This is a genomic window from Pseudoflavonifractor sp. HCP28S3_F10 (assembly GCF_052065415.1).
Lineage (GTDB): Bacteria > Bacillota > Clostridia > Oscillospirales > Oscillospiraceae > Pseudoflavonifractor_A.
This window is the reverse complement of the sequence record NZ_JBQHUB010000001.1, coordinates 57672-111635: the sequence shown is the minus strand read 5'-3', so window position 1 is coordinate 111635 and position 53964 is coordinate 57672. Positions and strand designations below refer to the sequence as shown.

The window sequence follows — 53964 nt, the reverse complement described above, 5'->3', positions numbered from 1 at the left end:
GCCGCCGGCGCCCCGCCCCGCCATAGCATCCCCATGAGCGGCAATATCTACACCGGTACAAGCACCCTGCGGATGGCTGTCGGGCATTACATGGACTATATGGACTATTTGCACACTCAATTTTCCTGAAACACACCATCCATATCCGCACAAAGCGGCGGCGTCCGAAGCTCTTTCGGATACCGCCGTTTTTTTGCCTGTTTGGTCTGGAACGGCCGCAAATCGCGCCCGCGCCTCCGGGGCCGTCCTCAGCGGCCCTCCACCCAGCCCCGGAAGTCCTCCAGCAGCTCCATGGCCTTGAATTTCACCACGTAGCCCTCGCTCTCGCCGGTGATGAGGGCCACCTCCCCGCTGTCCAGTCCGCCCTCCAGGGCGGTCTCGGCCGCCGTCTCGGTGACCGAGCCCAGGCAGAGGGGCGGGAACACCACGCACCACCAGTTCTGTCCCCCGCCCTCGCCGATGACCACCCGCAGGGCGGTGTATTCCCCTGCCGGCAGGGCAAAATCGGTATAGGTCTTGGTGGGGAACCAGACATTGTGCTCCAGGGAGGCGGTCACCGGGTAGGAATATCCCTCCTGTCCCACCACTTGGGCCCCCGCGGCGGCCAGGGCGGGCAGGGCCTCCACAATGGCCGCTTCCGCCTCCTCCAGGCTCCCGCCCGGCGCGATCAGGCCGTCGGCGGCGGAGAGCACCGCGTCCCGCACCTGCAGCTTCAGGGCCTGGTCCTCCCCGCTGTCCGAATTGGCCAGCACATGGAGCCGCACCACCTTGTCCGCCAGGGCGGCCCGCTCCGCATCCAGCCGGACGCCCCACAGCGCGGCGGCCGCCACCCCCGCCAGAAGAGCGGCCTCCCACCGGCGCAGCCGGTCCCGCTTCTCCATCCCTTTTTCCTTCATCCGCTATCACCATCCGTTTATGTAATGCCTTATTATGCCGCGGACAGCGAAACCTTATACCAGCAGGAGAAAAGAATCCCTGAAACATATGACGCGGCCCCGGCGGACAATACCGCCGGGGCCGCGTGTTTATCCATCTCGTTTGAGCGCTCACACCGTTACCGTGAGGAAGGTCTCCTGATAGGTGCCCCGCAGATACGCGCAGGCCTGCCAGGCGTTGACCAGGCTGTCGAACAGGCCGAACACCGTAGGGCCCGTGCCGCTCATACAGGCTCCAAGGGCGCCGAACTGGATGAGGACATTTTTGATCTCGGCCACCGTATTGGCCTGGTTCCGGGGCAGCACGTCCTCGAACACATTGTACATCCGCCGGGCCACGCCCAGGATATCGCCGCTGTGCAGGGAGCGGAGCATACCCCTGGTATCCGGGTGACAGCCCACCTTTACGCCGTCAATGCGGCTGAAGAGCTCGGGGGTGGACACCGAGAAGTGGGGCTTGCACAGCACCGCGTAGCACCAGGGCAGGGCAGGCAGCGGCGTCAGCACTTCCCCCCGGCCCTCGGCCAGAGCGGTGCCGCCCATCACGCAGTAGGGCACGTCGGAGCCCACCTGCTGGCCGATCTGAGCCAGCTTTTCCCGGGACCAGCCCAGCCCCAGCATCTCGTTGAGGGCCAGCAGCACTGCGGCGGCGTCCGAGCTGCCTCCGCCCAGGCCTGCACACACCGGGATGGCTTTGTCCAGCCCGATCTCCAGCCCGTTCCAGTCCACGCCCGCCTCCTCACACAGACGCATGGCGGCGGCGGCGGCCAGGTTGTTCCGGCCGGTGGGCAGAAAGTCCAGATTGGAGCGCACGCGGATCCCCCGCTCGCTCCCCCGGGCGATACTCACACGATCGCACAGCGCCACCGACTGCATCACCATACAAAGGTCGTGATAGCCGTCCTTCCGTTTGCCCAGCACATCCAGTGTCAGGTTCAGCTTGGCCCATGCCCGCTTTTCGATACGCTCCACCACGCTTCCCCCTCTCTGTCAGTTCATCGGATCCTCCGGGCCTCCAGATAAAATCGCTTATCCTGGGCCCGGCCCATGGAAAAGGTTTTGCGGGGCAGCGCACCCTCCCGCAGGATGCAGTCAAAAAGGGCATTTTTGTCCAGCGCCGGCATCAAAAAGGCCAGCGCTCCCGGCCGGCTGCCCAGCCGCCGGGCCATATCCGCCCCGTGGATATAGTCCACCCGTCCGCCCCGGCCCCTGACGTACTCGTCCAGGAAAGCCTGCAGCGTACCGGCCTCCAGCGCGGCGGAGGGATGGGGCACGGTGACCATCCCCGTGCCGCCGGCGTGGACATAGGAGAGCACATGGCCCTCTCCACGGCCATAATAGGCATCCGGAAAGGCGGCCACCAGAGCGTCCAGCACGGTCCTGGGCTCCACACCGAAGAGCACCCGGTGGATCGGTTCAAATTCCAGGCTGCCGTCGTGGAGGTTGGTCAGCTCCGCCAGGGCGTACCGGGCGGGCAGCGCCGCCCATCCCTCCGGGGCGGTATGGCGTTTCTGCCGCTCGTAGCACTCCTTTGCGGTAGCCAGGGAATGGCTGCCGTCCCCCACCGCGAAGAAAATGCCGGGATCATCGGTGTGGTATCGCTTCCGAAAGGCCTCCGGGTCGGTCAGTTCTTCCAAAATCCGCGCCGTCTCCTCCAGATGGGCCGCCCCCAGCCGCCAGCCGGCGACACGGCCGCCCCCCTCCATCAGCCCGAAGTCATAGAGAGGCTCCATCTCCTCCCGGTGGGCGGTGAGATAGCCCATCAGGCGGTCCTCCCGGTCGTCGGTCAGGAGCAGGGCGTGGGGCAGCTCCAGCGGGGCGTTCTTCCGCACCGCCACCCGGGGCGGGATGCGGGAGAGAACGGTACCCTCAGTGGCCCGCACCGGGGCGCCCGAGCCCGGCTCGTAGTCGTACTGCTCCAGGTCCACCTTGCCCACCAGTCCCCGGCGGACCTTTCCGCCGTCCAGGGTGCGCTCCACATAGATCATGGCGTTGGGCAGCACCGTGAACCGCTCTTCCCGGAGGTAGCGGCTCATGGTGTTGTTGACCTCCACGATGTCGGTCTCCACATTGGGGCCGTCCAGGCAGCTCTCCGGCAGGATGAGCCGCAGGGCGGACGGTGCGTTCCCCACATATTCCTCCACCCGCTGCCAGTACTCAGGCTGAGAGGTGTACTGGTCGCAGGCCACCACCGACCATTTCCGCCAGTCACAGTCCCTGGGCAGCAGGATATCGGCCGGGGAAAAGACCGGCTCCCGGCAAGGAGCAGACATCACACATGCCTCCGTTTCTTCCATGGTGCGCACGGCCGGGCCGGTCAGTTCCCGTCCCGGGCCTGCTTCCGCTTGAGATTGGTCAGGAAATTATCCATCCGGGTCAGGGCCTCGGCAATGTCCTTGAGCCCGGTGGCATAGCAGCAGCGGACAAAGCCCTCTCCGCCGGGGCCGAAGGCGCTGCCGGGGATGACGGCCACCTTCTCCTCCATGAGGAATCGCTCACAGAACTCCTCGGAGGTCAGGCCGGTGGGCCGGATGTCGGGAAATACGTAAAAAGCGCCCCTGGGCTCAAAACAGGGCAGGCCGATGCGCCGCAGGCCCTCCACCAGATAGCGGCGCCGGCCGTCGTACTCCTCCCGCATCTTCTCGATATCGTGGTCGCCGTTGCGCATGGCCTCGATGGCGGCGTACTGGCTGACGGTGGGGGAGGACATGATGCCGAACTGGTGCAGCTTGAGCATCTGCCGGATCACCGGCTCGGGAGCGCACACATACCCCATGCGCCAGCCCGTCATGGCGTGGCTCTTGGAGAAGCCGTTGACCACGATGGTGCGGTCATAGAGCTCAGGCAGGTTGGCGGGGGAGACGTGGTGCTGGCCATAGGTCAGCTCGGCGTAGATCTCGTCGGAGATGATCATGATGTCGGTCCCCTCCAGCACCTGGGCCAGGGCCTCCAGGTCGGAGCGCTCCATAATACCGCCGGTGGGGTTGCAGGGATAGGGCAGCACCAGGGTCTTGGTCCTGGGCGTGATGGCGGCGCGCAGCTCCTCCGGCATCAGGCGGAACTCGTTCTCCGCCTTGGTCTCCACATAGACGGGCACGCCGCCGGCCATGCTGGTCAGGGGGCCGTAGCACACGAAGGAGGGTACGGGCACGATGACCTCGTCCCCGGGGTTCACCAGGCAGCGCAGGGCCAGGTCGATGGCTTCGCTGCCGCCCACGGTGACCACGATCTCGTTGGCAAAGTTATAGTGGAGCCCGAAGCGCCGGTTCAGATAGGACGCGATCTCCCGCCGCAGCTCGGCCATGCCGGCGTTGGAGGTGTATTTGGTATACCCCTTCTCCAGGGAGTAGATGCCCGCGTCCCGGATGTGCCAGGGAGTGACGAAGTCAGGCTCGCCGATGCCCAGGGAGATGGCGTCCTTCATCTCCTCCAGGATATCAAAAAACTTGCGGATACCCGAGGGCTTTACCGCCTGGATCCGCTGATTGAGGATCTGATCATAGTTCATACGAAGATAAACTCCCTTTCACCCGGCGCCTGCTTTTCAAAGATCAGGTGCTTCTCTTTATATTTTTTCAGGATGAAGTGGGTGGCCGTGCCGGTCACGCCCTCCAGGGGGGCCAGGCGCTGGCTGACGAACTGGGCCACTTCCTTCAGCGTGCGGCCCGAGATGATGACCGTCAGGTCGAAGGCGCCCGACATGAGGTAGACGCTCTCCACCTCGTCGTACTGGTAGATCCGCTCGGCGATGCGGTCGAAGCCTTCGCCCCGCTGCGGCGTGATACTGACCTCGATCAGCGCGGTGACCGCCTCACGGTCGGTGCTGTCCCAGTCAATAATGGCCTTGTAGCCCAGTACGATCTTCTCTTCCTCATATCTCTTGATCTCCGCGTTCACTTCTTCCACCGTCATACCCGACATGGAAGCCAGCTGGTCGCGGGTAAGCGTGCAGTCCTCTTCCAAAAGCTGCAGCAGCTTCTTCATACCAATTCCCTCCTGACCTTATTCCGTTTTTCTAAAGATAATCGAGAATCACCAGTTTAGGTTTCGTACATTATACTACTGCGGGCCGGGCAAACACAACTATTTCCTCACTCACGCCAAAACTCTGCCATCCTGCACAATATAGCCCAAATCCTTTCCGCTCCGTTTCGTAATTTTCGTTCATATTCCCATGGAAATTCCAACTTCCAAGTGCTATGATAATGAAGCCCTAAAATCTACAATATGTAATCATTTTCTCGACCCCAGTTTACATTCTGCAAATTTCGTTTGAAAACTCCCGTCTGGAAGGAAGGATCCCTATGGAATATGTCGATCTGATCAACCGGATATTGTCCGCCGAGCACAGCGCCAGCGCCATCGCCCAGGAGGTCAAGGACCGCCAGGCCGGTCTGGACCGGGACCTGGCGCGGGAGTCGGAGGAACTGCGCCAGCGGTACATGGAACGGGCCCGCCGGCGGGTGGCCATCGTGGAGGAGACCGAGGAAAAGGCCGCCCAGGCCAGCATGGCTGCCATGGATAAACGCTTTGCCACTGCCATGGACAACGTGAACCGCGCCTACGAGAACCACCGGGACCAGTGGGTGGATATCCTGCTCTCCCGGGTGACCGGCGAACTGTCATGATCGGCGCCCTGATGGATTACGGGGCTCTCACCGCCAAGGTCCGCGCCCTGTACGGCAAACGGCTGCGGCTGGCCGACTATGAGCGTATGGCCGCCGCCCGCTCGGAGGAGGAGCTCTCGGAGCTGCTGCGGCTCCATCCCGCCTGGTCGGCCTCGGCCGGCGCCCTCTCCGGCGGCGTGTACATTGGCCGCCTGGAGCTGGAGCAGGCCCTGTGGCGGCAGTTCCGGCTGGACTATGAGAAGCTCTCCCATTTTATCCCCCGGCAGGACCGGGCGCTGATGGCCTTCCCCACCCTGCTTCAGGAGCAGCGGGTCCTGCTCTCCGTCCTGCGCCGTCTGCGTTCGGGCCGTTTTTCTCCCCTGCCCCCGGCCATCCTCCACAGTTCGCTGGATATGAACCGGCTGGCCGCCTGTACCGACTTTGACGGGCTGTGCGCCGCCGCCCAGGGCACCATCTACGCCCCGGCCCTCCGGCGGCTCCGCCCCGGCCCGGCCGAAGGCCTGCCCGACTATACCGCCGCCGAGACCCTGCTGCGCTCGGTCTATTTTTCCCATATGTATCAAGTGATCCACCGGGAATACGCCGGCGAGACCCGTTCGGTGCTGCTGCGGTCCTACGGCGAGGAGATCGACCGGCTCAATCTGCTGCACATTCTGCGCCTCAAGACCTATTTCCCCGGCCAGCAGGACTTCCTGCCGGTGCTTTTCCCCTTCAACTACCGGCTGCGGCCCGAGCTGATCCGCTCCCTGTGCCGGGCCCCGGACGCTGCCGGTGTTCGGGAGCTGTTGCGTACCACCCCCTACGCTCCCCTGCTGGCGGCGGAGAGCCTCTCTGAGCTGGAGGACCTGTGCCGCCGGGAGTTCTGCCTGTTCAACCGCCGCCAGCTCACCTCCGGACCGGCGTCTATCTGCACCGCCGTGGCCTATCTGAACCTGAAGGAGATGGAGCTCCACGCCCTGATCGGGCTGATCGAGTCGGTAAAATACGGTGTGCCCTGCGATCTTACTCTGCCCCGCCTCCTCGGCGGCTGACCATTCCCCACCATATTACGAAGGGAGATGACCCCATGTCCGTCGTTCCCATGAAGCTGCTCACCGTGGCCGGCCCGCTGGCGCGGTTCGACGACGTGATGGCCTCCTGCGTCATCGACCAGGAGTTTCATCCCGAAAACGCGCTTCAGCTCATGAAAAAAGTCTCCGGCCTCCGACCCCTTTCCTTTACCAACCCTTATACTCCCCTTCTCCGCCGGGCGGAGGAGGTCATGACCAGTCTGGGACTGGAGCCCGCCTATGCCTCCTTCGGGGAAGCTCTGGATCTGGACGCCCTGCCCGCCTATTTTGACTCTCTGGAGCAGCAGCGCCGGGCGCTGGAGGAGGAGCAGGCCCGGCAGGAACAGTTTCTGGACGAGGACGAGAGCCTGTCCCAGGAGCTGGATAACCTGAAGGGGCTCTCCACCTCTCTGGATGAACTGTGGGGACTGAATTATGCCCGCTTCCGGTACGGCTATCTGCCCCGGGAGACCTATGACAGCTTTCAGACCGCCCTGAATGACCAGGAGGACCTCTTCTTCATCCCCACCAAGGTGGGGACCAGGCGGGTCTACGGGATCTACTTCACCTCCAAGAGCGCTCACAGGCAGGTGGATACCTTGCTCAATTCCCTCCATTTTGTCCGTATCCGGCTGGACCATTCCCTCCACGGCACCCCGTCGGAGGCGATCGAATCCCTGGCGGCCCTGACCGGCAAGGCCAGGGAGAAGCTGGACGCCGTCCATGCCGAAATGGAAGCCCTCTCCGCCCGGGAGAAGGATCATCTGCTGTCGGTGTACTCCTGGCTGCATTACCACAGCGAGGTATGCGACCTGCGGCGGTATGCCGCCCGCTCCCACGACACCTTTTACTTTCTGGGCTGGGTGCCCCAGGACGCTCTGCCCGCCCTGACGGAAAAACTTGCCGCCTGGCCCGACTGCTCCTGCGTGGTGGACGACGCCGGCGAGATCGAGTCGGTCAAGCCCCCTACCAAACTGAAAAACAGCTTTCTGGGCCGGGTGTTCCGCCCCTTCCTTGAGATGTACGGCCTGCCGGCCTATAACGAGCTGGACCCCTCGGTCTTTATGGCCATCACTTACTGCCTGTTCTTCGGCATCATGTTCGGCGACCTGGGCCAGGGCCTGGGGCTGGCCCTGATCGGCTTTGTGCTGGCCCGGTGGAAAAAGATGTGGCTGGGCAATATCATCACCTGCTGCGGCCTGTCAGGCGCCCTGTTCGGCTGCGTGTACGGCAGCGTGTTCGGCTTTGAGGACATCCTGCCCGGCTTCAAGATCATGGAGGAGAGCAGCATTCTTCCCGGCTCCAGCAACGTGCTGGTACTCCTGCTGCTGTCGGTGGCCCTGGGCGTGTTCATGCTGCTCACGGTGATGGTGCTCAATATCATCAACGGCATCCGCCAGCACAACTTTGAAAAGATCCTCTTCGGTCCCAACGGAGCGGCGGGCATTCTGTTCTACGCCGGCATCATCATCGCCGCTCTGGCTTCTCTGGTCTTTCACGTCGATCTCTTCGTTCCCGCCTATGTGCTGCCGGTGCTGGTGCTGCCGGTGGTGTGCATACTCCTGCGGGAGCCCCTCTCCCTGCTGGCTGCCGGAGATCCCGCCTGGCGGGAGGTCCCCCTGGGGCAGGTGCTGGGCACCGGCTTCTTCGAGCTCTTTGAGACCATGCTCTCCTACCTCACCAACACCCTCTCCTTCATGCGGGTGGGCGCCTACGCCATCACCCATGTGGGCCTGATGCTGGTGGTGCGGATGCTGGCCGGCTCGGGGCTCAACCCGGTGGTCATCGTCCTGGGCAACCTGTTTGTCATGGGCTTCGAGGGCCTGCTGGTGGGCATCCAGGTCCTCCGTCTGGAATTCTATGAGCTCTTTGGCCGCTTCTACGACGACGGCGGCGTCCCCTTCCGGCCCAAAAAGATCGACTACACCGCCCGCAGCAGCGGCTGATCCCGGCCGCCGCTATTTCAATTCAATGGAGGTCTGTTCACATGAAATATCTCATTGTCTTTTTCGCCAGCCTGGCCATGTTCTCTCCCCTGTTCCTCACCGGCATCCGGAAGTATACCGGCAAGCGGGCCAGGCGCGCCCTGGGCGCCAACATCGCGTCCTTTTTCGCCTGCCTGATCCTGGCCACCGTGCTGGGCATGGGCGGCAGCGCCGCTGCCGCCGGTGAGACCGCCCAGGCCGCCGCCGGCATTGCCGACGGCCTGAAGTATGTGGGCGCCGCCCTGGCCGTGGGCCTCTCCGGCATCGGCGGCGGCATCGCCGTGGCCGCCTCGGCCTCCGCCGCTCTGGGCGCCATCTCCGAGAATGAGAAGGCCTTCGGCAAGGCCCTGATCTTCGTGGGTCTGGCCGAGGGCGTGGCCCTGTACGGCCTGATCGTGGCGCTGCTGCTCCTCTTCTCGTAACGGGGCCGCACCATGAAGTATTTCGTCATCACCGACAGCACGGATACCCAGGTGGGACTGCGTCTGGCGGGCATCGAAGGCGTGGTGGTCCGGGAGGCGGACGAGGCCGCCGAGGCCATTGACGACGCCGCCGCCGACCCGGAGATCGGCGTGCTCCTGATTTCGGAGCATCTGGCCCGGCTCTGCGAGGACAAGATCGCCCCCATGAAGCTCAGCGCCCACCGCCCCCTGGTGGTGGAGATCCCCGACCGGCACAGCGCCGGCCGCTCCGGCGACTCCATTACCCGCTACATCCGGGAGGCCATCGGCGTCAAGCTGTGAGCGTCCCGCCCTTCTTCCTGTCTATCGATTGATCCATGGAGGATGAACTATGCCTGAACTTTCCAAAAAACTGGACCGTTTTACCTCGGCGCTGCTCTCCGAGGCCAGCGCCGAGGCCGAGCGCGTCTCGAAGGAACTGAAGGAGCGGCACGACGCCGCCCTCTCCTCCGCGGAGGACCAGGTCCTGCTGGAGGCCTATGACTATATCCACCGGGAGGTCTCCCGCATCCGCTCGGAGCAGGGCCGTCTGGTCTCCCGGCACATGCTGGAGCGCAAGCAGGCCCTCTTCCGCCGCCGGGAGGAGATCGCTTCCGAGGTCTTTGCCCTGGTCCGCGCCCGTACCGCCGCCTTCACCCGCACCGAGGCCTATCCCCGCCGCCTCTCCCAGCTGCTGCGGGAGGCGCTGATCCCCCTGTCCGGCGCGGAGGACACGGTGGTTTACCTGCGGGAGGAGGACCTGCCCCTGGCCGACGCTCTCATCGCCCTGGCAGGCCGGCCGCTGACCATCCAGGCCGGCCCCATCCGGATGGGCGGACTCATCGCCCAGTCCCAGTCCCTGGGTCTGCGGATAGATTCCTCCTTTGACGCCAATATGGAGGAACTGCGGGGCCATTTTGCCAGTCTGGTGGGCCTGTCGCTGGTGGACGCCGCGGACGGCGGCACTTTGGAAGGAGGGACCCGGGATCATGAGTGAAAACCGCTGTGAGATCTACGGCATCAACGGCCCTGTGGTCACCGTCAAAGGCGGCCGGGGCCTGGCCATGATGGACATGGTCAATGTAGGCGAAGAGGGCCTGGTAGGCGAGGTGGTGGGCGTCAACGGCGACATCACCACCGTGCAGGTCTATGAGGACACCGCCGGGCTCATGCCCGGCCAGCCGGTCACCGGCCAGGGAGCTCCCATGTCCATTACCCTGGGGCCCGGCCTGCTGTGCAATATCTTCGACGGCATTGCCCGTCCCCTGCGTCTCATCGAGGAAAAGAGCGGCCCCTTCATCGGCCGGGGCCTGAACATCCCCACTCTGGATGAGAGCCGCAAATGGGATACCACCGTCACCGTAAAGGCGGGAGATACCCTGTCCCCCGGCGCGCTGTACGCCCAGTGCCAGGAAACTCCCCTCATCCTCCACCGCTGCCTGGTGCCCGCCGGGCTGTCGGGCACTGTGACAAGGGTGGTCCCCAGCGGGTCCTATACCGTTGCCGACACCCTGGTGGAGCTCACCGACGCCGCCGGACAGGTCCACGCCCTGAAGCTGGCCCAGTCCTGGCCCATCCGCACCCCCCGGCCCATGGCCCGGCGGCTGCCCATCCACCGGCCCCTCATCACCGGCCAGCGGATCATCGACACCCTCTTCCCCATCGGCAAGGGGGGCGCCGCCGCCATCCCCGGCCCCTTCGGCGCGGGCAAGACCATGACCCAGCACCAGCTGGCCAAGTGGTCGGACGCCGACATCATCGTCTATCTGGGCTGCGGCGAGCGGGGCAACGAGATGACCCAGGCGTTGGAGGAATTCTCCGAACTGCTGGACCCCAAGAGCCAGCAGCCCCTGATGAACCGTACCATCCTCATCGCCAACACCTCCAACATGCCGGTGGCCGCCCGTGAGGCGTCGGTCTACACCGGCATGACCATCGCCGAGTACTACCGGGACATGGGCTACCACGTGGCCCTGATGGCTGACTCCACCTCCCGCTGGGCCGAGGCCCTGCGGGAGATCTCCGGCCGCCTGGAGGAAATGCCCGCCGAGGAGGGCTTCCCCGCCTATCTGGCCTCCCGTCTGGCCGAGTTCTACGAGCGTGCGGGCTATATCGAGACTCTGGAGGGCAGGGAGGGCAGCGTCACCGTCATCGGCGCCGTCTCTCCCCAGGGCGGCGACTTCTCCGAGCCGGTGACCCAGAATACCAAGCGGTATGTCCGCACCTTCTGGGGCCTGGACCGCTCCCTTGCCTACGCCCGGCACTTCCCCTCCATCAACTGGCTCACGTCCTACTCCGAGTATCTGGACGACCTGAAGCCCTGGTACGACCAGAACGTGGCCCCCGGCTTCATGGCCGACCGGCAGCGGATCTTCTCCCTGCTGCAGGAGGAGGACCAGCTTATGGAGATCGTCAAGCTCATCGGCTCCGACGTGCTGCCCGAGGACCAGAAGCTGACGCTGGACATCGCCCGCCTCATCCGGGTTGGCTTCCTGCAGCAGAACGCCTACCACACCGTGGACACCTATGTCCCCCTGGAAAAGCAGTTCCGCATGATGGAGGTCATCCTCCGGCTCTACGACGGGGCCCGCAGGCTGCTGGAGCGCTCCATCCCCCTGTCCCAGGTCCGCGCCACCGGCATCTTCGACGCTCTGGTCAAGATGAAGTATGAGATCCCCAATGACCAGATGGAGAAATTCGCGGACTACGAGCGGCGGATCGACCAGGCCCTCCAGAGCGTGGATGAGGCCAACCGCTGACCGCTCCAGCCCCGCGTTTCCCATCTCTGCAAGGAGTTGATCTGTCATGAGACTAGAATATATCGGCCTGTCCGAGCTGTCCGGCTCTCTTATCACGCTGGAGGGCGTATCCGGCGTCTCCTACGACGAGACAGCGGAGATCACCCTGGAGAACGGCGCCGTCCGTAACGGCCGGGTCATCCTCATCGACGGCGACCGGGTGGTGCTCCAGGTCTTTGAGGGCACCCGGGGCGTCTCGCTGGACAACGCCCGCACCCACTTCACCGGCGAGCCGGTGAAGCTGGCCCTGTCCAAGGAGATGCTGGGCCGGGTGTTCGACGGCGCCGGCCGTCCCATCGACGGCCTGGGAGAGCTCTACCCCGAGGAGCGCCGGGATATCAACGGCTCCGCCATCAACCCGGTGTCCCGCCAGTATCCCCGCAGCTATATCGAGACCGGCATCTCAGCCATCGACTGCAGCATGACCCTGATCCGGGGGCAGAAGCTGCCCATCTTCTCCGGCTCGGGCATGAAGCACAACGAACTGGCCGCCCAGATCGTCCGTCAGGCCAAGGTGGGCGAGGGGGACGGCGAATTCGCCATCGTCTTTGCCGCCATGGGCGTGAAGAATGACACCGCCGACTTTTTCCGCCGCAGCTTTGAGGAGGCCGGCGCGCTGCAGCGGGTGGTTATGTTCATGAACCTGGCCTCCGACCCCATCATCGAGCGCATCCTCACTCCCCGCTGCGCCCTCACCGCCGCGGAGTACCTGGCCTTTGACAAGGGCTATCACGTGCTGGTCATCCTCACCGACATGACCTCCTACTGCGAGGCCGTCCGGGAGTTCTCCTCCTCCAAGGGCGAGATCCCCTCCCGCAAGGGCTTCCCCGCCTACCTGTACTCCGACCTGGCCTCCCTGTACGAGCGGGCCGGCATGATCCGGGGGCGGCCCGGCTCGGTGACCCAGGTGCCCATCCTCACCATGCCCAACGACGATATCACCCATCCCATCCCCGACCTGACCGGCTATATCACCGAGGGCCAGATCGTACTGGACCGGGACATGGACCAGAAGGGAGTCTATCCCCCCATCGCCATCCTGCCCTCCCTCTCCCGCCTGATGAAGGACGGCATCGGCGAGGGATTCACCCGGGCCGACCATCCCGCCCTGTCCAACCAGCTCTTTGCCTCCTACTCCAAGGTGCAGGACGCCCGGAGCCTGGCCGGCGTCATCGGCGAGGATGAGCTCTCCGACGTGGATAAGCAGTATCTGGAATTCGGCCGGGCCTTTGAGCGGCTCTTCATCCGCCAGGACGTGATGCACGGCCGCACCATGAATGAGACGCTGGACCTGGGGTGGAAGCTGCTCACCCTGCTGCCCCGCAGCGAACTGGACCGGGTGGACGACGCCACGCTGGACGCCCACTATGTGGAAGGCGCCTACCACAGCATCCTGTCCGACCTGGCCGGGCAGCCCTGAAAGGAGGCGCGTTTCCATGGCCGCCATCCTGCCCACCAAGGGTAACCTTATGGCCGCCAGGCGCTCCCGTGCCCTGGCCGCCACCGGCTACGAGCTGATGGACCGCAAGCGCAACATTCTCATCCGGGAGATGATGGCCCTGATGGACACGGCAAAAGACGTCCAGGCCCAGATCGACGCCGTCTTTGCCGAGGCCTACGCCGCACTGCAGACCGCCAACCTGAAGCTGGGCATCTGCGACCAGATCGCCGAAGCTGTGGATGTGGACCGGACGCTGGAGATCCAGTACCGCTCCCTCATGGGCGTGGAGTTGCCCCATATCCCGGACCGCAGTCCCCCGCCCCGGCCGGAATACGGCTTTGCCTCCACCAGCTCCGCCCTGGACGACGCCTATATCAAGTTCCACCGGGTGAAAGAACTGGTGCGGCAGCTGGCCGAGGTGGAGACCTCCATCTACCGGCTGGCCGTGTCCATCCGCAAGACCCAGAAGCGGGCCAACGCCCTGCAGAACATTGTCATCCCCAATTTTGACCACACCATCCGCTTCATCACCGACGCGCTGGAGGAGAAGGAGCGGGAGGAGTTTGTCCGCCTCAAGGTCATCAAGCGTAAGACCGGCGGATAGATTTTCCACATATCCCGCAAAAAATGTGAGCCCCGGAGGCAGACGCCTCCGGGGCTTTTTCAAGCACTTCAATCAATAGGTATGGTCGCAGATCTCCCGGATCTTGGCCTGCAGGGCCTTCAGGTCCGCGAAGGTCTCGGGCCGGCGGCGGGGATCCCGCAGCAGGGCTGCCGGGTGGAAAAGGGCGGTCATCTGCACGCCTGCCTTCTCGAACCAGACGCCGTGCTCCCGGGTGATCTTGAAGTCCTCCTTGATCAGCTTCATGGCCGCGATGCGGCCCAGACAGACGATGATCTTGGGCCGGATCAGCGCCACCTGGTTGCGCAGGTAGCCGATACACGCCTCCTGCTCTGCCGCCAGCGGGTCCCGGTTCCCGGGAGGCCGGCACTTCACCATATTGCCGATAAACACCCTGGATCGGTCCAGGTCGATCATGGCCAGCATCTCGTCCAGGAATTTACCGCCCCGTCCCACAAAGGGGCGGCCGGTCAAATCCTCCTGCTCTCCCGGTCCCTCGCCGATGAACATGACCTCGGCGTCCCGGGCCCCCTCGCCGAAGACCACGTTGGTCCGCGTCTCGCACAGGGGACATTTCCGGCAGGACATACACTCCTGATAAAGTCCATCCCAATCCTTCATAGCACGCCTCCTCTCTGTATGACATCTGTGCAATATCATACCACAGCCGCTTCCGTTTGGCCAGAGTTCTGTAGACACAGAATGCCCCGCGCCGGAACCGGCACGGGGCATTCTGCAAGAAGAAAGAGGAAAGAGGATATCGAGAAAATGCAAGTTCAGGCATTTTCACTTAAAGGAAGGGAAGCAATTCCCCGCCTTTCGGTGCGATTATATGATAGTTTCCCCCTATCGTCAAGCAAAATCCCGGTTCGATCCGTAGAAAAAATGTTTTCCCATTATCTAGAAATTTTTTACTTTTTTCTTCTGTCCGCGTACTAGCTGTTTTTTATCACGCTTTAGCGTGTTCTAGTAACAGATCCGTCTTTTTCTGTCTGCGCACTCCCCCGTTTTTCCGTACCGCCCCGCTCTTTTATCCCGCTCCGATTCATTAAGTTTTCTCTTATCGTTCTTTTTGACACTTCTATGCATGTACTAGCGCACCGTCACCTTTCTTAAGGATTCATGCGGAATTTATATCAGATGCATGTCTTTAAAAATTCACCTTAAATCGTCATTCAAAAAATAGCGGCGGCGCATATGCGCCGCCGCCTTTGTTCAGGAAAAGCGTTCCTTTTACAGCCCTTTATTTGTGGGTCAGAGGCTGATCCTGGCCCTTGGAAATGCGCACCACTACGCCGGACAGGGCGATCAGTGCGATCAGGTTGGGCAGGGCCATCAGGCCGTTGAACAGGTCGGACAGGTTCCACACCAGGCCCACTTTCAGCGCGGAGCCGATGACGATGCACACCACCACGATGGCGGCGTAGATCTTGACGGCCTTGTTGCCGAAGAGGTACTTGACGTTCTGCTCACCGAAGAAGTACCAACCCACGATGGTGGAGAAGGCAAAGAACAGCAGGCAGATGGCTACGAACATGCTGCCGAAATTGCCGAACACGGTGCTGAAGGCCGCCTGAGCCAGAGAGGCCGCTTCGGGGCTGGCCTCAATATCGTTCATATTCACCACGCCGCTGGTCAGAACCACCAGGGCGGTAATGGTCAGAACGATGAAGGTGTCGATGAACACGCAGACGATGGCGATATGACCCTGATCCTCAGGCTTCGCCACCTTGGCCATGGCGTGGGCATGGGGGGTGGAGCCCATACCAGCCTCATTGGAGAACAGGCCGCGGGCCACACCGAAACGGACCGCCTGCTTCACGGTGATACCGATGGCGCCGCCCAGAACGGCGTTGGGGGTAAAGGCGCCCACAAAGATCTGACGGAACGCCTCGGGGATGTGGCTGCCGTTGGCGATGATCACGATCAGGCCGCCGAGGAGGTACAAAATGGCCATGATGGGGACCACTTTCTCGGTGACGGAGGCAATGCGCTTCACGCCGCCCAGGAAGATGAACGCGGCCACCGCCGCCAGGATCACGCCCATCACGATCTTGGGCACGTGGAAGGCGGTCTCGAAGGAGCTGCTGATGGAGTTGGCCTGGGTCATGTTGCCCATGAAGCCCAGGGCCAGGATGATTGCCACCGAGAAGAAGCCGGCCATGAACTTGCCGAAGCCTCCCTTGAAGGCGGCGCGGATGTAATAGACAGGACCGCCGATGATAGCGCCGCTGTCGTCTCTGGTCTTATATTTCTGGGCCAGGACCGCCTCGGCATAGATGGTGGACATACCGAAGAACGCGGCGATCCACATCCAGAAGATGGCGCCGGGGCCGCCGGACAGGATGGCGGTGGAGCAGCCCACGATATTGCCGGTGCCCACCTGGGCGGCGATGGACGTGGCCGCCGCCTGGAACGAGCTCATGCCGTCCTTGTCTGCCTTTTTGCCGGACAGACTGAAGTTGCCGAACATCTGCTTCCAGCCGGCGCCGAATTTCCGGATCTGGATGAAGCCGAGCCGAATGGTGAAGAGAATACCGGTAGCAACCAGCACATAGAGCAGTACGCTGTTCCACACAAAGTCGCTGGCTTTACCTACAAGGATTGTCAGTTGTTCCATACATTTACCTCCCTTTAACTTCCTCAGAGGGACTCCTCTCAAATGCCGTGCCCGGCGGCACACTTCGCCGGGCTGCCGCCTCAAGAAATGCTCCGCTGCACACCCCCCAATCAAAATAAAAAGCCCGACCGTATTCCGGCCTGGCCCTGTAAATCGCAGCCGGCGGGTTCTCCCCCATATCGGCTGCGCTCCACTCTGTCCTTTTGCCTGAGAGATCGGCGCCTTGCCGGCACCTTACACCTTCGGCCCCCGTCATTGGGATTCTCCAGAGCCCATTCACCGCCGCAATATGTCCTTATACCGTGGACACTTAAACGCATCTATTCTGCTACAGACCAGATGCGGCACATCCTTGTGGCGGGTCCTGTCTATATTCCCTTTTTGCATTATCATCATAACGCATATCAGCCCATTCGTCAAGGAAAATAATTTTGTATTTTCCCCCACAATTTTTGTTCTATACTTGTGGCGCCCCGCATATTTTCCATTTTATAAAAATCCTCATATGTCTTTCATCGGAAGACATATGAGGAGCCAACATCTATCTTTTTCCATATTATTTCGCGTGTAAGATTCATATTCTGTTTTCTTTTTCTTCACAAATTTCGCCGGAATTTTAGAGGAAACTGTGGTATTTTGATTTGTAATCCTTTTTTGCAGGGCGGTGGATGCAAAGGCTGTTTTCCACCGCTCCAAATATCTCCCGGAGGAAACGACGTCATGGATCTTCTCGTTACGGTCAACCGCAGTTATCTCCACCCTCTGGCCGTCATGCTCAAAAGCGTGGCACAGCAGCATCCGGGCCGGTATATCCGGGTCTTTGTGCTCCACCGCTCCCTCGTTCCGGAGGACCTGGACCGGGTAGCCCGGGCGGTGGACGCCCCCGATCTGGAGCTGGTAGGCATCCGGGCGGACGACCGTCTCTTCGCCGGTGCCCCCACCACCGGGCGCTATCCCTGCGAGATATACGACCGCATTTTCGCCGCCCGGTATCTCCCCAAAGACCTGGACCGGGTGCTCTATCTGGACCCGGACCTGGTGGCCATCCGCCCGCTGGACGAGCTGTGGGCCACCCCCATGGGGGATTGCTTCTTCGCCGCGGCCAGCCATGTGAACCGCTCCCTGGAAAAATTCAACGCCCTGCGGCTCCAGTCCCGGACGCCGGGGCCCTATATCAACTCCGGGGTGCTGCTGATGAATTTGGAGCGGCTGCGCCGGGAGCAGGAGCTCCAGCCGGTGCTGGACTATGTGGAGGAGCACCGCTCCGCCCTGCTCCTGCCCGACCAGGACATCATCAGCGCCCTTTACGGCGACCGCATCCATCTGCTGGACCCCATGCGATATAATATGACCGAACGGCTGCTCACATTCTCCCGTTTGACGCCGGGCTCACAAATAGACCTGGACTGGGTGTGCAGCCACACAGCCATCGTCCACTACTGCGGCCGCAACAAGCCCTGGAAACCGGGTTACACCGGCCAGCTGGGGGAGTTTTATGAGGCCTACGACGGTCTGATCCACGCCGAGGCCCTGGAAGAGGAAGCGCCCGGCCCCCAATAGGCGTTATGCTCAGCACGCAAAATCAAAAAACACGCCGCTCAGGTCCCCGTGCTCCAGGGCCGCCGTCAGCCGGGGAAGCAGAGCCCGGGCCTCCGCCGTCAGATAGCGCCGCTGGGGCAGCTGCTCCAGCGCCAGGGCGTCCGCCAGACGGCAGGCCCCCCGCTCCAGCGTTTCCAGCCGCTCCGCCCGCTTCAGGGGCAGCAGCAGCCGGGCCAGCTCCGTCCGGATCTTCTCGTCCACCCACAGGGCAAAGGGGTCCCGCCCGGCCAGCACCAGCCCCAGGGCGTTGACGGCCACCGGCTCCCACAGGTTTACCAGCAGCCCGGTATAGTCGCCGCAGCAGCGTGTCAGCAGGGCGGCGGTCCGTCCCCAGTCGAAGCGGCGCAGCAGGTCCTGCTCCATCCACAGCCGCCGCAGATACTCGTTGACGTAGAGCACCCCCAATCTGTGCTCCGGCACCGGCAGGGAGAGCTGATAGTCGATGTCGCAGGGGATCTGATGGGCCAGCAGCTCCCGGTCGTACCGCCGCCAGAAGGTCCCGATGCTCCCCACCGTATCCTCCAGGGAGCGGCTGCGCAGCCGGGGCATGTTCTCCCGCACCGCCCGGTACAGCGCCCTGCCTCTCTCCATCTCCTCCGCCAGCGCCGCCTGTCCCAGGCGGAAGGCTTCCTCCACGCCCAGCCGCTCCAGCCGTGCCCAGTCCCCGCTCCCGGCGTTTGGATCCAGCCCCAGGGTAAAGCAGATGGACTCCATCAGCTCCCGGGCCGCCCCCTCGGACACCGAGCTGCTCCGCCCCCGGGTATAGCGGGCCGCCTGCCGGGCCAGCAGGGTCCACAGCTCCCGCCGCAGCCCCTCCGGCATGGCTCCGGCCCGGCGCTCCAATTCAGTTCTCATCTTCATCCTCCCAACTTTCCCCGCTGCTCAGCCGCCGGCACAGCTCCTCCAGCGCCGTCCCGCCCAGATAGTCCAGGGAACCCCCGGCCTCCCCGTCATAGAGCCGCCGCATGGCGGCGATGAGCTCATCGTCGGACAGGGCATCCATGCACTGGTTCTTGTACTCGTAAAACAGGTCCTGCAGCCCGGCCAGGGTCTCGGCCCAGCACGCCGGGTCCAGATAAGGGGAATCCCGGAAGGCGGTCATCAGCTTCTCCAGCACTCCCGGGCCGAACTCCACCCGCCGGGTGTCCCGCAGTGCCTGGTCCCGGCGCTCCAGCAGCCCGGCCGCCTCTTCCGCCGTCAGGGGCAGTGTAACGCTCCCCCGCTCCAGCAGCCGCGCCATCGCCTGTTCCCGCCCGTTTTCCAGCGGGCGCAATGCCAAAAGCTCGTCCATCATCATCACCTCACACTGGTTTTATACTGATTTCAAATAAAATGCTTTATTTGAAATCCCGCGTGCTTCGCACGCTGGTGACGCACGTGTCGTGTGGCGGCGTCTCATAAAAACCTGACGCGCTTCGCGCTATAAAAGGCTGTACAGCCTTTTATCAGGTTTTAGTATTACACCGGCGGCGTTTTCAGTGCAAGACTTGACTTTTTCGTCATTTTGTGGTAATATAAGGGCAGAAACCGGGAGCCGGTCCGCATTTTTTACGGACCGGCTCCCGGTCTTTTCGTCTGTTCAGTTGGCGGGGGCCTTCGGCCGGGGCAGATCCACAACAGTGGCCTCATGACCCACGGCGGGGAGGAATTTCTCCCGGAAATCGGCCAGAGCGACCTTGATGGTAGAGGTGGAGAAGCAGGGGTGGCCGCTGATAAAGGCCCCGGAGAGGAGTTCCCGGTCCATCAGCAGGCGGACCTTCCCCTCCCGGTCGTTCATCAGCTCGAAACCGCTGGCCGAACCGGGGGCAGCCCCCAGCAGGGCCTCCATGTGCGCCGGCGTGGCGAAGGACAGCCGGGCGCAGCCCAGCTGGGCGGTCAGGTCCTTGGTCTTGAAGGGCTTGTCTCCCGGCATCATCAGCAGGTAGAAGTCGGTCTGCTGCCGGTTGGTCAGCAGCAGGTTCTTGCACACCGGCACGCCCAGCACCTGTTCTACCGCCAGGCAGTCCTCCATGGTGTCGGCATGGTCGTGATCGCAGCGGGTGTAGGGGATGCCCAGCTCATCCAGCAGGGCATACACCGCCATCTCCCGGGGGTGGCGCTCCTCCGCCGGGGCGGAGGAATAGAGTTCCGGCTTGACGTACACGCTTACACCTCCGCCAGGGCCCTGTCCAGATCCTCCAGGATGTCGTTGATATCCTCGATGCCCACGGAGAAGCGCACCAGGTCGGGGGACACACCGGCGGCCTTCAGCTCCTCGTCGTTCATCTGCCGGTGTGTGGCGGAGGCGGGATGGAGCACGCAGGTCTTGGCGTCGGCCACGTGGGTGGCAATGGAGGCCAGCTCCAGCCCGGCCATAAAGGTCTCAGCCTTGGCCCGGCCACCCTTCACGCCGAAGGAGACCACGCCGCAGGTGCCGTTTGGCATATACTTCTGCGCCATCTCGTAGTACCGGTCGCCGGGAAGGCCGGGGTACTTGACCCAGGCCACCTTCTCATGGCTCTGGAGGAACTTGGCCACGGCCAGGGCGTTCTCACAGTGCCTGGCCATCCGCAGGGGCAAGGTCTCCAGACCCACGTTGAGGAGATAGGCGTTCATGGGCGCGGGGATGGAGCCGAAATCCCGCATGAGCTGGGCGGTGGCCTTGGTGATATAGGCCCCCTCCAGGCCGAAGCGCTCGGTGTAGGTCACACCGTGATAGCTGTCGTCGGGGGTACACAGGCCGGGGAACTTGTCGGGATACTTGGTCCAGTCGAATTTGCCCGAGTCCACGATGGCGCCGCCCACGGCGTTGGCGTGGCCGTCCATGTACTTGGTGGTGGAGTGGGTCACGATGTCCGCGCCGAACTCAAAGGGGCGGCAGTTGATGGGGGTGGGGAAGGTGTTGTCCACGATGAGGGGCACCCCATGGCGGTGGGCGGCGGAGGCGAATTTCTCGATGTCCAGCACGGCCAGGGCGGGATTGGCGATGGTCTCACCGAACACGGCCTTGGTGTTGGGCCGGAAGGCCGCGTCCAGTTCCTCGGCGGTACAGTCGGGCTCCACGAAGGTGAACTCGATGCCCATGCGCTTCATGGTAACGGCAAAAAGGTTGTAGGTACCGCCGTAGATGGCGGAGGAGGCCACCACATGGTCCCCGCAGGAGCAGATGTTGAACACCGCATAGAAGGAAGCGGCCTGGCCGGAGGAGGTCAGCATGGCGGCGCTGCCGCCCTCCAGCGCGCAGATCTTGGCCGCCACCCGGTCGTTGGTGGGGTTCTGGAGCCGGGTGTAGAAATAGCCCTCGGCCTCCAGGTCGAAGAGCTTGCCCATAGCCTCGCTGGTGGCGTAGCGGAAGGTGGTGGACTGGATGATGGGGATGTTGCGGGGCTCGCCGTTCTCCGGGCGGTAGCCCGCGTGGAGGCACTTGGTGCCGGGACGCTGCTGGCTCATCAGGGTCTTCCTTTCTGTTGTTGGAGTGGGGCGCGGGCCCCGGAATCTGTCTGTGTGATTGGGTTATATGGTACGCTAAAGAACTAAATTTGTCAACCTGGCGGCGGCCCTAGTGTTCCAGCGTCAGGTCGGGGACCAGGGGACCGGAGAGCTCGCCGGGCAGGCGGATAGGCTCTCCCCCGGCCCGCAGCTGCACCGACTCCACAGCCTCCACATTGCCGGCCACCGTGTTGACGATGGAGTAGACCAGCAGGCGCAGCTCTCCGCTATCCCGGGGCAGGGCGTCCAGGAAGGCCTGGGAAAGATCCACATGGCACACGCCCTCCTCGGTGGCCACGCCCAGCACCTCGGTTCCTGCGGGAAGCACCGGGCGCAGGCTCTCATACCGGGGCCCCTCCAGCAGCGCGGAGAGGACCGCCATGCTCAAACTGTCCTCCTCGGTGAGGAGCAGCCGGCGGTACTCCACGCCCAGGCCCTCCCCCTCCCGCTGGGGGAACCACAGGGTGGCCGTAAAAGCCACCGGCTCCTCCTCCGCGCCCGAGAGGATCACCCGCTCGGCCCGCAGCTCCTCGCTGTGGAGGAAGGGGCTCTCCGCTCCCTCCACCGTAAGGTAGACCGACTCCACCCCCTCCACCTGGCACAGCGTCAGTGCCAGGCAGTAGTTGGCCAGGGTCTGGTCCACACCGGACAGGCCCTCGTACTGCTCGGACAGGTCCAGGTGGAGCCGGGTATCCTCCTGTTCCCAGCCCAGCAGGCGCACGCCGGCGGGAAAAGGGGAGGTGAGCCCCGGCTGGGTGGGGCCGGCCAGCAGCGCGGAGAGCAGAGCCTGGATCACATCGTCCTCCCCCTCCTCCGGCAGCCAGGTCTCTCCCGCGATGGCCGCGCCGCTCCCGTCGGCAGCCTCCAGAAAATAGAGCTGATAAGAGCCCTCCGGCCGGGCATTCTCGCCGACTGAGCGCAGCACACACCCGGCCAGCAGCAGCGGGAGGATCCCCATCAGAAACAGTCTCCGCCTTTTCATGGCTTTTCCTCCTTCTGCTCCGGCTGCCAGCGGGGAAAGACCACCTCAAAGCAGGTCCCCTCCGGCATACGGCGGCGGACCTCCACCGTGCCGCCGTGCTGGCGCACCATATCCCGCACGATGGACAGGCCCAGGCCGGTGCCGCCCGCCTCCCGGGAACGGGCCTTGTCCACCCGGTAGAACCGGTCGAAGATCTTGGGCATATCCTCCTCCGGGATGCCCACGCCGGTGTCCTCCACCCGGAGGACCACCAGATCCCCGTCCCCCCGGTTCCGGCCCCGGCGCAGGAAGAGGCTCACCATCACCGTACCCCCGGGCACATTGTATTTGATGGCATTCTCCACCAGGTTAAAGGTCACCTGGTACAGGTCATCCTCGTTTGCCAGCACAGTGCAGTACCCGGCCAGGTCCATACGGAAGTTTACCTGCCGGGTCCCGGCCAGGGGGGTGAGCATATGCTCCACCCGCAGCACCACCTGCTTCAGGTCCACCGGTTCCCGCACCACAGGGGGCATGGTGTCCATCCGGGTGAGGGTGAGAAGCTTCTCGGTGATGCGGGTGAGCCGCTCGGCCTCCTCTCCGATGTCAGCCACGAATTCCCGGGCGGTGCTGCCGTCCATGTGCTCGGCCTGGAGGATGGAGTCGGTGAGCAGGCGGATGGAGGCCAGGGGGGTCTTGAGCTCGTGGGACGCGTCGGACACAAAGCGCCGGCGTACCTCTTCGGTGGTCTGGAGCCGGCCGGTGAGGGCGTTGAACTCGTCGGCCAGCTGGGTGAGCTCGTCCCCGCCCGACATGGACACACGGTGGCTGTATTCGCCCTCCCGCACCGTGCGGATGCCCCGCAGCAGCACGGCGATGCGCCGTGTCACCGCCGTGGAGAAGAGCAGGCTGAACAGCAGCGTCACGACGCAGATGACGATGGAGATGTTGCGCAGGTTTTTCTGAAAATCCACCAGCATCCCGGCCTGCTCTTCGTCATACTCATAGAGATAGACCGCGCCCTGGGTCATGCCCCGGTAGCGGATGGGCGCCGCCGCCCGGCTGCGGAAGGCGTCCTCCCGGTACTCGCAGCGGAACACATCCTCTCCCCGCAGGGCGCTGACCACCTCCCACAGAAGGCCGTACTTGTCCTTGGCGTTGTCCACCTCGCTGGTATCAAAGAGGACCAGCCCCGCCGGGTCGGTGACCATCACCCGGTCCACGCCGGCGGCCATCACCCGGCGGGTGGCGTCGATGACGCCCAGCTGGGTCAGGTTGGCCTCCACTCCCTCGGCAGTAAGGCCCTCACTTCCCGCCAGGGTGGAGGTGATGAGGTCGGCCTGCCGCCACAGGGAGTCCTGCTTGGAGCGGAAGACCAGGTCCTGGGAGATCAGAATGGGGTAGGTGTTGAGGAACAGGATCAGCGCGATGATGATGGCCCCGTAGCTCAGGATGAATTTGCTCTGGAGGGAGCGCCACACCGGCACGCTTCTCCCCTGCCTGTCCCATGCCATGCGCCCTCACCTCCCGCCATCTCAGCTGTTTTTCAGATAGTAACCCACGCCCCACTTGGTCAGGATGTAGACCGGGTGGGCCGGGTCCAGCTCCAGCTTCTCCCGCAGGCGGCGGACATGGACGTCCACCGTGCGGTAGTCGCCGGCATACTCATAGCCCCAGACCACGTTGAGCAGATTCTCCCGGCTGTACACCCGGCCGGGGTTGCGCATCAGCAGCTCCATCAGGTCGAATTCCTTGGCGGTGAGCTCCACCGGCTGCCCGTCCTTGCTGGCCGAGCGCTCGTCCGGGTCCAGGGTGATATGTCCCACGGTGAGCCGTCCGCCCTTTTCCTTCTGGGCCGCCATGCCCGCCCGGCGGAGGAGGGCCCGCACCCTGGCCTTCAGCTCCAGGATATTGAAGGGCTTGGTAATATAATCGTCAGCCCCGCACTCAAAGCCCACGATCTTATCCGCGTCCTCGCTGCGGGCGGTGAGCATGATGACCGGCACATTGGAAAACTCCCGGATGCGCATACAGGCCTGGAGCCCGTCGATCTTGGGCATCATCAGGTCCAGGATGATGAGGTCAAAGGCCCCGCTCCGGGCCAGCTCCACGGCGGCCTCGCCGTCATAGGCGGTCTCCACCTGGTAGCCCTCGCTCTCCAGATTGAATTTGATGCCCTTCACCAGCACCTTCTCGTCGTCCACCACCAGGATCTTCATGGGGGCCCCGCTCCTTCCACCGTAATATATTCCAGGATCCGCTCCAGTGTCCCCTCGCCAATGCCGCTGACCCGGGTCAGGTCCTCGGGAATGCGGAAGGGACCGTTTTCCGCCCGGTCGGCCACGATATCGGCCGCGCGCTTCTCGCCGATGCCGGGCAGGCGCTGAAGCTCGTCCGCCCCGGCGGTGTTGATATTGATCTTCTCCCCCGGTTTCAAGGCGCCGGGCTCCTCCGTGGCGGTCACCGGCGGCAGGTCCGCCGCCTGCTCCTCCGCCGTCAGGGTCTGTTCGGTCTCGATGCGGACAGGAGCCGCATTCCCTCCGCCCCGGGCCAGCCAGCCCGCGGAAAAGGCCAGGAACACGGCGGTGAGCCCCAAAGCCGCCCACTCCGCTGCGGAAATCTTCATGTCTCTTTCCTTCCCTTCCCGTTGCGTCCGTCCGGTTTGTTTGCTATAATGGAAGTTACATAATTCGACGCGGCGTCCGCGCCGTATATAGAATAATTATATCACACATACGGGGAGTTTCCTATGAAAAAAAATCGTCTTCTTTCCGCCCTGCTGCTTTCGGTCCTGCTGACGTCCCTGCTGGCCCTGCCCGCCTCCGCCGTGGGGGACGGCGGCGCTCCCGCCGCTTCCGGCAGCGCCATCCTCAGCTCCATGAATATTCAGGCCAAGGCCGCCATTCTGGTGGACGACGACTACCAGGAGATCCTCTACGAGCAGAACGCCCACGAGAAGAACTATCCCGCCTCCATCACCAAGGTGATGACCACCATGCTGGTCATCGAATCGGTGGACCGGGGAGAGCACAGCCTGGACGAGGTGGTCACCGTAGGGGACCAGGTGGAGCTGGGCATCGGCTCCGGCGGCTCCGGCGTGGGGCTCAAGGCCGGCGAGCAGCTTCGTCTGGAGGACCTGCTCTACTGCGCCCTTACCGCCTCAGCCAACGAGGCCTGCAACGCCCTGGCCCAGTTCATCTCGGGGGACGTGGCCTCCTTTGTGGACCTGATGAACCAGCGCGCCGCCGAGTTGGGCATGAAGAACACCCATTTCGCCAACACCCACGGCTATCATGACGACGACCACTACACCACCGCCTATGACATCTATCTCATGTGCCACGAGGCCATGAAGCACCCCACCTTCCGCACTATTGTCTCCTCCAAGTCCCACACGGTGCCTACCACCAACCTCCACGCCGAGCGCAATCTCCACGAGACCAACGCCCTGGTGTCCACCTGGCGGATCACCGGCTACTGGTATGAGTATGCCACCGGCATCAAGACCGGCTCCACCCCCGAGGCAGGCTACTGTCTGGCCTCCTCCGCCACCAAAAACGGGAAGAACCTCATCGCCGTGGTGCTGGGGGCCGAAAATCCCAAAAATGCCGACGGCTCCACCAACCGCCTCCAGTTCTCTGAGAGCAGCCGCCTGCTTAAGTGGGGCTTCGACAATTTCTCCCGCCAGACCATCCTGGACCAGAGCGCCATGGATTTCCCCGAGGTAGGCGTCACCCTCTCCTCCGGGACAAACTATGTCACCGTCCAGCCCAGCGGCAGCCTGGAGGCCACCCTTCCCAACGATATTGACCCGGGCGCCTTCCAGCGCCAGGTGGACCTGCCCGAGAGCATCGAGGCCCCGGTCCAGGCGGGAGATAAACTGGGCACCGTTACCCTGACCTACGCCGGCCAGGAGTACGGCACCCTGGACCTGGTGGCCACCAGCAGCGTGGAGCGCTCCGAGCTGCTCTACCGCCTGGACCGCATCCAGAAGTTCTTCGATCAGCTCTGGGTCAAGCTGGTTCTGGCCGCCGTGCTGGTGCTTATCGTGGTCCTCATCCTCTTCGCGCTCTTCTCCGGCCGGCGCCGCCGCCGCTATTCCGGCTCCCGCGGCCGCCGCTATTCCGGACGCCGCCGCTGAGCCCCCCTTCCGATACATAAAACTCCCGCGGCCTTATGGCCGCGGGAGTTTTATTCTTACCCCTGTTTTTCCTGCTCCAGCATCTGGCGCAGGGCACGGGCCAGCTGGTCCGGGCAGGAAGTGGGCTTTCCGCAGCAGCGGATGCCGGAGAGCTGTCCGATCACATCCTCCGCCCTTCTGCCCTCCACCAGGCGGGAGACAGCCTGCAGGTTGCCGTCGCAGCCGCCCAGCACCTGGACCGACCGGATCACGCCGTCCTCCACGTCCACGATCATCCGCCGGGAGCAGACGCCCTGGGGCCGATAGTCAATCACCATATCCGTTTTCCTCCAACCGGTATTCTGGCCGGTATCATATCACGGGCGGCAGAAAAAGGCAATGGGCACATCTCCGAAATCCCGCCGGCCCACGCCCCGCCGCTTACAGCAATACCATGGAGAAAAGAACGGTCAGGATACCGCACACGCCGATGGCCAGGCCGCTCATGGCCCCCTCGGTCTCGCCCAGCTGCAGGGCCCGGGAGGTGCCGATGGCGTGGGAACAGGCGCCGATGGACAGCCCCGCCGCCACCGGGTCCTTCACCCGGAAGAGCCGGATGAGAAGCGGGGCCAGGATACTGCCCAGAATGCCGGTGAAGATCACGGCCACCACCGTGATGGCCTGGATGCCGCCGTGGCTTCCCGAGATGCTCACGGCGATGGGGGTGGTCACCGATTTGGGGATCAGAGAGTCCGTCACCGCCTCGTCCAGCCGGAACAGGCGGCACAGAACGTATACGCTGCCCATGGAGGTCAGGGAGCCCACAGTGCAGCCCACCAGGATGGGCAGCCAGTTCTTTTTCAGCAGCTCCACCCGGGTGTAGATGGACACCGCCAGGCAGGCCGTGGCAGGGGCCAGGAACAGGTTGATGAGGGAGCCGCCCTGATTATAGTCCTCATAGGGGATGCGGAACACCAGCAGCACGCCGATGACCAGCACGATGGCGATGATCAGGGGATTGCAGGCCACCAGCCCGGTCTTTTTCTGGATACGGGTCCCCAGCCAGAAGGCGATGATGCTCAGGGAAATGCCGAAAAAAGGCGAGGCGAACAGCTCGCTCATTTCCGTCCCCTCCTCTCCATCAGATGCAGGGTCAGCCGGATGCTCCAGGCCGTTGCCCCAAAGGTAAGTACGGTGGTCACCAGGCAGATGATCACCAGCTGTACCGCACTGCTGCGCAGCACGTCGGCATAGTTGATGATGCTCACCCCGGCCGGCACAAAGAAAAAGGCCATGTTGGAGAGCAGGAAGTCGGACTTCTCCCGGATGTGCTCCATGCGCAGCGCGCCGGTACACAGCAGCAGGAAGAGGAGCACCATCCCGATGACGCTGGCCGGAAAGGCAAAGGGCAGCAGGGCCTCGATCACCTGACTGATCCAGCAGACGGAGAAGATGATGGCGATCTGGTACATGATTTTCACAGAGCTTGCGCCTCCCGTCGAAATTTGGCATTGCCCTGATTGTAAATCAGACCGGGACCGATGTCAAATTTTCCGCGGGAGCTCCCCGGCTCACACAGAAAAAGGCCGGGATCTCTCCCGGCCTTTTTCCCGCCTCACCGCTCCTTCCGCTGGAGCTGGAGGCGGTCGGCGATCATGGCGATGAACTCGCTGTTGGTGGGCTTGCCCTTGGCATTGGAGACGGTGTAGCCGAAGTATTTCTGCAGCGTCTCCAGATCGCCCCGGTCCCAGGCCACCTCAATGGCGTGGCGGATGGCGCGCTCCACCCGGCTGGCCGTGGTGCCGAAGCGCTTGGCCACCTCCGGGTACAGTATCTTGGTCACGGCGTTGATGACGTCCATGTCCTCCACCGCGATCATGATGGCCTCCCGCAGATACTGATAGCCCTTGATGTGGGCGGGCACGCCGATCTCATGGATGATGGCGGTGATCACGCTCTCCAGGCTCTGTCCGCCCCGCTCCATGAGATCATTGTCCTCTCCGCCCAGCATGTACAGCGCCGCCATCTGGCGCAGCCGCTCCAGCACTGTGGTCATCTTGCAGGGCTTCATCAGGTAGTAGTCGGCCCCTTCGGCGGCGGCCAGCTCGGCCATGTTGCTGCGCACGAACCCGGATACGATGAGCACTCTGGGTCTGCGTTCCACCCTCTGCAGCTCCCGCAGAACTTCCAGCCCGTCCATGCTGGAGAGCACCATATCCATGACCACCAGATCGGGCTCCAGCTCCCGCACCATGCGGACCGCCTCCTGTCCGTCCCCGGTGGCGCCGGCTACTTCCATATCCGTTTCGCCCGCGATGGCATCCGCCAGCATTCTGCGGTAACCCTCGCTGGTATCCGCGATCAAAATCCGTTTTTTATTCTCCATGTCGACTCCTTCTTCCAGCAATGTCCGTGCATGATTTCTGCCTGGCCAGGGCATCTTATACTGGTTTTCGATAAAACGATTCAATCGTTTTATCGGGCCGCAGGATGCGGCCCAGCGGCGAAGCCGCTGAAAACGTCATCAATGCTTTTCTTTTGCCGCCTTTGGCGGCACGGCGTTTCATGCCGTGATAAAAACAGTTTCAACTGTTTTTATCAAAGAAAAGTATTACCGGTTGCTTAACAATTTACCATAATCAGACAGCAAACGCAAGCTATTTATGGAATTTTATGGTAAAATAGTTTTCGACATGATTCGTCCTTCTTTTCGACATCTGCAGCGCAGGCCCAACAGCCGCCCGTCAGCCGGTCGCGGCGCCAGCTCCCCCGCGGGCCGTTTAACGGTTTATTTTATTGTATCAAATCGGGCATGATCTGTATAGCGGAAAGCTTATATTTTCACACATATTTTTTGATAACAGATATCTTTCCTCCACGATGGCGCAATACTTTCCACATTAGCGCAGCAAAAGCGGCAGGAGCTGCCTGCCCCTGCCGCTTTGCTTTAGGACGCTGCATCCAGCATGGTCCCGATGGCGATACCGTATCCCGTGGTAGGGTCGTTCACCAGCACGTGGGTCACGGCGCCCACCAGCCGTCCGTTCTGGAGGATGGGACTGCCGCTCATGCCCTGCACGATGCCTCCGGTAGCCTCCAGCAGGCGGCGGTCGGTGACCTTCAGGGTCATATCCCGGTTTTCTCCGCCGCCGTCGGGATAGACACGGGTGATCTCCACCTCATATTCCTCCACCCGGTCTCCGGCAATATTGGAGAGGATAACGGCTTTGCCTGTTTTGATCTGGCTCCGCTCTGCCACCTCCACTGCCGCCGCGCCGCCGGTGAGCTTTTCGTCCGTCAGTGTCCCAAAAACGCCGCTGGCCGTATTGGCATAGAGCTCGCCCAGGTCCTGCTCCACCCGGAACACGCCGTGGAGCTCGCCGGGCGCCCCCACCACGCCCCGCTTGACATCGCTGACTTCAGCATACATGATGGAGCCTGACTGAAGCGGCATCAGACGGGCGGTATCCACGTCGCTGACCCCGTGCCCCAGAGCGCCGAACACATGAGTGGCCGGATCATAGAAAGTCACTGTACCGATGCCCGCCATGGAGTCCCGGATCCAGGCCCCCAGCTTGTAGCAGCCGTCAGCGCTGCATTTGACAGCCTGTGCCGTCATCTGCACCTCCCGGTCACCCCGCATGGCCCGGATGCTCATCCGCTCCCCGCTCAGATCCTGCAGGATGGACTGCACCTCTTCAATGGAGTCCACTTCCTCGCTGTTGATGTGGGTGATGATGTCGCCCTCCCGCAGGCCGCACTGCCTGGCCGGGTTTTCACTTCCGCCGCCGGTATCCACGTCGGCCAGCCCCACCACCATCACACCGTCGGAAAACAATTTGATGCCCACGGCTCTCCCCATGGGGATCACCTTCCGCGTCCCGCCGGACGCCTTTTCGCTCTCCGCTTCCCGGGCCGTCCCCGCTTTTGATGCCGCCTGCGCCGGCAGCGCCATGGTCAGCACTGCCAGCGCCAAAGCCAGCAAAAACAGCCGCGGGAGGGCCTGGAACCATGGTCTTTGCTTTTGCTCCTCCTGCATATGATCACCTTTCCCTCCAAAAGTCATCTGCCTCTGGCGTCCTGTCCGGACGCCGTTTTTAATATGGCCCGTTCCGGCAAAGCAACTCTTTTACGGCGCTGCCAATGAAACACACCTTTGGATTGGAAAGTCTGCCCAGCGCCCCGGCACCGCGGCTTTTCTTTTTTATGTCAGGGACTTTCAGGCAAACTGCCAGAAAAACGCGGCCTGTCGAAACCGTTTTTTGCAGGCATGTGTTTACACTCCATTCTTCCCATTTTTCCGTCCTTTTTCATAACATAATATTGGCTCTTCCGGCCATACTGTCTCCCGCGACCAATCTCCTGCATTGTGGCGTTCTCCACCGTCCATTTTGCAAGACAGCATTTCATTTCATTCATTTTTATTGCTTTATCGAAAAAAAGTGTTGACACATTCCAGTGGTATGTGGTTATAATAAGGCCATATCATTTCAAGCAATTGTGAGAAAACTGCCTCTTGTCCCTTTTTCAATTCTAAACCATTAAGTGCAATATTTTAAGTTTAACTTGCAAATTGCTTGGAACACAACTGCGTGCCGGCCCCTGCTCCACTCCCGCCGGACGCCATATTGACACTTGGAGGTATCCGCAATGGAATATGTAGATCAGGTCCTGGCCGCCGTAAAGGCGAAGAACGCAAACGAGCCCGAGTTTCTCCAGACCGCCACCGAGGTCCTGGGGTCCCTGCGCCCCGTGCTGGCCCGTCATCCCGAATATCAGAAGGCCCGTATCCTGGAGCGGCTGGTGGAGCCCGAGCGTATCATTACCTTCCGGGTGCCCTGGATCGACGATAAGGGCGACTATCAGATCAACCGCGGCTACCGCGTCCAGTTCAGCAGCTCCATTGGCCCCTACAAGGGCGGCCTGCGCTTCCACCCCAGCGTCAACCAGAGCATCATGAAATTCCTGGCCTTTGAGCAGATCTTCAAAAACTCCCTTACCGGCCTGCCCATCGGCGCCGGAAAAGGCGGCAGCGACTTTGATCCCAAGGGCAAGAGCGACAATGAGGTCATGCGCTTCTGTCAGAGCTTTATGACCGAGCTCTACCGCCACATCGGCGCCAATACCGACGTGCCCGCCGGCGACATCGGCGTGGGCGGCCGGGAAGTGGGCTACCTGTACGGCCAGTACAAGCGCATCACCAGCGAGTATGCCGGCGTGCTTACGGGCAAGGGTCTGAACTTCGGCGGCTCCCTGACCCGTACCGAGGCCACCGGCTACGGCGTCATCTACCTGGCCAACGAGGTCCTCCGCCACCATGGCAAGGATATGGCCGGCAAGCGTCTGGTTGTCTCCGGCTCGGGCAACGTGGCCATCTACGCCGCCCTGAAGGCCCGCCAGATGGGCGCCGTTGTGGTGGCCATGTGCGACTCTGACGGCTATATCTACGACAGCCAAGGTGTAGACATCTCTATCGTCCGGGAGATCAAGGAGGTCCGCCGGGGCCGTATCCGCGAGTATGTGGAGGCCCGGCCCGGCGCCGAGTACCACGAGGGCTTCCGCGGCATCTGGACCATTCCCTGCGATATTGCCCTGCCCTGCGCCACCCAGAACGAGATCGACCTGGACTCGGCCAATGCGCTGATCGCCAACGGCTGCTGGATGGTATGCGAAGGCGCCAACATGCCCTCCACCCTGGAGGCCATGCGTGCCTTTACCCAGGCCGGTGTGCTCTTCCTGCCCAGCAAGGCGGCCAATGCCGGCGGTGTGGCGGTCTCCGCTCTGGAGATGAGCCAGAACAGTCTGCGTATGTCCTGGACCTTTGAGAAGGTGGACACCCGCCTGCATGAGATCATGGTGCATATCTACCAGAGCATGTCCGAGGCGGCCGCCGAGTACGGCAGCAACCCCGAAGATTATGTCACCGGCGCCAATATTGCCGCTTTTGTCAAGGTGGCCGACGCCATGATGGCCCAGGGCTGGGTATAAATCTTTTCCCACATACAGTCAAAAACGCTCCGGGTTCCCTGCCGTGCAGGGCTCCCGGAGCGTTTTTGCATCTTTATTGTTCCGGCAGTTCAGTCCAGTACCTTCCCATCCGTGCCGCTGAGGATATACGCGCCGGTATCGGTCTCGATATACCACACCGGCGTCAGGCTGAAGGGGCGGACCGACGCGGCCTGGTAGCCGGCCTCGATATGGGTGATCTTGCTGAACATGCGTCCGCTCTCATTCCGCTGGCTCAGAAAGCGGATGAGCAGGGTGGGCACGGCGATCATCTTCTCCTGGGAAGCTGCCGCCTCCGTTCCGCACAGCCGCTGGCCCTCCATTCGCCGCAGCTCCCCGTCCCGGTAGGTGAGATGCGACTCACAGTTGAACACCGGGATGCCGCCCCAGATCTGGCGGAAGGTGAGACGCAGCTCACCGTCATCCTCCTCCCGCGCCACCAGCTCGCTCTCGCAGCCCAGTTGCTCCAGCACTCCGGCGCCGTAGGCTTCGGCATCCCGGTCTCCCAGGGCCATGGTCCCGGATCGGAACTCTACCGTGAAGCGGCCGCTGCTGAACGCGTCCATCCGGCCCTTTTCACCGGTGTAAGTCACGCGGATACCGCCGCTCTCGTCCTCCCGCCGGCAGGGCCCCAGCAGGGCCTCCACCTGCTCCGGCTCGAACTGCATGCCCTCCCGCTCCAGCTGCAGGGCGGGCAATGCCGCGTCCTCCGGCAGCACGTCAGCCTTCAGGCTCACGCCGTTGGCCGCCATGGTGGTGAGCACTTCGGTCCTGGCCTTCTCCTGATACCGGCGGTACTCGTACTCCCGCCCCGCCGCCAGGAACAGCAGTATGCCGTTGAGGGCCAGCAGGATGAGGATGATGATGTTTTTTACTTTGGACCACTCCATCTTCTCCTACCTCCAGGTCACCCATCCGGCCCGGGCGGCGGTGCCGTCGTCCTCATAGCAGAGCATCAGTTCCCGCTCGCTGCCCGGCTCCAGCGCCTCCAATGCGGCGGCGGCCTGGAGCTCCCGCAGCACCGGCGTGGTCTCTCCGGTTTCCTCATAGCACCGCAGCGTCAGCCGGAAGGCACTGATCCGCCCTCCTTCCACGGTGAATTCGGCAGCCGGGCGGCCGTCGCCCAGGGCCACCAGCGCCCCATCCAGGCTGTACCGGAAAACTACCCTCCAGCTCTCCTCGCCTGTCCGCTCCAGCTCCGACAGATAGAGCCGGGCCGGATTTGTCTGTTTGCCGCACCATGCCGACAGGCCGTCTGCGGCCAGCTTCCGGGTGGTCTCCACCACCGACGCTATATCGTCCCCCACCGGGTAGCGGGGCTCGCCGCCGTCCTCGTCCGCCTCATAGGTCACGCTGCCGCCGGAGGTAACGCGCAGGGTGTCTCCCTCCCGGACCACCCACCCGCCGGCTGCCGGATAATCGGCGGCATAGAAGGAAAATACCCGCTCCAGGCTGGTCCGGGCGCTGCTCTCGTTCAGATCCAGCGGCGCTGCCACCCGATACACGCCGGGCTCGGGGGCGGTCCGGAGCACCAGCGTCTCTGGGGCCAGGTTCCCATAGTGCTCCGGGTCCAGCTCAAAGGCGAAGCGGGCGCCGTTGTCTCCATACCCCTCCAGCGCGGGCAGGAGGTAGTCCTCGCAGGATACTGACGTGGCGCAGGCATAATACAGGCCGTCACTCTCATTCTTATAGTAGAGCATGGCGGAACCGGCGCCCTCCGGCGCCGCCACCACCAGCCGGCGGGCGCTCCCTGCAGCCAGGTCCGTGCTCTCCTGCTGCCCCATCCAGCGGCAGAGCACCGGCAGCGGCACCTCTCCCAGCAGGTCCACGTAAATGCCGGAAGTACGCAGGGCTGCCTCCCACTGGGTCCGGTTGACCGGCTCCGGCGTCCGGGCGCTGGCCAGGGCCTCGCCCAAAAAGCCGCTGAGGGCCGCAGTATCCCGGTCGGTCTGCTCCGCGTCGTACTGCACGCCGTAGCGCAGGACCGTATCCGCCGCCTGGCGTGTCACAGCCAGGCGGACCGGCTGGGCCGCATCCAGCGGGCTGCTCCAGTCGCTGTTCCCCGGCGCCGCAGTGGGTTCGCTCCCAAACAGTATCCCCAGGCCGGACAGCACTCCTGTGTCCCCTGCCGCGGTATACACCTGGTTCCGGACCGCCAGAACGGCCGCCGAGCAGATGAGCGCCGCAATGAGCACATCCTTTGCCAGTTCCAACACCCGCCGGCCCCGGCTCATTTTGGGCAGGGCGATGTCCCGTCTGCGTCTCTTAGACCCGGCCATGGTGCGGTCCCTCCACCAGAAGCTCAATGCGTACTGTCAGGCCCGGACCGGGGCGGTCTACCAGGCGGATGACGCCCTCATGCCGGTCAATGATCTCCTTGGCGATGGAAAGGCCCAGGCCGGTGCCGCCCGACTCCCGGGAGCGGGCTTTGTCCACCCGGTAAAAGCGCTCAAAGATCCGCGGCCGGTCCTCGGCGGGGATGCCGATGCCGTTGTCCGACACCTCCATCCACACGCGCTCCCCCTCCCGGCCGGCCCGGATGAGGATCTTGCCGCCGTCGGGCGTGTACTTGATGGAGTTGGAGACCACGTTCATCATCACCTGCACCACCCGCTCCCGGTCCCCCACGATCTCAGGGAGGCCGGGTTCGGTAAGGATGCGCATATCATGCCCGTGCCGCTGGGCCTCCATCAAGTTGGCGGAATATACGTCCTCCACCGCCCGGCCGAAATCGAAGGGCGCCAGCTTCAGGGCGCTGTACCCCGAGTCAAAGCGGGACAGCGTCAGCAGGTCCTGTACGATATGGGTCATCCGGTCGCTCTCGTTGAGGATGACACCCAGGAAATTCTTTTCCATCTGGGGCGGGAGCTCCCCGGCGCTGTCCGCCAGGGTCTCCGCGTAACTGCGGATATTGGTCAGCGGGGTGCGCAGCTCGTGGGACACATTGGCCACAAACTCCCGGCGCATCTCCTCGGTGCGGTGCTGCTCGGTCACGTCGTGGATGACCACCAGCACGCCGCCGCCCTGGTTCTCCCGGTAGAAGGGGGCCAGCAGCAGCTCCAGGCTGCGGCCGTTCACCTCCCGGGCGCCCTCCAGGGAGGCGGACTGCTCCAGAGCCAGCACGTCCTCCAGCGGGGCGATGTCCCCGAAAAGCTCGTCATAGCCCGGTCCGTTCTCGATGGGGATGGCCCGGCCCAGCATCTCCTCCGCCGCCGGGTTGGAGTGGATGATGCTTCCCTTCTGAGAAAAGGCCACCACGCCGTCAGTCATGTGGAGGAAGAGGGTATTGAGCTTGTTGCGCTCGTTCTCCACCTCGGCCAGCGTCTCCTGCAGCTGCCGTGCCATGGCGTTAAAGGTGCCGGTGAGCACGCCGATCTCGTCCCGGGACGCCACTTCTATCTTGTGGGAAAAATCCCCCTCAGCCACCCGTTCGGCGCCCTCAGTCAGCCGCTCGATGGGGTTGATCATGGTCTTGGACAGCAGGAAGGAGAGCAGGATGGAGATGACCAGGCCGAAAAACAGGGACTTGATGATCAGGTCCATGATGGCCCCGTTGAGACTGGACACGGTCTGCCGGTTGTCGTAGATATAGACGATATACCGCTCTCCGCCCCGAGTAATGGGGACGGCCACATCCATATAAGGCACCGACACGTTGCTCTCCGTGCCCCACTTGCCATTGATGGCCAGGCTCAGGTTATGGGTGCTCTCCAAATTTGGGGTCTGCGTGTCCGATGTCTCCAGACACTGGGCGGTTTCTCCGTCCAGCACATAGTAGTTGCGGCTGCGCCCGTCCACGCCCAGCGCGCCGTTATAGGACTCCAGGATCCGGGCGATGACCCGGGCGCCGTTCTCCTCTTCCGGCCCGGCGGCGGTCAGGTCGGCCAGAAAGGCGCTGTCTCCAAACACGCCGTCCATCCGGTCGTAAAAATCATGGAGATAAAAGCTCCCCACGGAATTGATGAGGAACGCGCCCACCACTGTCATCAGGGATACGATGAGCAGGGTCATGATGAGCACCAGTTTCATATGCAGGCTGCGAAGCACAGGCGCGCCTCCTCTTCTTTTACTTCAGATCTCCGCCCCGCCGGGGCGGGATGAGCAAAACTTATTCTCCGCTGTGGAACAGGTAGCCCAGTCCCCGGCGGGTGATGATGAACTGGGGCGAGGCAGGATCATCCTCCACCTTCTCCCGCAGGCGGCGGACGGCCACGTCCACGGCCCGCACGTCGCCCACATAGCCCTCGTAATTCCACACATGCTCCATCAGGGCCTCCCGGGAGAACACCCGGCCGGGCTGGGAGGCCAGGAACTTCAGCAGCTCATACTCCCGCTGGGTCAGATCCAGGGGCACGCCGTCCTTACAGGCCACCATCTGCTCGGTGTCGATGACGATCCGTCCCTGCCGGATGCGGGAGGCGTCCTCCGCCGCCCCGTCCCGCCGGAGGGAGGCGGAGGTGAGCATCTCGGTGCGGCGGATGTTGGCCTTCACCCGGGCCAGCAGCTCCCGCATGGAAAAGGGCTTGGTGATGTAGTCGTCGGCCCCCAGCTCCAGGCCCAGGACCTTGTCGGTCTCCTCTTCCCGGGCGGTGAGCATGACGATGGGGGTGCTCTGCCCCTCGGCCCGGATGGTCCTGCACACGTCGAAGCCGTTCATCTTGGGCAGCATCAGATCCAGCAGGATCAGGTCGGGGTTCTGCTCCAGCGCCAGCTGGAGCCCCGCCTCGCCGTCATATGCCTCCAGGGTATCATACCCCTCCCGATTCAGGTTGAAGCTCAGGATATCCACGATATTTTTCTCGTCCTCTACGATCAGGACCCGTTTTTTCATGTCTCTTTCTCCTTAACAATGGGTTCCGGTCTCCGGAAGGCGGGACTCACAGGCCCAGCAGGGCCTTCACCTTCAGCACGGTGGCCACCGTCTTTCCGTCGGTGATCTCGCCGGACATGACCTGCCCGGCCAGCTGGGCGAAGGGCACCCGCTGATCCTCCAGGAACTCGTCCTCGTCGGGGTGGCTCTTTCCCTGATGGAGCCCCCGGGCCAGGTACATGTGGAGCACCTCGGTGCAGAAGCCGGGGGATACGTACAGGCAGCCCAGATAGGTCAGCTCATCGGCCTCCACACCCACCTCCTCGCTCAGCTCCCGCAGGGCGGCCTCCCGGTGGTCCTCGCCGTACTCCAGCTTCCCGGCGGGCAGCTCGGTGACCACCTTCTGGAAGGGGTAGCGGAACTGGCGCACCACGCTGACAGTGCCGTCGTCGAACAGGGGCAGGATGGTCACTCCGCCGGGGTGCTCCACCACCTCCCGGGTCACTGCCCGGCCGTTGACGAGCTGGGCCTTATCCAGCCGCACGGTGACGATGCGGCCCTTGAATTTCACTTCGCTGGAGATGGTCTTTTCCAAAAGCTCCATAGTATGACTTCCTTTTTCGCGGGATGCTCCCGGTATTTTTCATATGCGATCCTAGTTTATCACAAACCGTCCCGCCCCGCCACCCCGGAAGCGCAAATTGGGCCCCATGTGCCGGTCCAAGTCCAGGGCCAAACATTACCGCTGTTCTCCCGCGTTTTTTCCCGCTATAATGGCTGTGATCATGTCTGCCAAACGCGCAGTACAGGAGGCGTTCCATGAACATACATCCCATCGGTGCAGCCAGCATCGCTCTTTTTCTCTCGCCCGCCGACCTGGAGGAACACGGGCTTACCCCGGAGACTCTCTCCACCCAGCGTGCTCTGGAACTCACCCGCCGGGCCTGCCGCCAGGCCGGGCTGGCACTGGAGGGGGATGTGGAGATCGAGGCCTATCCCGGCGGCTGCGGCATCCTGGTCTTTGCCCACGCCAGTCCGCCCCGGCGCTGCTGGTTCTCCTTCGATTCCCTTCCCGTCCTTCTCTCCGCTGCCCGGGCCCTGCCCCACCCCCCGGAGGAAGCCGCCCTTTTCTGGTGGGAGGATGCCTGGTGGCTCTCCCTGCCCGGTGAGCAGGTCCACGCCGTCAATCTCCTCTCCGAATTCGGCACACCCTGCCGGGCACGCCCCTTTTTTGACGCCCGGGTGGAGGAGTACGGCATGTCCGTCTTCCCTTCCCGCGCCCTTCATCACCTGCTCGCCTGCTTCCCGGTCTAAGCCCTTGACAGGCGTGCTATAATAGTAACACATCAAAGGCACGCGGCCGGCTGGGAGGTGAAGCCATGGACCGGAAGGGCACCAAGCTGGTGGCCAAAAACAGCAAGGCTTTCCACGACTACTTCATCGAGGACCGGTATGAGGCGGGTATCGCCCTGGCCGGCACCGAGGTCAAATCCATCCGTCAGGGGAACGTGAACCTGAAGGATTCCTTCTGTCTCATCAAAGATGGCCAGATGCAGGTCCTTGGCATGCACATCAGTCCCTATGAGAAGGGCAATATCTTCAACAAGGACCCCCTTCGCCCCCGGCAACTCCTAATGCACAAGCGGGAGATTATGCGCCTGTTCGGCAAGGTCAAGCAGGACGGCTACTCCCTGATCCCCCTGTCGGTCTATTTCAAAGACTCCAGAGTCAAGCTGGAGATCGGCCTGGCCAAGGGCAAAAAGCTATACGACAAGCGGGACTCGGCGGCCGCGCGGGACGCCAAGCGAGAGATTGACCGCACCATGAAGGCCCGCAGGAATTACGGTTAACACGAGAGAAAGGATGTGTTCTCCCATGGCTCACAATCCCATCGTCACCTTTGAGATGGAGAACGGCGGCAAGATGGTCGCCGAGCTCTATCCCGAGATCGCGCCCAACTCGGTGAACAACTTCATCAGTCTGGTCAAGAGCGGTTTTTATAACGGTCTGATCTTCCACCGGGTCATCCCCGGCTTCATGATCCAGGGCGGCTGCCCCCAGGGCACCGGCATGGGCGGCCCCGGCTACACCATCAAGGGCGAGTTTTCCGGCAACGGCTTTAAGCAGAATACCCTCAAGCATGACCGGGGCGTCCTGTCCATGGCCCGGGCCATGCACCCCAACTCCGCCGGCAGCCAGTTCTTCATCATGGTGGAGAAGGCCCCTCACCTGGACGGCCAGTACGCCGCCTTCGGCAAGGTCATTGAGGGCATGGAGGTAGCCGACGCCATCGTCAGCGTCCAGACCGATTACTCCGACCGGCCCAAGCAGGACCAGCGCATGAAGTCCGTCACCGTGGAGACCTTTGGTGTGGACTATCCCGCGCCCGAGAAAGCCTGACCCATGGCGGAGGAATTCGGCGTTGAGATCACGGTGGAATCCATCTTCCAGCCCTGCGGGGCCGGGCATCAGGTGGGCGACCGCTGCCGCATCCGAAACGTGGACGGCGCGCTGAAAATGGAGGACTTTGACGGCTGGTGCCCTGAGCTGGTGCAGGCCGTCCTTCCCGCCTCCTTTGCCATGATCCACGGCGGCTCCATGCCGTGGGAGGACCGGGAGGGCAAGGTGCGCTCCGCCTGCCCCGACGGCGCCTGCCGGGTCATCGCCGCGATCCGGCGCATTCCACAGGAGCACCATTCTTAAAGGAACACCCGTTTCCCCCCGGCCCTCCGGGGGGAGGCGGATCTCCAATCATTTGTCAGCCCCTTAAAAGTCCTGTTCCCCACAGGGGAGCGGACCTTGCAGCGATAAGGGGGCGTACTGGTTTCGACGGGGACGTAGAGGCCGGAATAGCGGGCGGATGCGCCTAACATCCTTAAAATGGGCAACTTATAAATTAAAGAACAACGATAACGTCGTTCTCGCTGCGGCTTAACGCAGCCGTCTGACCGGACAGGACCACGGGTCCGGATCAGGCGTCGTTTAGTGGTGCACGTGCGTACGCAAAGCTTTGAGCGTGCCATGAATCATGAAGCTACCAAACCCTGAAGTGTGACGGCTCACGCCAGGGCACGGGAATGTAAATAACCGTCTGCGCCCGGAGAAGTTCTTGTTGAAGCGTTTTCGGACGGGGGTTCGACTCCCCCCGCCTCCACCAGCTCAAAAATTCCCATCACCGCTCTGTTTCCGGCTTCGCCGAAAACTGTGCCCTGATGGGAATTTCTTCGCTTTCGACTGCGACCCACTCCGTTGGGCTCGCAGCCGAGGGAGACGGCGTCTATCGAAAGTGGACACTGGCTCCACTTGGTCGCAAGCGCCATATGGCTTGCTCTGACTTTTTACAAACGCCAGATCCAAATCGAACCCGCCTGGCCGGGTCTTGATATTGGTTTGGATCCGACTCTGATCGGGCTTGTAATTGGAGAAGAGAACCGCTCCGGGTCTCGCACACCCAGAGCGGTCCAAGCATGTAATAAGAGAGCTCCTATTACAGTGCTATCTTACCATATAAGGTGTAGACTGGCAATTACTAATGAGGAGGAAATGAACATGAAGGAATGGAAACGCGGTTTTGCGGGCGGCGTGGCGGCCACGGTGCTGTGCTCGTCCCTGGTACGTGGTTCGCTGGCTGCCCATTATCAGAAGCAGGCAACGCTGGACTACACAGGCATCAAGATCAATGTCAACGGTCAGATCATTACCCCCAAGGATGCCAGCGGGAACACGGTGGATCCCTTTGCCATCAGCGGCACCACATATCTGCCTGTCCGCGCGGTGGCCAACGCCCTCGGTCTTGAGGTAGGCTGGGACCAGACGACTCAGACCGTCATCCTCACTGAGCACCCGGACGGCACGTCCACCGCATCCGGAACAGTGGTGCTGGACAAAAGCGGGATCAAGGTCACCTATCTGGGGATTCGTAAGCGGGAACTGCCTCTGGAAGGCTACGAGATCCGCCTGAAGATCGAGAACAGTACCGGAAAGGACTATACGGTACAGGCCCGGGATGTGTCTATGAACGGCTGCATGGTAGATTCCATTATTTCGGAAGATGTGGCGGCCGGGAAAAGTGCGACCACCTCCATCACGGTGTATAATGCTGAAGAGCGCGGCGTGACCGCTCCTATCACCACCGCCGAGTTCAAGCTGCATATTTTCGACAGCGATACCTGGGATACCTACTTTGATACCGACGCAATTACCGTAAAATAATGCGTACTGAACAAAGCTGTAAGCCTTGAAAGCCAAGGCTTACAAGGCCAATCAGCTTTGTTCGGGTGCAAGGTTTTCGGGCGAAACCGCCCGAAAACCTTGCACGTTCCGATAAAGCGCTACGGCGCTTCATCGGAAATATGCATTGTAACAATGCCTGAATTCGATTAAAAGGGCTGAGAATGGCCCTTTTAATCGAATTGTGCGGCTGCTGCCGCACGAATAAACCGCAAAGCGGTTTATTCAGCAGACATTAAAATAATCCAGATAAAAGCAACTCCCCCGGCGCAGGAGATGGGTCCTGTGCCGGGGGAGCCTTGTCTCTATTCTTTTTTCTGATTACTTGGCATCATCCACAACGCTGTCGGGCGTCAGGATGATCGGCTCAAGCTTGCCGGGGTTCTTCTTGCGGTAGCTCTCCATCAGGATCAGAACGATGATACCGATGGCCATGTAAGCCACCAGGGACATCCAGCCGGCAAAGTCCAGCGACAGGGAGGAGGCGATCACGACCCAAATGGAAACGATCATGCCCAGGAAGAGGAAGGCATTGCCGCCGGGAGCCTTGTAGGGCCGCTTCCAGTCGGGATGCTTCTTGCGCAGCATGTAGGCGTCAAAGCACACCATAAAGTACACCAGGCCGGCAGCGATGCAGGAGACGGCATAGATGTACTGGACCCAGTTCGTGGCGGAGAAGATGCAGAAGAACACGGAGAAGAGCAGGACCACGATGTTGGAGATGTAGGGCTGGCCGTACTTATTGAGCTTCTTGAATGCGGGAGGCAGCATGTTCAGCTGGGCGGAACCGTAGAGCACGCGGGCGGAAGAGGTCCAGAAGCCCATAAAGGTGGTGAAGCCATGCAGGGAGCCGGCGATCAGGGCGGCCCAGGCAAAGATCATCGGCAGGCCCAGGGAACGGATGAGCTCGGGCTCGGGCATCTGCATCCCGGCCAGCTCATTCCAGGGGGCCATACCGCCGATGGCGATGACAACGACGGCGTACAGGATGGCGGGGATAAACAGCGCGGACAGAATGACCTTCCACATATTCTTGACCGGGAATGTGGTCTCTTCGATCATGGTCGGCGTCATTTCAAATCCGATATACTTGATCGTCAGCACGCCGGAGGCCAGGAACACGCCATAACCGCCCTTGGGGAACCAGCCGCCGTTACCCAGAAGGTTCTCAGTGCTCCAGTGGCCGCTGGTGAAGAACAGCACGATGATGCACAGGGAAATGCCGATCATGGAGTAGAAGAAGATATTGCTGAGTCTGCCGGAAATAGAGATATTGAAATTGGAGATGATATACCAGATCACACACATCGCAATGGCGATCAGCATGGTCTGAGTGGTGGTGAACTCAATAAAGAAGCCAAGGGCCGTAGTCAGGATAAACGCGCAGATAGGGGGCTCGACGATCTGGATCAGGAACATCAGCCACTGCATGCACCAGCCGAACTTATGGTTGGTCGCGTTGGCGGTCCAGACCGCCACAGAGGAGGAGAAGGGCAGCAGCGCCACCATCTCGGCAAACGCAAGGCCCACAGGGACCAGCAGGACCGCCAGGATCAGGAAGATAAACGCTGCGCCGGGGCCGGTCAGGGAATACCAGTACGGGCTCTCCGCAAGCCAGCCTCCGATAACCGAACCGGCCGCGATCGAGATCAGGGTCATCATGCCAAGGCTCTTTTTCAAATGGTTCTTGTTTTCCATCGTTCTCCCTCCCAAATAGTTTCACAAACGTATCAAACTGCGGACAAGGATCACTCGTGTACTCTGGCAAACACCGCGGGTTCCACCGTGGGCTCGATCTGCAGCGTGAAGCCGTCGATCTGGCCGGTAAAGGGATCCACGTAATAGGACATGGGCGCGGTCAGTACCGTGGTATCCTCCTTCAGGCGGTGGGCCTTGAACACGTCATAGTGCCAGTGCTCCATTGGAACGAGCATATCCTTGAAGTGCAGGACCAGCTTCCCGTTCTCCTCCACAACATGGTAGGTGCCGTAGCCGGGATGATGGAACGCGCCGGTGTAATCCTCCAGGGGATGGCTGGGCTTGGTATTGGGGACGGGCGCCGGCTTGCCCTCGAACAGGTCCACGTTCCAGTGATAGTAGAACGCGTCATACTTGCCGTTCCACTGGTGGAGGCGGGCGCCCCAGTCCACAACAGGATCGCCCAGCAGCCGGTCAAACACGGTATAGCAGCTGGTCATCAGGATGGGCATGTTCAGCGGCTTGTGGACGTTCATGGCCAGCATAATCACGATGTTCTCATCCGGCAGGAAGCCCTCCAGCGTGCAGAAGCCCTCGATCTCGCCGGTATGCCAGACGAACTTCCGGCCCCTGTAGTACTGGACGAACCAGGCCATGCCGTAGCTGCCGTCGGTCTCCACCTCGGGGAAGCGCCAGGGGAACATGTGCATGGGGGCCTGGGTGTGGTGCATCTCCCGCATATTCTTCTCGGAGACGAGCCGCTTGCCCTCATATACGCCGTTGTTGAGATGCAGCGTGATCCACTTGAACATATCCTCCACGTTGGAGACCACGCCGCAGGCGCCGCCGGCCACGTCCATCTCCCACGGTCCCACGGGAACGGCGCCCTTTCCGTCCTCCCAGTTCCAATAGCCTTGGGCATGGTTGGGCTGCTCATACATCTGATGGGCGGAGAGGAGGCTGCTGTCCATCCCGAGAGGCTTGAAGATACGGGTCTCGATCAGGTGCTCCCAGGTATCTCCGGTCACTTCTTCGGCGATGGCGCCGATGGCGGAGTAGATGGTGTTGTTATACTGCGTAACCGTGCGGAAGGGCGCGTTGGGCTTCAGGTAGCGCAGGCGCATCAGCAGGTCCCGCTTTGTGATGGACGGATCCGGCCACATCGCCTCGTGGGGCGCCAGGCCTGTGCGGTGGGTGAGCATGTCCCGCAGGGTGCACTCCTTGGTGGCAAAGGGATCATACATCTCAAACTCCGGGATATACTTGCGGATGGGGGTGTCGTAGTCCAGCAGGCCGTCGTCCACCAGCATGGCGATCAGACAGGAGTTGAAGGACTTGGAGCAGGAGGCGATGCCGTAGAGCGTTTTCTCATCTGCGGGGAGCTTTTTCTCCACGTCGCGGTACCCGCAGCCGCCTTTCGTCAGGACCTTTCCGTCCTTCATCACGCCATAGCTGAATCCGGGGATCCCCCAGTATTCCATCTCAGCCGGCAGAAAATCAAACAGATTATCGTAGTCCATATGCTATCCTCCGAAGCACTTTTTCAGTTTGCTGTCCGTCCGGGATCATCCCAGGGCTTCCAGCAATTCATCCGTTGTAATCACATGGCAATAGATATTGTTCAGGATCTCCAGCTCATTCTGCTGGATCTGCTCTGTGGCAGCCCGGCAGGCGTCCTCGATCAGCCAGACCTTGAAGCTCTCGTCGGCAAGGCTGCGCACCGTGCCGGATACGCACTGGTCCGTAAGGACGCCGGTCACCACCACGGTATCGATGCCCATGTTGCTCAGCATCAGGCGCAGGCTGCTCCCCGTGAGGGCGCTGTCGGTGGTCTTTGTAATAACGATCTCATCGTCGATGGGAGCCAGTTCCGGAACGATGTCGCCCAGAGGATCTCCGGGAGGGATGAGCAGTTCGTTGTAGCCGGTGGCCTTCTGGTCCAGGGACCGGTCGCTGCCGGACTTCTTGCGGCAGCGGATCTGCGCGAAGATGACCTCCATGCCGTGGCCGCGGAAATAGTCCAGCATCCGCTTGTTGTTGGGGACCACGACATTGTCGATGGCCTCATAGAACTGCTCCCAGCGGGCGGCGTTGGCTTTTTCCTCCTCAGTGGGGTTCTCCAGTTTAGGCCGGGTGATGAACACGTGCTGCATATCGATGATCAAAAGCGCGGTCTTTGCAGGGTCGATCTCGATCTTTCCGTAGTCATGGTCATTTTCGTAGTAGAAAGATACATGTCTGTCGTTTACCTTCAACTGCCTCACTCTCCCTTCTGAATCTTAAACATCTATTTCTACTGACAGCGGCATATCTGTCAAAGAAATAACGCAGTTATCTGCCGCGGCATATGGGGTGGCCAAAGCGCAGCTGTCCCGACATTTAAAAAAAGCCACAGCAATCCCTTTTGTCAGGACCTGTGGCTTTTTTGCCAACACATTCCGTACCCTATTGTACGAAGTCATTATTCAGTTCATTGGCGAAGTCGAAGGATACCTTTGTTCCGCCGCTGCCCGAACTGATGCGGAGCCGCCCTTTCAGCTTTTCCTTTACCGTGGAGCGGACGATCTTCAATCCCAGACCATCTGCCTCTGTCCACGGAAGCGCGAAACCGCTTCCATCGTCAGAAACCGTCACCGTGTGGAACAAGGTTCCTTTGCAGAGCGACACATCGACCGTGCCCTCGTCCCGATCTTCAAAGGCGTGCTGCAGTGCGTTTGTCAGCAGCTCAGTGATCACCATCGCAACGGAGGTCGCCGTATCGGAATTCAACTCGATCTCATCGCCGCTCACCGACAGGCGGATGGACCGGTCAATGGGGATCAGGGCCTGGAGATTTTTCTCAATCTGTTCTATTAAAATTCTACTATTTATAAGCGTCATTTGCCCTGCATTTTTGGTTAGTATATCATGAATTGAGGCGATTGACAATACCCTCCCCCAATTTTCCCGCAAAATCTTCTTCACATTGGGGTCCTGACTCCGCCGGGCCTGCAGATCCAGGATACTGGCAACCAACTGCAGACTGTTTTTGACCCGGTGATGCACCTCCTGCATATCTATGACAGGCTGTCCGCTGGAAGCAAGCACCACGGGCTTCCCGTTTCCATAGGAATGGGCCAGCTGCTCATACTTTTTCTCCTGCTGCAGGGCTATGCTGACGTCCTTCTCGCGGATGAGGACCGCGATCACCCGGTCCCCGTCCCCGAAGATGGGGGCCACATTCTGCCGGACGGCTCTGTTTTCCTGTGTGATCGCCTTCAGGTCGCAGACCGGCATACTGATGGCCCGGGCATGGAACACAGCCGGCTCCCACCCCACCAGGGCCAGCTTTCCCACCACATCCCGGGCATAGACGCTGCCGCTGATCCGCGGCCCGGCCTGCGCCACCACGACGGCGGCCTTTTCATCCACAAAACAGTCGATAAAAACATCGGCGTCCGTCAAAGCCGCAATCAGCGGCAGCTGCTCCTCCACGGCCTCCAGCTTCCGGATCTCATGTTCCTTCAGGTCTGTCTCAAGCTGACAGATCTCCCTCAGTCTACCCATTGGCCCTCCCCATTTTCCTGCTGATCATCTCTGCAGCTTCCGCAGGCGTACAGCCGTTCTGCTTTGCAAGGGAAGAGATCTGCCGGTAAGCGGCGGCTTCCGAGATGCCCTTTTTGTGCATCAGCTGCTCTTTGACTGTATTCACCACATCTTTTTTCCCGATCTGCTCAATGACCGCCTCCGCAATGACCAGCATGGACAGCCGCTTGTCCATGGACATCTGCTGAAGCTTCCGGTATGCCTCCATCGGGGAAATATGGTATTGCTCCGCCATGAGCATCTGGGCCCGCTGGATGACCTTTTCGTTCTGCAGCCGCTGGAGCGCGTCCTTTGTTTCCCTCTGACTGGCATGGAGCCGGGCACTCTGGGCCATCGCCACTGTGATCGTGGGCAGAAGGAGCCGCGGCTCAATGGGCTTGACCAGATATCCGGTCACGCCGATCTGGCTCGCCTGGTCAATGATGGCCCGATCGTCATACGCGGTCAGCAATACGACGCAGTCCGCCAGACCCTCGGTTATGATCGTCTTTGACGCGGTCAGCCCGTCGAAAACCGGCATCTTTACGTCCATCAGCACCAGGTCCGGATGCTGCGCCCGGCAGAGTTCCACCGCGTCAAACCCGTCGCCCGCCTCGCCCACAACAGCAAAGCCGATGTCCTCAAGCATGGATGCGATGTTTAGCCTGGTGATCGGCTCATCATCCGCCAAAACAACCCGCTTCATAAACAAACCCCTTCTAAAAAACATCACAAGCGTGGTCCGTCATGCTGCTTTCATCCATATTTCCCGCAGCACACTACAGGTATTGTATAACCCGGACCGGGAGCATGTCAAATCCAATGAGATGAATCGCAAAAACAGCGGTAGGCCTGCCGCACATGCGGTAAACCTGCCATGGATCTTCTTTCGGTCAGGCCTCCTCCGAATATTCCGGCGGCTCCTGCAAATATGCCAGCAGCGCATCGACGCCTCTGCCGTCCAGGGCGCAGACTTCAAAGACCGGCGCCGCTCCGGCCAGCTCCAAAAGCTCCCGGGCATCCCGGAGCTCCCGCGCCGTGGCCCGGTCAATCTTTGTGATCACACCAATGACCGGCACGGGAAAGCCCGCGGCCTGCCCCGGGGAATACATGTACCTGCTCTGGGTCGCATCCAGCAGAAACAGCACCAGGTCAACATCCACCGACGTTACCATGAGACTGCTCAGGTAAGAGCGGTGCTCCAGGTATTCGCCAGGGGTATCAATGGTCTGATTAATGACCTCTATGGCCTGGGTCTTTTTATATTTTTGCTCCATACCGTTGAGCCTTTGGCAGAGCGTGGTCTTGCCGCAGGCGATGGAGCCCACCAGCATGATCTTTTTCATGTCCTTGTGATGACCGTGGGCGCGAAGTGCAGCGTGTTTTCCAGCACGTCCAGCACGTCCTTCAGCGCGGCCTCCACGCTGGCCACATCGCCGCCGATGACCAGGGAACCGTTAAACCGGTCCACAAAGACCACCTCCACGTTGGCAGCCTTTGTGGCCACGTCGGCGCCGATGATCGCAGCCTCGCTGGGCGTAATGGTCATGATGCCCAGCGCGCCCTCGTGTTCTCCCACCACACCCAGCTTCTTGTAAAGCGTGCTGTCCGGATTTGCGATCAGATGGGCCAGGGTCACCTGCTTGCCGGGGACGAATTCCTGAATGATTCTCTGCTTGCCCTCCGCTTCGATCATGGTCCCACCTCCCTTACATAAGACTGCTCAGAAGATCGCGGTGGGGGTTGGGGATGACGACGGAGGACACCAGCATCCCCTCCGCCGCCGGCGTATGGATGCCGCAGCTGACCGCCTCCCGCACGGCCGCCACCTCGCCGGTCAGGACCACGAAGGACTTGCCCCCGATCCCGGTCCCCAGACGCACGTCCACCAGGTCCACATCCGCCGCCTTGACGGCGGCGTCGGCGCTGTAGACCGAGGCCGTCACGGAGAAGAACTCCATTACGCCGACGGCGCGGAGCTCCTCCGGCATGTTGGTCATGTTGATGGCGCGGATAACCTGAGGGTGCACCGAGGGGATCACACAGTGGTCCACCACATGGTCCCCGCCGGCGGCGCATCCCGCTTCGATGGAGGCCTGGACCGCGGCCACATCGCCTGTGAACAGCAGGTAATACTTTCCGGGGCAGCCGGCCCTGGAGAAGATCAGCTCCACGGCGGCGGTCTTTAACACGATATCCGCGGCCTCGATCCCCTTCGCAATGCTGTTGAGTTCCAGAAAACCGATCGTTTCCATCCGTCTCACCCTCATTCCTTCACGATGGTTATCGTCTCGCCCACCGCGGTCACACGGCCGGAGATGCTGGCGTGGATCACCGCGCCCAGATCGCCCTGCCGGGGCCGCGCGATCTCATCGCCCTCATTCACCCTGTCGCCCACGGATACCACAGGCACCGCAGGCGCGCCGATGTGCATCCGGACGGGGATGGAGACGCGCTCCGGCTCGCAGCAGATCAGATCTTCCGCTTCATCGTTATAATAGGCGTGGACGCCGGCGCGGAACGCCACCTTTTCGGTGGGCGCCTTCCGCATCTCCCGCTCCGGGCTGGGCGTCCAGCTCTCTCCGGTGCGCTGATACCGGATCCCCCCGGCTGCCAGCTCCCGCTTGATCATGGCGTTGATCTTCCTGGGCATCAGGCCCATGGGACAGGCATACACCTCACAGATGCCGCACTCACAGCACAGCTGCGCGCTGCGGATATCCGGGTCGTCCAGCATATCCCTGCAATCGGCGCCGGAGGCCATCTTCCGCATGATGCGGTGGGGCGAGAGCGGGTGTCCCAGCAGATGCCGGGGGCAGAGCTGCGTGCAGTTGGTGCACTGGATGCAGGCGGAACGCGCCTGATTGAGCATCCGTCTCAGATCCACGGCGGCATCCCTCCCATGGCGGCCGTCCGCCGGGAGCACCAGGATGCCCGAGGTGGTCTTGGTGACCACTGCGGTATCCAGTTCCTCTTTCCGCACCGTCTTTCCCATCATCGGCCCGCCGGAAATCACAATAAAGTCGTCCGTTTTCGTCCCGCCGGCCAGCTCCAGACAGGTCCTGAAGCTGACGCCCACCGGCACGCAGAGGATGGCGGGATGGCGCACCTCGCCCGCCACGGTCAGGTATCTCTTCGTCAGGGGGACGCCGCGCATGGCCTCGTAAACGGCATAGATCGTGGCCACATTGTCCACCACGGCCCCCACCTGTCCCGGCAGTCCCGCCGGGGGGACCACGCGCCCGGTCACCTCGTATACGATGCTCTGCTCATCGCCCGCCGGATAGAAGCTCTCCAGCTCATGGACCCTGACGTCGGCCCCCAGACGGGCAATGGCCTCCTTCAGCGCGGATACCTCCCGGGTATAGTGGCTCTTGAGGGCGATCACGCTGTGCGGGATCCCCAGCTCCTTTGCCACGGCCTGGGTGGCCTGCACAATCTCCGACGCCATATTGCGCATGAGAAAGCGGTCGTTGTGCAGCAGGGGCTCACACTCCGCGCCGTTGACGATCAGATACTCAAATGTGCCCCTGAGCTTCACATGCGTGGGAAATCCGGCTCCGCCGCAGCCTACGACGCCTGCCGCGGCGATCTGGTTCAGCAAATCCATAATACGCGCTCTCCAATACTACTTTCCCGACCGGTCTACCTCCAGGGTATCGATAATGCCCACGATCGCCATGTCGGCCGGGATATCATCTCTTCCAAACGCCTTGCGGGCCGTACTGCCGGAGACCACCAGGACCTGTTCCCCGATCCCCGCGCCCACGGCGTCGGCAGCCACAAAGGTCCCTTCCTTCCCTCCGTAGGCCGGATCCTCCCGGACCACCATCAGCTTCAGGCCCTCCAGGTTCTCCTCTTTCTTGGTGGCCCAGACATGGCCCACTACTCTGCAAATAACCATATTGTCCTCCGTTCACCCGTCTCCGCGAATGACCTCCACCCTCGCTCTGGTAAATACATCCCAGGCGGAGGGGGTCAGGATCGCGTCCCCGGCCACGCGGACCGGCTGCCCGCCAGACGCCGCTGCCATGGCCAGCGCGTCCGATTCGGAAATGAGCCTGCCCACGCTGGGCCGCGCGCTGCCCTTGACCGGCTCAGGCGCCGGCGCCTGATATTTCGGCGGTCTCACCGGAGCCGTCTCAGGGACGGCCAGCCGCTCCTTTGCCAGCAGCTTCACGCCAAAGGCCTGGATGGTCCGGACATGTCCCTCCAGGAGCGCATACAGGCCGGTGCTGCCTTTCCCTGCGCAGGAGCGGTGCGGCAGCGCCGACTCCAGCAGGACCACCTCCACGCCGTGGAGCAGCGCGCTGACCACAGCACAGGAGCCGCTGTCCCCCGGCCTGCCAAGGGCGATATCCGCCAGCTGCACCAGGGTCAGTCCGGAGATGATGACTCTCTGAAAGCGCAGGATATTTTTGCAGCCCTCGTATTCCTCCATGCCGCACAGCACGGCGCCGCGTTTCAGCGCATCCGGGACGTCCTCAAGCTTTCCCACCACCAGGCACCGGTCTTTTCCCGCCGCTTCCTCCGCGGCGTCCTGCCGCGCCTGCAGCGCGGAGAGCACCTGCCGGGTCACGTCTTCCACCAGCCGTTCTATGTTAATCTCACTCAATGTTACACCTGCTCTCTGCCAGAATGCCCGTGATCTCCCCGCCGGCCGCCGCCGCATTGGCCTCGTCAAAGTCGATGTGGACCGCCAGGCGGAAGGTATCTTTCACCCGGACCACCACATCCTCCAGCGTCACCGGGCGGGACGTCTGAAGCCGGACGCTCACGGACTGGCCGTTGCGGACGCCGTAACGCCCGGCATCCGCCGGGGTCATATGGATATGGGCCTTCGCCGCAATGGCGGAGCCCTTTGCCTCCAGGATCCCCGCCGGGCCGACGAGCAGCACATCCCCGGCGCCCGTCAGGTCCCCCGAGAGGTTCACGGGGATCTGAATGCCCAGTGTGCGGGCGTCCGTCAGGGACAGCTCCACCTGCACCCGCTGTCTCACGGGGCCCAGAACCGCCACATTGTCGATGACGCCCCTGGCCGTGACGATCTTCACCCGCTCGCCGGAGAGGAATTCGCCCGGCTGGCTGAGCTCCCGCTTCCGGGTCAGCCTGCAGCCCGTTCCATAGAGCTTCTCCACCGCGTCCTCCGTCAGGTGCACATGGCGGGCGGATATCTCCACCGGAAGGGGATCGGCACAGCCGCCGGGTCCCTTTGCCGCCCCGGACTGCGCCAGGACGGAGGCGACAATATCCCTGATATCCTGTTCACTGTAATAGTTCATCTCTGTTTCCCCCGCTCAAACCGTCCTGCCGCTTCCCGGCAGAAAAGGATGTAGATACCGCTGGAAAGACGGTTGAGCCCTTCCATAATGTCCTCGCGCCCGCACACGCCGTCCCCGTCTGAAAAAGCCCGGGCGGCCGAGAGCTCCGCTTCCCGCACCTGCGTGCGCAGGAGGTTGAGCGTCACGCAGAGCTTTCCCATCCGGTAGTTCGGGACCGGATGGTCGATCCCCACGCTCTCCCGCACGTGGTGAGAGGCATATCGGAGCTGGGCGCTGTCCATCCCCAGGAGCTTTACGGCCTCCAGCGGGGTCTCCTTCACCTCGGCGGCCAGTATGTTCCGCAGCAGGCCCATCACCTCATCCAGGTCATCCGCAAGGGCCGGTTTTCCCTCCTCAAGGGCTGTGATCTGCACCTGCATGACCTGCGCCATCAGAGAATCCAGCCTCCCCCGGAACGCGATGCGGGGATGGGTCTTTGGGACCAGGAGATTGCCCCGCAAATGCGTCATATTCTCGCCCTTGGTATCGGTCTCCCCACCTGTCACGGCGTTCCGGTAGCGGACCTTCCCGCCCCGGCGGGGCATGGGGTCCACCGGCATCCGCTCAAAGGAGGGCTCCTCGTCCCAGCAGAGCTGAATGTTTTTCTCGCGGATAAAATCCCGGGCGGCCGGCGTCAGGATGGTCCCCTGCCGCACATGGTACGTGCCGCCGCTTCCGGGGCGCCACCATGCGCGCAGTTCCACATCGCTCAAAAGCTCCTTCTTCACGTGCGCACCGCCTCTCCCGCTGCCGCGGCCTGATTACTCTGCCGTTCCTTCCAGCGTGGGAAGGATGAACTCCACGTCGCTGTGGGGACGGGGGATCACATGGACGCTGACCAGCTCTCCCACCCGGGAGGCCGCGGCCGCCCCGGCGTCGGTGGCTGCCTTCACGGCGCCCACGTCGCCCCGGACCATCACCGTCACAAGACCGCCGCCCACATGGACCTTGCCGATCAGCCGGACGTTTGCCGCTTTCACCATGGCGTCGGCGGCCTCGATGGAGCCCACCAGTCCCTTTGTTTCCACCATGCCCAGTGCCTGCAGATTCGCCATTATCATATCCTCCTACACATCATTTCATATGGGTCCGTGTCCGTTTGCATGCGATGCATTGGTTTTCGCCGCTCAGCGGCTGCTGTTCTCCAGCGTGGGCAGGATGAACTCCACCTCGTCGTGGGGCCTGGGGATGACGTGCACGCTGACCAGCTCCCCCACCCGGGAGGCCGCGGCCGCGCCGGCGTCGGTGGCGGCCTTCACAGCGCCCACATCGCCCCGGACCATCACCGTCACAAGGCCGCCGCCCACATGGACCTTGCCGATCAGATGCACATTCGCCGCCTTTACCATGGCATCAGCGGCCTCGATGGAGCCTACCAGTCCCTTTGTTTCGATCATGCCAAGCGCCTGTAAAGTTTCCATAATTCGTTCCTCCATTCAGTATTCATTCCGATCTTGTCAGCCGTGCAATCACAGAGCGGGTGATCTCCTCGATCTCCGCCCTGGTGAGGGAGGACGCGCCGCCTGCGGGCCGTTTCTCCTCTTCGCCGCGGTGGGATACCGGGGGTACGGATGCTCCGCGCAGCTCGTCCAGTTCCCGGACGCCATACGCCACCCGCCGTATGTTCAAAAGATTCATGGGCCCCACATTGTCCGAGGTCGCGCTGCCG

Annotated in this window: 59 protein-coding genes, 1 other RNA gene and 1 riboswitch (2 of these 61 running past the window's edge); of the genes, 19 read left to right on the top strand and 41 right to left on the bottom strand. The window is 62.2% G+C overall.

All coding sequences use genetic code 11. From position 1 onward, the window contains the following. Positions 1–129: the 3' end of a hypothetical protein gene (locus ACTNBZ_RS00550; RefSeq protein WP_441207694.1), read on the top strand. 306 nt of this gene lie to the left of the window's left edge; only the last 129 of its 435 coding nucleotides appear in the window; the start codon falls outside the window, past its left edge; its stop codon occupies positions 127–129. 119 nt (positions 130–248) lie between these two features. Here ACTNBZ_RS00550 and ACTNBZ_RS00545 read toward each other — a convergent pair whose 3' ends face one another. The 5 genes from ACTNBZ_RS00545 to ACTNBZ_RS00525 form a co-directional block, all read right to left on the bottom strand. After that, positions 249–881: a stage II sporulation protein R gene (locus ACTNBZ_RS00545; RefSeq protein WP_441207693.1), complete on the bottom strand. Its 633-nt coding sequence runs from the start codon at positions 879–881 to the stop codon at positions 249–251. Positions 882–1046: 165 nt separating this feature from the next. After that, entirely contained in the window at positions 1047–1907 is an 861-nt protein-coding gene (gene ispE, locus ACTNBZ_RS00540; RefSeq protein WP_441207692.1) for a 4-(cytidine 5'-diphospho)-2-C-methyl-D-erythritol kinase, read from the bottom strand. Between the two features lie 23 nt (positions 1908–1930). After that, positions 1931–3208, bottom strand: coding sequence for a DUF1015 domain-containing protein (locus ACTNBZ_RS00535; RefSeq protein WP_441207691.1), 1278 nt, complete (start codon positions 3206–3208; stop codon positions 1931–1933). A gap of 44 nt (positions 3209–3252) precedes the next feature. Further along, entirely contained in the window at positions 3253–4443 is a 1191-nt protein-coding gene (locus tag ACTNBZ_RS00530; RefSeq protein WP_441207690.1) for an aminotransferase class I/II-fold pyridoxal phosphate-dependent enzyme, read from the bottom strand. After that, positions 4440–4919, bottom strand: a complete 480-nt coding sequence (locus tag ACTNBZ_RS00525; RefSeq protein ID WP_441207689.1) for an Lrp/AsnC family transcriptional regulator — start codon at positions 4917–4919, stop codon at positions 4440–4442. The genes ACTNBZ_RS00530 and ACTNBZ_RS00525 overlap by 4 nt, the downstream gene beginning before the upstream one ends. A 320-nt stretch (positions 4920–5239) precedes the next feature. Here ACTNBZ_RS00525 and ACTNBZ_RS00520 point away from each other — a divergent pair, with 320 nt between their 5' ends. From ACTNBZ_RS00520 to ACTNBZ_RS00480, 9 genes are read left to right on the top strand one after another with little or no spacing between them, the layout of a single operon-like run. Continuing rightward, positions 5240–5563, top strand: a complete 324-nt coding sequence (locus tag ACTNBZ_RS00520) for a hypothetical protein (protein WP_441207688.1) — start codon at positions 5240–5242, stop codon at positions 5561–5563. Beyond that, positions 5560–6594, top strand: coding sequence for a V-type ATPase subunit (locus ACTNBZ_RS00515; RefSeq protein WP_441207687.1), 1035 nt, complete (start codon positions 5560–5562; stop codon positions 6592–6594). Before ACTNBZ_RS00520 ends, ACTNBZ_RS00515 begins: the two co-directional genes overlap by 4 nt. Positions 6595–6629: 35 nt before the next feature. Then, positions 6630–8558: a V-type ATP synthase subunit I gene (locus ACTNBZ_RS00510; protein WP_441207686.1), complete on the top strand. Its 1929-nt coding sequence runs from the start codon at positions 6630–6632 to the stop codon at positions 8556–8558. A 41-nt stretch (positions 8559–8599) separates the two neighbouring features. Continuing rightward, positions 8600–9019 carry an ATP synthase subunit C gene (locus ACTNBZ_RS00505; protein WP_441207685.1) on the top strand — a complete coding sequence of 140 codons (420 nt, stop codon included), beginning with the start codon at positions 8600–8602 and terminating at the stop codon, positions 9017–9019. A 12-nt stretch (positions 9020–9031) separates the two neighbouring features. Further along, positions 9032–9340 (top strand): V-type ATP synthase subunit F, encoded by a 309-nt coding sequence (locus ACTNBZ_RS00500; RefSeq protein WP_441207684.1) that lies wholly within the window; start codon positions 9032–9034, stop codon positions 9338–9340. Between the two features lie 49 nt (positions 9341–9389). Then, complete coding sequence (locus ACTNBZ_RS00495; protein ID WP_441207683.1) at positions 9390–10034, top strand: V-type ATP synthase subunit E; 645 nt, start codon at positions 9390–9392, stop codon at positions 10032–10034. Then, on the top strand, positions 10027–11796 hold the full coding sequence (locus ACTNBZ_RS00490; protein ID WP_441207682.1) for a V-type ATP synthase subunit A: 1770 nt from the start codon (positions 10027–10029) through the stop codon (positions 11794–11796). Before ACTNBZ_RS00495 ends, ACTNBZ_RS00490 begins: the two co-directional genes overlap by 8 nt. Positions 11797–11842: 46 nt before the next feature. Continuing rightward, the gene (locus tag ACTNBZ_RS00485; protein WP_441207681.1) at positions 11843–13255 is read left to right on the top strand and encodes a V-type ATP synthase subunit B; all 1413 of its coding nucleotides are present in this window, start codon (positions 11843–11845) and stop codon (positions 13253–13255) included. A gap of 16 nt (positions 13256–13271) precedes the next feature. Beyond that, positions 13272–13880, top strand: coding sequence for a V-type ATP synthase subunit D (locus ACTNBZ_RS00480; protein WP_441207680.1), 609 nt, complete (start codon positions 13272–13274; stop codon positions 13878–13880). Positions 13881–13952: 72 nt separating this feature from the next. On the opposite strand, the gene ACTNBZ_RS00475 is transcribed toward ACTNBZ_RS00480, so the two are convergent. After that, entirely contained in the window at positions 13953–14519 is a 567-nt protein-coding gene (locus tag ACTNBZ_RS00475) for a uracil-DNA glycosylase (protein WP_441207679.1), read from the bottom strand. Positions 14520–15141: 622 nt separating this feature from the next. Beyond that, the gene (locus ACTNBZ_RS00470; protein WP_441207678.1) at positions 15142–16518 is read right to left on the bottom strand and encodes an alanine/glycine:cation symporter family protein; all 1377 of its coding nucleotides are present in this window, start codon (positions 16516–16518) and stop codon (positions 15142–15144) included. A 185-nt stretch (positions 16519–16703) separates the two neighbouring features. Continuing rightward, positions 16704–16797, bottom strand: a riboswitch (glycine riboswitch). 441 nt (positions 16798–17238) lie between these two features. Here ACTNBZ_RS00470 and ACTNBZ_RS00465 point away from each other — a divergent pair. Then, positions 17239–18078, top strand: coding sequence for a glycosyltransferase family 8 protein (locus ACTNBZ_RS00465; protein ID WP_441207677.1), 840 nt, complete (start codon positions 17239–17241; stop codon positions 18076–18078). A gap of 9 nt (positions 18079–18087) precedes the next feature. On the opposite strand, the gene ACTNBZ_RS00460 is transcribed toward ACTNBZ_RS00465, so the two are convergent. The 8 genes from ACTNBZ_RS00460 to ACTNBZ_RS00425 all read right to left on the bottom strand — a co-directional run bounded on the left by ACTNBZ_RS00460 (position 18088) and on the right by ACTNBZ_RS00425 (position 25172). Beyond that, positions 18088–18972, bottom strand: coding sequence for a DUF6179 domain-containing protein (locus ACTNBZ_RS00460; protein WP_441207676.1), 885 nt, complete (start codon positions 18970–18972; stop codon positions 18088–18090). After that, a complete protein-coding gene (locus ACTNBZ_RS00455) occupies positions 18962–19408 on the bottom strand; it encodes a DUF6323 family protein (protein ID WP_441207675.1) in 447 nt (148 codons plus the stop codon). The genes ACTNBZ_RS00460 and ACTNBZ_RS00455 overlap by 11 nt, the downstream gene beginning before the upstream one ends. 288 nt (positions 19409–19696) lie before the next feature. Next, the gene (locus tag ACTNBZ_RS00450) at positions 19697–20260 is read right to left on the bottom strand and encodes a prolyl-tRNA synthetase associated domain-containing protein (protein ID WP_441207674.1); all 564 of its coding nucleotides are present in this window, start codon (positions 20258–20260) and stop codon (positions 19697–19699) included. Between the two features lie 2 nt (positions 20261–20262). Further along, positions 20263–21546: an O-acetylhomoserine aminocarboxypropyltransferase/cysteine synthase family protein gene (locus ACTNBZ_RS00445; protein ID WP_441207673.1), complete on the bottom strand. Its 1284-nt coding sequence runs from the start codon at positions 21544–21546 to the stop codon at positions 20263–20265. Between the two features lie 109 nt (positions 21547–21655). Beyond that, on the bottom strand, positions 21656–22567 hold the full coding sequence (locus ACTNBZ_RS00440) for a GerMN domain-containing protein (RefSeq protein ID WP_441207672.1): 912 nt from the start codon (positions 22565–22567) through the stop codon (positions 21656–21658). Continuing rightward, complete coding sequence (locus tag ACTNBZ_RS00435; RefSeq protein WP_441207671.1) at positions 22564–24060, bottom strand: sensor histidine kinase; 1497 nt, start codon at positions 24058–24060, stop codon at positions 22564–22566. The genes ACTNBZ_RS00440 and ACTNBZ_RS00435 overlap by 4 nt, the downstream gene beginning before the upstream one ends. Positions 24061–24081: 21 nt before the next feature. Next, positions 24082–24765: a response regulator transcription factor gene (locus tag ACTNBZ_RS00430; RefSeq protein WP_441207670.1), complete on the bottom strand. Its 684-nt coding sequence runs from the start codon at positions 24763–24765 to the stop codon at positions 24082–24084. After that, positions 24762–25172, bottom strand: a complete 411-nt coding sequence (locus ACTNBZ_RS00425; protein WP_441207669.1) for a ComEA family DNA-binding protein — start codon at positions 25170–25172, stop codon at positions 24762–24764. The genes ACTNBZ_RS00430 and ACTNBZ_RS00425 overlap by 4 nt, the downstream gene beginning before the upstream one ends. A gap of 123 nt (positions 25173–25295) precedes the next feature. On the opposite strand from ACTNBZ_RS00425, the gene ACTNBZ_RS00420 reads away from it, so the two are divergent. Then, complete coding sequence (locus tag ACTNBZ_RS00420) at positions 25296–26687, top strand: D-alanyl-D-alanine carboxypeptidase family protein (RefSeq protein WP_441207668.1); 1392 nt, start codon at positions 25296–25298, stop codon at positions 26685–26687. A 56-nt stretch (positions 26688–26743) separates the two neighbouring features. Here ACTNBZ_RS00420 and ACTNBZ_RS00415 read toward each other — a convergent pair whose 3' ends face one another. From ACTNBZ_RS00415 to spoIVB, 5 genes are all read right to left on the bottom strand, one after another. Further along, positions 26744–27004 carry a TIGR03905 family TSCPD domain-containing protein gene (locus tag ACTNBZ_RS00415; protein ID WP_441207667.1) on the bottom strand — a complete coding sequence of 87 codons (261 nt, stop codon included), beginning with the start codon at positions 27002–27004 and terminating at the stop codon, positions 26744–26746. A 103-nt stretch (positions 27005–27107) separates the two neighbouring features. Then, positions 27108–27788, bottom strand: coding sequence for an LrgB family protein (locus ACTNBZ_RS00410; protein ID WP_441207666.1), 681 nt, complete (start codon positions 27786–27788; stop codon positions 27108–27110). Beyond that, positions 27785–28138: a CidA/LrgA family protein gene (locus ACTNBZ_RS00405; protein ID WP_441207883.1), complete on the bottom strand. Its 354-nt coding sequence runs from the start codon at positions 28136–28138 to the stop codon at positions 27785–27787. Before ACTNBZ_RS00405 ends, ACTNBZ_RS00410 begins: the two co-directional genes overlap by 4 nt. A 143-nt stretch (positions 28139–28281) precedes the next feature. Next, complete coding sequence (gene spo0A, locus ACTNBZ_RS00400; protein WP_441207665.1) at positions 28282–29052, bottom strand: sporulation transcription factor Spo0A; 771 nt, start codon at positions 29050–29052, stop codon at positions 28282–28284. Between the two features lie 561 nt (positions 29053–29613). Then, the gene (gene spoIVB / locus ACTNBZ_RS00395) at positions 29614–30705 is read right to left on the bottom strand and encodes a SpoIVB peptidase (RefSeq protein WP_441207664.1); all 1092 of its coding nucleotides are present in this window, start codon (positions 30703–30705) and stop codon (positions 29614–29616) included. Between the two features lie 611 nt (positions 30706–31316). Here spoIVB and gdhA point away from each other — a divergent pair. Then, positions 31317–32654 (top strand): NADP-specific glutamate dehydrogenase, encoded by a 1338-nt coding sequence (gene gdhA, locus ACTNBZ_RS00390; RefSeq protein ID WP_441207663.1) that lies wholly within the window; start codon positions 31317–31319, stop codon positions 32652–32654. An 89-nt stretch (positions 32655–32743) separates the two neighbouring features. On the opposite strand, the gene ACTNBZ_RS00385 is transcribed toward gdhA, so the two are convergent. The 5 genes from ACTNBZ_RS00385 to ACTNBZ_RS00365 form a co-directional block, all read right to left on the bottom strand. After that, positions 32744–33562: a hypothetical protein gene (locus ACTNBZ_RS00385; RefSeq protein WP_441207662.1), complete on the bottom strand. Its 819-nt coding sequence runs from the start codon at positions 33560–33562 to the stop codon at positions 32744–32746. A 6-nt stretch (positions 33563–33568) separates the two neighbouring features. After that, a complete protein-coding gene (locus ACTNBZ_RS00380; RefSeq protein WP_441207661.1) occupies positions 33569–34951 on the bottom strand; it encodes a hypothetical protein in 1383 nt (460 codons plus the stop codon). Beyond that, the gene (locus tag ACTNBZ_RS00375; RefSeq protein WP_441207882.1) at positions 34938–36701 is read right to left on the bottom strand and encodes an ATP-binding protein; all 1764 of its coding nucleotides are present in this window, start codon (positions 36699–36701) and stop codon (positions 34938–34940) included. Before ACTNBZ_RS00375 ends, ACTNBZ_RS00380 begins: the two co-directional genes overlap by 14 nt. A 79-nt stretch (positions 36702–36780) precedes the next feature. Beyond that, positions 36781–37503 carry a response regulator gene (locus tag ACTNBZ_RS00370; protein ID WP_441207660.1) on the bottom strand — a complete coding sequence of 241 codons (723 nt, stop codon included), beginning with the start codon at positions 37501–37503 and terminating at the stop codon, positions 36781–36783. 46 nt (positions 37504–37549) lie between these two features. Continuing rightward, the gene (locus tag ACTNBZ_RS00365; RefSeq protein WP_441207659.1) at positions 37550–38086 is read right to left on the bottom strand and encodes an NUDIX domain-containing protein; all 537 of its coding nucleotides are present in this window, start codon (positions 38084–38086) and stop codon (positions 37550–37552) included. Between the two features lie 215 nt (positions 38087–38301). On the opposite strand from ACTNBZ_RS00365, the gene ACTNBZ_RS00360 reads away from it, so the two are divergent. The 6 genes from ACTNBZ_RS00360 (at position 38302) to ACTNBZ_RS00335 (ending at position 41694) form a co-directional block, all read left to right on the top strand. Then, positions 38302–38796 carry a hypothetical protein gene (locus ACTNBZ_RS00360; protein WP_441207658.1) on the top strand — a complete coding sequence of 165 codons (495 nt, stop codon included), beginning with the start codon at positions 38302–38304 and terminating at the stop codon, positions 38794–38796. 65 nt (positions 38797–38861) lie between these two features. Continuing rightward, on the top strand, positions 38862–39332 hold the full coding sequence (smpB, locus tag ACTNBZ_RS00355; RefSeq protein WP_441207657.1) for an SsrA-binding protein SmpB: 471 nt from the start codon (positions 38862–38864) through the stop codon (positions 39330–39332). A gap of 25 nt (positions 39333–39357) precedes the next feature. Next, positions 39358–39882 (top strand): peptidylprolyl isomerase, encoded by a 525-nt coding sequence (locus ACTNBZ_RS00350; RefSeq protein WP_441207656.1) that lies wholly within the window; start codon positions 39358–39360, stop codon positions 39880–39882. 3 nt (positions 39883–39885) lie between these two features. Continuing rightward, positions 39886–40185 (top strand): TIGR04076 family protein, encoded by a 300-nt coding sequence (locus ACTNBZ_RS00345; RefSeq protein ID WP_441207655.1) that lies wholly within the window; start codon positions 39886–39888, stop codon positions 40183–40185. Between the two features lie 108 nt (positions 40186–40293). Next, positions 40294–40639, top strand: a transfer-messenger RNA (tmRNA) gene (ssrA, locus tag ACTNBZ_RS00340). 392 nt (positions 40640–41031) lie between these two features. Continuing rightward, entirely contained in the window at positions 41032–41694 is a 663-nt protein-coding gene (locus tag ACTNBZ_RS00335) for a stalk domain-containing protein (RefSeq protein ID WP_441207654.1), read from the top strand. Between the two features lie 339 nt (positions 41695–42033). Here ACTNBZ_RS00335 and ACTNBZ_RS00330 read toward each other — a convergent pair whose 3' ends face one another. The 16 genes from ACTNBZ_RS00330 to ACTNBZ_RS00255 form a co-directional block, all read right to left on the bottom strand. Then, positions 42034–43410 carry an APC family permease gene (locus ACTNBZ_RS00330; protein WP_441207653.1) on the bottom strand — a complete coding sequence of 459 codons (1377 nt, stop codon included), beginning with the start codon at positions 43408–43410 and terminating at the stop codon, positions 42034–42036. A gap of 50 nt (positions 43411–43460) precedes the next feature. Beyond that, complete coding sequence (locus ACTNBZ_RS00325; protein WP_441207652.1) at positions 43461–44930, bottom strand: serine hydrolase; 1470 nt, start codon at positions 44928–44930, stop codon at positions 43461–43463. A gap of 45 nt (positions 44931–44975) precedes the next feature. After that, positions 44976–45665: a cysteine hydrolase family protein gene (locus ACTNBZ_RS00320; RefSeq protein WP_441207651.1), complete on the bottom strand. Its 690-nt coding sequence runs from the start codon at positions 45663–45665 to the stop codon at positions 44976–44978. Between the two features lie 190 nt (positions 45666–45855). After that, on the bottom strand, positions 45856–46956 hold the full coding sequence (locus ACTNBZ_RS00315) for a sensor histidine kinase (protein ID WP_441207650.1): 1101 nt from the start codon (positions 46954–46956) through the stop codon (positions 45856–45858). Further along, complete coding sequence (locus ACTNBZ_RS00310; protein WP_441207649.1) at positions 46949–47680, bottom strand: ANTAR domain-containing response regulator; 732 nt, start codon at positions 47678–47680, stop codon at positions 46949–46951. The genes ACTNBZ_RS00315 and ACTNBZ_RS00310 overlap by 8 nt, the downstream gene beginning before the upstream one ends. A gap of 187 nt (positions 47681–47867) precedes the next feature. Continuing rightward, positions 47868–48320, bottom strand: coding sequence for a EutP/PduV family microcompartment system protein (locus ACTNBZ_RS00305; RefSeq protein ID WP_441207648.1), 453 nt, complete (start codon positions 48318–48320; stop codon positions 47868–47870). Then, entirely contained in the window at positions 48317–48670 is a 354-nt protein-coding gene (locus ACTNBZ_RS00300) for a BMC domain-containing protein (RefSeq protein ID WP_441207647.1), read from the bottom strand. Before ACTNBZ_RS00300 ends, ACTNBZ_RS00305 begins: the two co-directional genes overlap by 4 nt. 13 nt (positions 48671–48683) lie before the next feature. Then, on the bottom strand, positions 48684–49229 hold the full coding sequence (locus ACTNBZ_RS00295; RefSeq protein ID WP_441207646.1) for a BMC domain-containing protein: 546 nt from the start codon (positions 49227–49229) through the stop codon (positions 48684–48686). Positions 49230–49240: 11 nt separating this feature from the next. Further along, the gene (locus ACTNBZ_RS00290; protein ID WP_441207645.1) at positions 49241–50584 is read right to left on the bottom strand and encodes a 4Fe-4S dicluster domain-containing protein; all 1344 of its coding nucleotides are present in this window, start codon (positions 50582–50584) and stop codon (positions 49241–49243) included. A gap of 18 nt (positions 50585–50602) precedes the next feature. Next, the gene (locus tag ACTNBZ_RS00285; RefSeq protein ID WP_441207644.1) at positions 50603–50878 is read right to left on the bottom strand and encodes a EutN/CcmL family microcompartment protein; all 276 of its coding nucleotides are present in this window, start codon (positions 50876–50878) and stop codon (positions 50603–50605) included. A gap of 12 nt (positions 50879–50890) precedes the next feature. Next, positions 50891–51589 carry a hypothetical protein gene (locus ACTNBZ_RS00280; protein WP_441207643.1) on the bottom strand — a complete coding sequence of 233 codons (699 nt, stop codon included), beginning with the start codon at positions 51587–51589 and terminating at the stop codon, positions 50891–50893. Next, positions 51582–52256 (bottom strand): PduL/EutD family phosphate acyltransferase, encoded by a 675-nt coding sequence (locus ACTNBZ_RS00275; RefSeq protein WP_441207642.1) that lies wholly within the window; start codon positions 52254–52256, stop codon positions 51582–51584. Before ACTNBZ_RS00275 ends, ACTNBZ_RS00280 begins: the two co-directional genes overlap by 8 nt. Next, entirely contained in the window at positions 52253–53023 is a 771-nt protein-coding gene (locus ACTNBZ_RS00270; protein WP_441207641.1) for a hypothetical protein, read from the bottom strand. The genes ACTNBZ_RS00275 and ACTNBZ_RS00270 overlap by 4 nt, the downstream gene beginning before the upstream one ends. Before the next feature lie 33 nt (positions 53024–53056). Then, positions 53057–53350, bottom strand: coding sequence for an ethanolamine utilization microcompartment protein EutM (gene eutM, locus ACTNBZ_RS00265; RefSeq protein ID WP_441207640.1), 294 nt, complete (start codon positions 53348–53350; stop codon positions 53057–53059). A gap of 72 nt (positions 53351–53422) precedes the next feature. After that, positions 53423–53716 carry an ethanolamine utilization microcompartment protein EutM gene (eutM, locus tag ACTNBZ_RS00260; protein WP_441207639.1) on the bottom strand — a complete coding sequence of 98 codons (294 nt, stop codon included), beginning with the start codon at positions 53714–53716 and terminating at the stop codon, positions 53423–53425. Positions 53717–53738: 22 nt separating this feature from the next. Beyond that, positions 53739–53964, bottom strand: partial view of an acetaldehyde dehydrogenase (acetylating) gene (locus ACTNBZ_RS00255; RefSeq protein ID WP_441207638.1) — the 3' end only. Its footprint extends 1274 nt past the window's final position; only the last 226 of its 1500 coding nucleotides appear in the window; its start codon lies off the right edge, out of view; its stop codon occupies positions 53739–53741.

Excerpts from the sequence above, each read along its gene's own strand:
- eutM (WP_441207640.1), bottom strand. The coding sequence starts at position 53,350 with ATGGCGAATCTGCAGGCACTGGGCATGGTGGAAACAAAGGGACTGGTG.
- ACTNBZ_RS00505 (WP_441207685.1), top strand. The coding sequence starts at position 8,600 with ATGAAATATCTCATTGTCTTTTTCGCCAGCCTGGCCATGTTCTCTCCC.
- ACTNBZ_RS00490 (WP_441207682.1), top strand. The coding sequence starts at position 10,027 with ATGAGTGAAAACCGCTGTGAGATCTACGGCATCAACGGCCCTGTGGTC.
- ACTNBZ_RS00425 (WP_441207669.1), bottom strand. The coding sequence starts at position 25,172 with ATGAAGATTTCCGCAGCGGAGTGGGCGGCTTTGGGGCTCACCGCCGTG.
- smpB (WP_441207657.1), top strand. The coding sequence starts at position 38,862 with ATGGACCGGAAGGGCACCAAGCTGGTGGCCAAAAACAGCAAGGCTTTC.
- ACTNBZ_RS00435 (WP_441207671.1), bottom strand. The coding sequence starts at position 24,060 with ATGGCATGGGACAGGCAGGGGAGAAGCGTGCCGGTGTGGCGCTCCCTC.
- ACTNBZ_RS00350 (WP_441207656.1), top strand. The coding sequence starts at position 39,358 with ATGGCTCACAATCCCATCGTCACCTTTGAGATGGAGAACGGCGGCAAG.
- ACTNBZ_RS00285 (WP_441207644.1), bottom strand. The coding sequence starts at position 50,878 with ATGGTTATTTGCAGAGTAGTGGGCCATGTCTGGGCCACCAAGAAAGAG.
- ACTNBZ_RS00500 (WP_441207684.1), top strand. The coding sequence starts at position 9,032 with ATGAAGTATTTCGTCATCACCGACAGCACGGATACCCAGGTGGGACTG.
- ACTNBZ_RS00360 (WP_441207658.1), top strand. The coding sequence starts at position 38,302 with ATGAACATACATCCCATCGGTGCAGCCAGCATCGCTCTTTTTCTCTCG.
- ACTNBZ_RS00470 (WP_441207678.1), bottom strand. The coding sequence starts at position 16,518 with ATGGAACAACTGACAATCCTTGTAGGTAAAGCCAGCGACTTTGTGTGG.
- ACTNBZ_RS00520 (WP_441207688.1), top strand. The coding sequence starts at position 5,240 with ATGGAATATGTCGATCTGATCAACCGGATATTGTCCGCCGAGCACAGC.
- ACTNBZ_RS00525 (WP_441207689.1), bottom strand. The coding sequence starts at position 4,919 with ATGAAGAAGCTGCTGCAGCTTTTGGAAGAGGACTGCACGCTTACCCGC.
- ACTNBZ_RS00485 (WP_441207681.1), top strand. The coding sequence starts at position 11,843 with ATGAGACTAGAATATATCGGCCTGTCCGAGCTGTCCGGCTCTCTTATC.
- ACTNBZ_RS00510 (WP_441207686.1), top strand. The coding sequence starts at position 6,630 with ATGTCCGTCGTTCCCATGAAGCTGCTCACCGTGGCCGGCCCGCTGGCG.
- ACTNBZ_RS00310 (WP_441207649.1), bottom strand. The coding sequence starts at position 47,680 with ATGAAGCGGGTTGTTTTGGCGGATGATGAGCCGATCACCAGGCTAAAC.
- ACTNBZ_RS00330 (WP_441207653.1), bottom strand. The coding sequence starts at position 43,410 with ATGGAAAACAAGAACCATTTGAAAAAGAGCCTTGGCATGATGACCCTG.
- ACTNBZ_RS00475 (WP_441207679.1), bottom strand. The coding sequence starts at position 14,519 with ATGAAGGATTGGGATGGACTTTATCAGGAGTGTATGTCCTGCCGGAAA.
- gdhA (WP_441207663.1), top strand. The coding sequence starts at position 31,317 with ATGGAATATGTAGATCAGGTCCTGGCCGCCGTAAAGGCGAAGAACGCA.
- ACTNBZ_RS00325 (WP_441207652.1), bottom strand. The coding sequence starts at position 44,930 with ATGGACTACGATAATCTGTTTGATTTTCTGCCGGCTGAGATGGAATAC.
- ACTNBZ_RS00335 (WP_441207654.1), top strand. The coding sequence starts at position 41,032 with ATGAAGGAATGGAAACGCGGTTTTGCGGGCGGCGTGGCGGCCACGGTG.
- ACTNBZ_RS00430 (WP_441207670.1), bottom strand. The coding sequence starts at position 24,765 with ATGAAGATCCTGGTGGTGGACGACGAGAAGGTGCTGGTGAAGGGCATC.
- ACTNBZ_RS00375 (WP_441207882.1), bottom strand. The coding sequence starts at position 36,701 with ATGAAACTGGTGCTCATCATGACCCTGCTCATCGTATCCCTGATGACA.
- ACTNBZ_RS00495 (WP_441207683.1), top strand. The coding sequence starts at position 9,390 with ATGCCTGAACTTTCCAAAAAACTGGACCGTTTTACCTCGGCGCTGCTC.
- ACTNBZ_RS00275 (WP_441207642.1), bottom strand. The coding sequence starts at position 52,256 with ATGAACTATTACAGTGAACAGGATATCAGGGATATTGTCGCCTCCGTC.
- ACTNBZ_RS00480 (WP_441207680.1), top strand. The coding sequence starts at position 13,272 with ATGGCCGCCATCCTGCCCACCAAGGGTAACCTTATGGCCGCCAGGCGC.
- ACTNBZ_RS00300 (WP_441207647.1), bottom strand. The coding sequence starts at position 48,670 with ATGATCGAAGCGGAGGGCAAGCAGAGAATCATTCAGGAATTCGTCCCC.
- ACTNBZ_RS00420 (WP_441207668.1), top strand. The coding sequence starts at position 25,296 with ATGAAAAAAAATCGTCTTCTTTCCGCCCTGCTGCTTTCGGTCCTGCTG.
- ACTNBZ_RS00405 (WP_441207883.1), bottom strand. The coding sequence starts at position 28,138 with ATGTACCAGATCGCCATCATCTTCTCCGTCTGCTGGATCAGTCAGGTG.
- ACTNBZ_RS00465 (WP_441207677.1), top strand. The coding sequence starts at position 17,239 with ATGGATCTTCTCGTTACGGTCAACCGCAGTTATCTCCACCCTCTGGCC.
- eutM (WP_441207639.1), bottom strand. The coding sequence starts at position 53,716 with ATGGAAACTTTACAGGCGCTTGGCATGATCGAAACAAAGGGACTGGTA.
- ACTNBZ_RS00365 (WP_441207659.1), bottom strand. The coding sequence starts at position 38,086 with ATGGAGCTTTTGGAAAAGACCATCTCCAGCGAAGTGAAATTCAAGGGC.
- ACTNBZ_RS00445 (WP_441207673.1), bottom strand. The coding sequence starts at position 21,546 with ATGAGCCAGCAGCGTCCCGGCACCAAGTGCCTCCACGCGGGCTACCGC.
- ACTNBZ_RS00460 (WP_441207676.1), bottom strand. The coding sequence starts at position 18,972 with ATGAGAACTGAATTGGAGCGCCGGGCCGGAGCCATGCCGGAGGGGCTG.
- ACTNBZ_RS00380 (WP_441207661.1), bottom strand. The coding sequence starts at position 34,951 with ATGGCCGGGTCTAAGAGACGCAGACGGGACATCGCCCTGCCCAAAATG.
- ACTNBZ_RS00315 (WP_441207650.1), bottom strand. The coding sequence starts at position 46,956 with ATGGGTAGACTGAGGGAGATCTGTCAGCTTGAGACAGACCTGAAGGAA.
- ACTNBZ_RS00345 (WP_441207655.1), top strand. The coding sequence starts at position 39,886 with ATGGCGGAGGAATTCGGCGTTGAGATCACGGTGGAATCCATCTTCCAG.
- ACTNBZ_RS00305 (WP_441207648.1), bottom strand. The coding sequence starts at position 48,320 with ATGAAAAAGATCATGCTGGTGGGCTCCATCGCCTGCGGCAAGACCACG.
- ACTNBZ_RS00545 (WP_441207693.1), bottom strand. The coding sequence starts at position 881 with ATGGAGAAGCGGGACCGGCTGCGCCGGTGGGAGGCCGCTCTTCTGGCG.
- spoIVB (WP_441207664.1), bottom strand. The coding sequence starts at position 30,705 with ATGCAGGAGGAGCAAAAGCAAAGACCATGGTTCCAGGCCCTCCCGCGG.
- ACTNBZ_RS00370 (WP_441207660.1), bottom strand. The coding sequence starts at position 37,503 with ATGAAAAAACGGGTCCTGATCGTAGAGGACGAGAAAAATATCGTGGAT.
- ACTNBZ_RS00295 (WP_441207646.1), bottom strand. The coding sequence starts at position 49,229 with ATGGAAACGATCGGTTTTCTGGAACTCAACAGCATTGCGAAGGGGATC.
- ACTNBZ_RS00385 (WP_441207662.1), bottom strand. The coding sequence starts at position 33,562 with ATGGAGTGGTCCAAAGTAAAAAACATCATCATCCTCATCCTGCTGGCC.
- ACTNBZ_RS00415 (WP_441207667.1), bottom strand. The coding sequence starts at position 27,004 with ATGGTGATTGACTATCGGCCCCAGGGCGTCTGCTCCCGGCGGATGATC.
- ACTNBZ_RS00530 (WP_441207690.1), bottom strand. The coding sequence starts at position 4,443 with ATGAACTATGATCAGATCCTCAATCAGCGGATCCAGGCGGTAAAGCCC.
- ACTNBZ_RS00535 (WP_441207691.1), bottom strand. The coding sequence starts at position 3,208 with ATGTCTGCTCCTTGCCGGGAGCCGGTCTTTTCCCCGGCCGATATCCTG.
- spo0A (WP_441207665.1), bottom strand. The coding sequence starts at position 29,052 with ATGGAGAATAAAAAACGGATTTTGATCGCGGATACCAGCGAGGGTTAC.
- ACTNBZ_RS00290 (WP_441207645.1), bottom strand. The coding sequence starts at position 50,584 with ATGGATTTGCTGAACCAGATCGCCGCGGCAGGCGTCGTAGGCTGCGGC.
- ACTNBZ_RS00410 (WP_441207666.1), bottom strand. The coding sequence starts at position 27,788 with ATGAGCGAGCTGTTCGCCTCGCCTTTTTTCGGCATTTCCCTGAGCATC.
- ACTNBZ_RS00515 (WP_441207687.1), top strand. The coding sequence starts at position 5,560 with ATGATCGGCGCCCTGATGGATTACGGGGCTCTCACCGCCAAGGTCCGC.
- ACTNBZ_RS00440 (WP_441207672.1), bottom strand. The coding sequence starts at position 22,567 with ATGAAAAGGCGGAGACTGTTTCTGATGGGGATCCTCCCGCTGCTGCTG.
- ACTNBZ_RS00455 (WP_441207675.1), bottom strand. The coding sequence starts at position 19,408 with ATGGACGAGCTTTTGGCATTGCGCCCGCTGGAAAACGGGCGGGAACAG.